Here is a 56108-nt window from a genome sequence, read left to right as displayed (position 1 = left end):
CAGCAGCGCTTTAGAGGGCACGCACCCGGTATTGAGGCAGTCGCCGCCCATCTGGTGTTTTTCGATCAGGCTGACTTTGGCCTTCACCGCCGCCGCGATATACGAGCTGACCAGTCCGCCAGCACCGGCACCAATCACCACCAGGTTGCGGTCGAAGGTCTTGGGTTTGTCCCAGCCGGCGTAAACCCGGCGGGCCTTGATCAGGCCGAGCAGCTTGCGCGCGATCAGTGGGAACACCCCGAGCAGCACGAAGGCGCCGAGCAGGCCCGGCGAGAGGATGCCGCTCAGCGAGTCCAGCTGGCCCAGCTCACGTCCGGCATTCACATACACCAGGGTGCCCGGCAGCATGCCCAGCTGGCTGACCCACCAGTAGGTGCGCACCGGCAAGCGGGTCAGGCCCATGGCCAGATTGATCAAAAAGAACGGGAACAGCGGCACCAGGCGCAGGGCGAACAGGTAAAACGCGCCTTCGCGCTCGACCCCGGCATTGATGTTGGCCAGGCGCTGACCAAAGCGCACTTGTACCCAGTCACGCAGCAAAAAGCGGCTGCTGAGCATGGCCAGGGTGGCCCCGGCGGTGGAGGCGAACGACACCAGCACGAAGCCTTCCAGCAGGCCGAACAACGCACCGGCGAGCAGGGTCATCAACGCCGCACCGGGCAGCGACAGCGCGGTAACGGCCACATAGGCGACAAAGAACAGCCCCGCCGCCAGCCAGGGCTGGGCGCTGACCTGAGCGTTAAGTGCGTCCTGTTGGGTCTTCAGCGCATCGAGGTTGAGGTATTGGCCAATATCAAAAATAAAGAAGCTGCCCAGTAGGGCCAGAATCACGCCCATCAGGGCGAGTTTGCGACTGTTCATCAGTTCAGTGTCTCCAGGGCGCAGAGGCTTTGGCACAGGCTAAAACCGGCCAGCAGGGCTGCTTCGGGGCGGTCTGTGGTGTTGCCGAGAATGCGTGAGCGATAGGACTGCGCTGCCGCGCTATGGGCGGGCCACTGGCGGTCGAAGTCGGCGAGAAAGGCGTCGTGGTCGTAGTTCAGTGGCAGGGCTTCGATAAACAGCCCGTCACGTTGGCAGCGATACAGTGCCGCCGGGTGTGGCGTAGTGGCGACGCGGCTGATCAGGCCATAGCGGCCTCCGGCAAAATTGGGCATGCCGGCCGCGCCGTTATTGATCAGCGCGCCATGGCTTAGGTTCAACGCCACGGCGGCGCAGCTATGGCTGGTGGCCAATACGCGAATGTTTTGCCTGTGCAGCCAGGCATCCAGTTGCTGCTGCCGGGCGGCGTCAGCCATGGCTTCACGGGAACAAGCCCAGCCGGCCAGCGACTGCTCATCGCCATGGCTGATGGCCACGCGTTGGCCGCCAACACTGACCAGGGCGGTGCTGGGGCGTGCCGCCAGGCGCTCGGCCATGCCGGGCAAGACCTGTACGGTTTGGTTTAACTTCTGCTGGATGGTGTTGGAGCGCTCGACCACGGCGTCATCCACGCTCATCGGGTAGGCGCAGCCGCAGCCGGCACCGCTGTCATCGGCGCGGCCCAATTCGGTTTCGACATTGCCGCGCAGCGCCAGGTGTGGATTCACGCCCTGTTCGATCTGCTGGAATAACGCGGGCTCACGGTCAAACCAATGGGCATCACCGTTGAACACCACGCGCGCATTTGGTTCAGCCGCTAAACGTTTCTCCAGAGCGGCCAACGCCTGACGGTTGCCGTACAGGCCGCCGACTACATACAGCGTTTCGCAGTCGAATAGCGGTGAGCCGGCAAAGGCATCCCGCCCCAGGCGGTAGTCCAGCGGGCAGTCACGACCGGCACGCATCAGGCGGCTCCTCGCTGGTGAGTGTTAAACCAGCCGGGAATCAGATAGCCCAGTACACAGAGCCCCAGGCCATACAGGTTGGTGCCGAGCAGCAGGGCATATTTGCCGTCACCGATGGCCCAGCTCTGTGGAATCCAGCCCAGTGTCAGGGCCACGCCCAAGCCCAGGCCAGTCCAGAAACTTAGGTGGAAGCCCAGGCGGGTGGGCGTGGTCAAGCCATGCAGAATAAACACCGGGGACAGGCCGATGACCATGGTGCCGCTGATGGTGGTGGCCTTGAGGATATCGGTACCGGCAATCATCGGCAGGTTGCCGAGCAGGGCGAATACCACCATCACCGCCATGCCGACGCCGATGGCCTTCTGGCCTAGGTCGCGCCCGGCCAGCTTAGGCAGCTCGCGGCCGGCCAGCTTGGCCAGGCTGGAGAAGGTTGAGTCCAGCGTCGAACCAGCCGCGGAGACCATCACCACGGTCATCACCATCAACGCGCCGATGCCCATGGTCTTGGCCAGTGCAGCGGGGACGTTATCCGAGGCCGCTAAACCAGTGAGCTGTGCATGTACGCCGATCAGGCTGAACGCGAGAATGGCGATAAAGCCCAGTACGCCGGCAATCACGAAGGAGCGACGCATGGTTTTCTCTTCGCTGATAAAGCCGCGATCGGTCAATACCGGGTCATGGAAACCGTAGCTAAAGGCTTGCAGGCCGGCCACCAGCAGCAGGTCGACGCCGGCATTCAGCGCCCAGTGGCTGGTGCTGACCAACTCGCTTGGCGAATGCTGTGGCAATACCAAGCCGAGTACCCAAATTAGCGCGACGATAAAGATCGCCGCCTGCGCTGCATCGGTGAGGATCGAGCTGCGCAGACCGCCGCGCAGGCTGTAGGCCAAGGTCACGGCGGTAAACAACAGGGCCGCGCCAATAAATTCGAGGCTGCCGGCGTCACCGTAATAGCCGCCGACCACCGCCGTGTTGCTCCACACCTCGTTAAACAGGCGAATCAGGATGGCGGCGGAAAATGCCAACGCTGCGCCACGGCCGTAATGGCTGCTGAGAAAGCTCACCAGTCCGGTAGCCGCATAGCGGCGACGTAGGCGGTAGATGACAAAGCCGGTGAGCGGAATCGACAGCCAGTACATGGCGTAGGCCAAGCCGCCAATCAGGCCGTAACTGGCTCCCAAATTGGCAGCGTTAGTCACCGATTTGGCGAAGATCCAGCTGATAAAGATGCTTGAGGTCAGCAGCCAGGGCGCTGCGCTGCGACCTTGGCTGTCTTCACCATTAAAGAAGCCGCCGAGGGTCACGGCACGGGGCGACAGCGCCACCATCAGCACGCCGTAAACCAGCAGAAACCCCCAGAAAAACAGCCCGACAGTGCTGCTCATGTGCATGATTGTCCTTATTCAACAGGGCGCTTAAAAACCGAGTGAGCGCAGGCGAGGGCGCGGAGTGAAAGAAATGTGCATAAGCCGCCCGCGCCTGGTTTATTCGCTTCACTCACCTTTGCGGCGGATGCTCGGCTCAAGAGCCGAGTGCAGTCATTGTTCAGTGTCCTGAGGCGTCAGTGAGCCGCCACAGCTGGAACCCTGTCCGGCGGTGCAGGCGTAACAGTGGTCGCGGGTGACGATCGGGTTGCCATCGAGTGTGGCGCTGAGCAGGTCACGCAAATGCGCGCGCTCGCGACCAATCAACTGCCCGTTCAAGGGTAGCGGCAGATCGAGCATCTGGTTGAAATCGCAGTCGTATAGATAGCCCTGCCAGTCGACGCTAATCAGCGCGCGGCACATCAGCGCGTCGAGGTTTTCCGGACGGTAGCTGTCGCGCAGCAACTGCATATAACCGTTGAACTGGCCCTTGCTGACCAGGGTGCTGCCAAAGCGCGCAATCGGCTGGTTGGTGATGGTCAGCAGGTGGTTGAAGACGATGCCGAAATCTTCCGCCAAGTGCTGTTTGTAGTCGGCTTCCAGTGCGACTTGCGGTGGCGGCAGGTTAGCGCCCTGCGGGTTGTACACCAGGTTGAGGATCAGGCCGCTGTCCGGCTGGCCGTAGCCCAAGGCGTTGAGCTGTTGCAGGCCCTTGATGCTGGCCTCGAACACGCCATCGCCGCGCTGCTTGTCGACGTTATTGCGTGAATAACACGGCAACGAGGCGCTGACTTCGACGCCCTGTTCGGCGAGGAACTGGGCCAGGTCTTCATAGCCCGGCTCGCTGAGAATGGTCAGGTTACAGCGGTCGATTACGCGCAGGCCTTCACGGCGGGCGTGCAGGACGATCTCGCGAAAGCGTGGGTGCATCTCCGGCGCGCCGCCGGTGAGGTCCAGCGTCTGCACTGGGTGGGCATCGATCACTTGATGCAGCAGCGCCAGGCTCTCGTCGGTCATTTCCTCGGTGCGGGTCGGCCCGGCGTTTACGTGGCAGTGCAGGCAGCGTTGGTTACAGCGGTAGGTCAGGTTGATCTGCAGCGCTTCCAGCGGGCCGCGGCGGATTGCCGGAAAGGCCAGTTGGTCGAGCAATGGCAGCATAGCGTGCACAGTTGACTCCTTAATGCGGGGTGCCGAGTGGGCGCAGCAGGCTGAGTTGTGCCAGCCCTGTGTAGCCACTATAGAGAGTGCCTGTGGGGTTTTGTTACGCGCTAAGGCAGAAGATTATTACCTGATAAGTTGTACGGATCTTATACAGATAAGGCAGTGCCGGCCAACACTCGTTAACCAGAGAATTGCCGATGCTGCGTTTGCGTCTGTTCTTTTTCGCCGGTTCTCTGGCCGTGAGGTTTTTTCATCAGTTGCTGGAATTGACTGAGGCCGTAAGCGCAATCAAGTCAGCGGTTCTCAGCTAGAATCCCTGAGCGTCAACTCGCCCTAGCCGGCGGGGCGTGTTCACTGAGAACCCTGGCGCACCTCGCAGTTTATTGAGGCGTCAGGATGTTCCATCTGCTCAATCTCCCTCTGTTGGTTCTGTTGCTTGGCTGTGTGCTGGGGAGCGTGTCCGTGCACGCAGATGTGCCATTGCTGGTGCTCAGTAGTGAGCAGCTCAAGCAACCGGTGGACGTGCCCGCGAGCCTGGTATTGGAAGACCCCAGCGGTTACCTGACCGCCGCAGAGGTGCACCAGCGTATTGCTGACGAGGGTAAACCAGTCGATGGCGCGCCGCGCCTGGGCTACTCGGCCAGTGCCTGGTGGCTGGCCTTCCGTCTTGATGCGCCAGTGGCTGAGCGCCTCGACCTGATTATCGACCGGCCCTTTCTCGACGACATTGAAGTCTGGCTGTATGACCGTGAGCGATTGATTGCGCCCTTTTACAGTGGCGACCATCGGGCTTTTCTAGAGCGGGGCGTGCCGTCACCACACTTTCTGCTCAACCTGCCGCGTCTCGGCCAAGGTCCGCACACCCTGTTGCTGCGGGTGCAAAGTGGCTCGGCCTTGAGCGTGCCGATGCAGCTGGTGGCAGCTGAGCAGAGCCCGTTATTGCAGGCCGGGCACTGGATGCGTAGCGGCCTGCTGCTGGGTGCGCTGCTCAGCCTTACGCTGTTTTTTCTGGTGCGTTTCAGCACCCTGGGTGAACCGACGTTGGTGTGGTTCTGCCTGACCCTGGCCAGCGTTACGTTGTACAACGCCAGCCTGCATGGCGTCACCAGCCTGTTGGCGCCACAGTGGGTCTGGCTGTCGACCCAGGCGGCCAACCTGGCCAATCCCGGCATGCTGATTTTTAGCAGCCTGTTTCTCATCAGCGCGCTGAAGCTTGAGTTGGGGCGGCTGCGTTGGCTGGGCCACACGCTGTTTGCGCTGATCCTGCTGGTCAGCGGCTGGACCATTGGCAGTTACGGCGATTACCGCTCCTACCAGGCGCTGAATGGAGTGATCCTGCTGACCGGGGCATTCCAGCTGTTACTGCTGCTGCTCGGGGTGCGCCAGCGTCGGCCCTACGCCATCGGCTACTTAGTGTGCTGGAGTTCGGCGTCGCTGCTGATGCTGCTGGCGCCATTGGCGCGCAGCGGAGTGGTCCCCTTGCCGCCAGGTTTCAACTACATGCACGCTTACTTGCCGGTGCTGAGTATCCTGATATTCGCCGCCATCCTGGATAAACAACTGGAGCAGATCCGCCGTGCCTTGCTGCACAGCCAGGCTCAGGCGCTGGGTAATCTTGAGCAATACCAAGCGCTGTTCAGCAGCAGTGGCGAGGGGATTTTCCGCTGTACCCAGAGTGGCAAACTGCTTGAGGCCAACCCCAGTTTCAGCGCGCTACTGGCCCTGCCAGATACGCTGGCCGACTTGAGCATGCAACAGATACTGGGCCCCCAGCACTGGGATGAATTGCTGGCAGCGCTCGATAACGAGCGCGCCAGTAGCCTGGAGTGCCAGATGCTGGGCTGTGATCAGCAGCTGCTCTGGGTGTACTTATCCCTGCATAAGCGCCCTGCCCAGGACTGCATTGAAGGCATCGTCGTTGACCTCAGTGAGCGTCGTGCGCTGGAAGAGCGTCTGCACTACCTGGCCGCCCATGATTCACTGACTGGCCTGCTCAACCGCCGTGAGCTGGAGCGCTTGTTGCGTGAAAGCCTCAGCGGCCAGGGCACGCGGCGTTTCAGCCACCTGCTGAGCCTTGATCTTGATCAGTTCAAGCAGGTCAATGATCTCTGTGGCCATTCAGCAGGCGATCAGTTATTGCGGCAACTGGCCAGCCACCTGCGCCAGCATCTGCCAGAGCATGCCGAGCTGGCGCGTATCGGCGGTGACGAATTCGCCGTGCTGCTGTGCGCGAGTAACCACCAGGCTGCGCAACAGCAGGCGGAAACCTTGCGGCATTGCGTCGAGCAGTTTGTTTTCAGCTGGCAGGGGCGGCCGTTCCGGGTGCAGGTCAGCATCGGCTTGCTGGAGCTGAACGCTAGCGTCAGCGACTGGGAAGCCGCACTGAACTGGGCGGATAGTGCCAGCCAGTTGGCCAAGCACCAGGGCCGCAACCAAGTGCAGCAGTTCAATCCAGACGATACCGCGCTGCTGGATCAGCAGCGGCAACTGCAATGGATCAGCCGTTTACGTGAAGGTGTCGAGCAGGACCATTTCGAGCTGTTCTATCAACCGGTGCTGGCGCTGCAGGAGGGCACCGAAGGCCTGCGCTACGAAGTGTTGCTGCGCTACCGTGACCCCCACAGTGGCGAGTGGGTAAGCCCTGGACAGTTCCTCGGCGCGGCGCAGCGCTACGGCTTGCTCGGTGCCATCGACCGTTGGGTGGTAATGCATTTACTGCAATGGCTGGCGGATAACCCTAGGCATCTTGAGCAGCTGACGCAGGTGAATATCAACCTGACCGCCAGCTCGCTGCTCAGCGCGAGCTTCCATGAAATGCTGCGCGGCGAGCTACGTCGGCATAACCTGCCAGCGCACAAACTATGCATCGAAGTCACGGAGATGGTCGCCCTGGGTGAGTTGGGGGTTTCTGCGCAATGGATCAACCAATTGCGCAGCCAGGGCCTGAAAGTAGCGCTGGATGACTTCGGCAGCGGCTTTGCCTCCTACGCCTACCTGCGCCATCTGCCGCTGGATATCGTGAAGATCGACGGCAGCTTTATCCGCGACCTGGAGAACGATCCAATCAACCAGGCGATGGTTGGCTCGATGCAGAAAATTGCCCACCAACTGGGGTTGAGCACCGTGGCCGAATTTGTCGAAAGCCAGGCGACCCTCGACTGTGTACGTCAGCTGGGGCTCGACTATGCCCAGGGTTACTGCATCGGCTATCCACAGCCACTGAGCCGGTTGGCCGATACCGCCGCAGGTGAGGTGCAGTACTCGGCCTCGGCGCGGCTATAGCGCGGCGCTCCGCTTGTCTCGCGGCAGCAGTGCAAACGCAAAAGACCCGCCGAAGCGGGTCTTTTTATTGCCGGGTGCAGCTTTACGTTTATGCCAGCTCGTCGAAGCACTCGGCGAGAATCGCCAGGCCCTTCTCCAGTTGTGCGTCGGGAATGGTCACAGGCATCAGGAAGCGAATAACGTTGTAGTGGGTGCCGCACGACAGCAGGATCAGGCCCTTTTCGCGTGCACGGACAACGATTTTGCCGACCAGGGCTGCTGCCGGGGTGCGCTTCTCGTCAGCTTCGAACAGTTCAATGGCAATCATCGAGCCCAGGCCACGGACGTCGCCAATCACCTTGTGCTTGGCTTGGATCGCACGCAGACCAGTTTTGACTTTCTCACCCAGCGCTTGCGAGCGCTGCAGCAGGTTTTCTTCGTCGAAGACCTGCAACACGGCCAAGGCCGCTGCGCAGGCAATCGGGCTGCCCGCATAGGTGCCGCCGAGGCCGCCAGGTGCGATCACATCCATGATCTCGGCTTTGCCGCATACGCCAGAGATCGGGAAGCCACCGCCTACCGACTTGGCGAAGGTAGTCAGGTCCGGAATCACGCCCAGTTGCTCGGTGGCAAAGAAGGTGCCGGTACGACCCGCGCCAGTCTGCACTTCGTCAGCGATCAACAGAATGCCGTGCTCATCGCACAGGGCGCGCAGGCGCTGCATAAATGCTGGGGAGTTGGTGTAGAAGCCGCCCTCGCCCTGCACCGGCTCGATGATGATTGCCGCGATATCTTGCGGCTGCGCATCGTTCTTGAAGATGCGTTCGATGCTGGCGATGGACTCGTCTTCGCTCACCCCGTGCAGTTCGCACGGCGACTGGGCGCGGTACACGCCAGCTGGCATCAGGCCCATGCCGGCAGCATACGGCGCGACTTTACCGGTCAGGCTCAGGGTCATCATGGTGCGGCCGTGGTAGGCACCGGTGAAGGCGATCACGCCGGCGCGGCCAGTGGCGGCGCGGGCAATCTTCACGGCGTTTTCCACGGCTTCTGAACCGGAGGTCACCAGCAGGGTTTTCTTGGCGAAATCACCGGGTACGCGCTTGGCGATTTCTTCACACAGCTCGACATAAGGTTCGTAAGCCAGCACCTGGAAGCAAGTGTGCGACAGCTTGGTCAGCTGCTCCTGTACGGCGGCTACCACCTTCGGGTGCAGGTGGCCGGTGTTGAGTACGGCGATACCACCGGCGAAGTCGATAAACTCACGGCCTTCGACGTCCCATACAGTGGCGTTTTCCGCGCGCTCAGCGAAGATCGGGTGGATCTGGCCCACGCCGCGTGGAACGGCAGCGGTGCGGCGTTGCATCAAAGATTCGTTGGTCTTGCTCATACAGTCCTCATTCACCGCTCATCGGTCGGTGTAGTTCAAGGATGAAATAGCTGGGTTAGCGCCAAAGCAGCATTCGATGATCGACTGCTACAGCCCTCCCGGCCACAGGGAAAATTCTTTTGTCTTACTGGATACAGCACTCTAACGGAGCGTAGCGAGCGCAGGTCAGGCAAGGCGGCGGGGCTGGGAAAATGCGGAGTGGCTGTTGCCAATGAGCATTTCCCCCGGCCCTGCCAACGCAGCATCACCGAAGCGCAGTAGCGACTACCTAGATGCCCAGGCAGAGGTACTTAATTTCCAGATAGTCCTCAATGCCGTACTTCGAGCCTTCGCGGCCCAGGCCGGAGGCTTTCACGCCGCCGAACGGCGCGACTTCATTGGATATCAAACCGGTGTTAACGCCCACCATGCCGTACTCCAGCGCTTCCGCTACACGGAACACACGACCGAGGTCGCGGGCATAGAAGTATGAGGCCAGGCCGAACTCGGTGTCGTTGGCCATGGCGATCACGTCGGCCTCGTCCTTAAAGCGGAACAGCGGCGCTAGCGGGCCGAAGGTTTCTTCCTTGGCGACGGCCGCGTTATTCGGCACGTCGACCAGAATGGTCGGCTCGAAGAAGCTGCCGCCCAGGGCGTGTGGCTTGCCACCGGCGAGCAGGCGTGCGCCTTTGCTCAATGCGTCGGCAATGTGTTCCTGCACCTTGGCTACGGCCTTGTCGTCGATCAGTGGCCCGGTGGTGGTGCCGTCTTCCAGGCCATTACCGATTTGCAGCTTGGTTACGGCGGCGGCCAGCTTTTCGGCGAAGGCGTCATACACGCCGTCCTGAATGTACAGACGGTTGGCGCAGACGCAGGTCTGGCCGTTGTTGCGGTACTTGGAAATGATCGCGCCTTCTACCGCCTTATCCAGATCGGCGTCGTCGAACACGATGAACGGCGCGTTGCCGCCCAGTTCCAGGGAGACCTTCTTGATGTCCTTGGCGCATTCGGCCATCAGCTGGCGACCGATTTCGGTGGAGCCGGTGAAGCTCAACTTACGCACGATCGGGTTGCTGGTCAGTTCGCTGCCGACTTCGCCGGCGCTGCCGGTGACCACGCTGAACACGCCTTTCGGGATGCCGGCACGTTCGGCCAGTTCGGCCAGTGCTAAGGCAGAATAGGGGGTTTGCGACGCCGGCTTGAGCACCATGGTGCAACCGGCAGCCAGTGCTGGGCCGGCTTTACGGGTAATCATCGCCGCCGGGAAATTCCACGGCGTGATCGCCGCGGTCACGCCGATTGGCTGCTTGATCACGATCAGGCGTTTGTCCGGCTGATGGCCAGGAATCACGTCGCCGTAGACGCGCTTGGCTTCTTCGGCGAACCACTCGAGGAAGGACGCTGCGTAGACAATCTCACCCTTGGCTTCGGCCAGTGGCTTACCTTGCTCCAGGGTCATCAGACGACCGAGGTCGTCCTGGTTTTCGATCATCAGTTCAAACCAGCGGCGCAGTTTGTTCGCACGGTCTTTGGCGGTCAGTGCACGCCAGGCCGGCAACGCACGGTCGGCGGCTTCGATGGCGCGACGGGTTTCGGCGGTGCCCATCTTCGGCACGCTGCCAATTATCTCGCCGGTGGCTGGGTTATTGACCTTGATGGTCTGGCCGCTGTCGGCGTCCAGCCAAGTACCGTCGATATACGCCTGCTGACGGAACAGCTGGGTGTCTTTCAATTGCATGGCAGTCTCCTCAAATCCGACACCCTGGCATCGGTACGTGTCATCGAATGGGCCGCACTGCAGCGCAGTAAGGCTTTATCATTGGGCTCATATTGCTGATGTGCGGTAAAAAAGCGTACTGCACATGGTTTCAGCTAGAGCGTTTGAAATCTCAAACGAATCCTAGGGTCGCGAGGGGTAAAGGGCAATAGCCTGTTCGAAAAAATTAACGATACATGCAGGTATTTGCTGTTTATGGCAGCTCAACAGCGAGGCGGCGGTCTGCGTGCAGAATCACGAACAATGGAGCGGCATGGACGCCCGCCAGCGAGATGCGTATGATTGCGCCGCGCTGCACCAGTAGCTCAGCTGGATAGAGTACTGCCCTCCGAAGGCAGTGGTCGTGGGTTCGAATCCCGCCTGGTGCGCCATACAAATCAAGGGCTTAGGTGAAAACCTAGGCCCTTTTTGTTTGTGCTATGCCCATCAGTATTCATTTTGTCCTTATACAAATAGGCACTCGGAACCTATCCACAGCAGCGTGGCCAACGCCCTCAGCTTCCGAGCGCCGGTGGACGTTCTGGTTCAGGGATTGTTTAGCTCGGGGCGGCGATCTAGGAAGTAGCGGTTGGCTGCTCTGGAGTCGTTCATCAGCTGACGATCCAACTCGCCGACAATCAGTGTCTCATCGAGCCCGGCCTGGGCGAGGCGGCTGCCGTCCGGCGCTGCAATGCTGCTTTGGCCGCAGTAATGGATGTCGCCCTCGCTGGCGCAGTAGTTGGCGTAGGCCACGTAACACTGGTTTTCGAACGCGCGGGCACGCACGGTGACGTCGGCGATAAAGTCATAGGGAGTCATGTTCGCGGTTGGCACCAGGATCATCTCGGCGCCGGCCAGGGCCAGACGTCGGGCGTTCTCCGGGAACTCTAGGTCGTAACAGATGAGCAAGCCGAGCTTCCAGCCATGGAATTCGATCAACGGGCAGTCATTGTTCCCGGCACTGAACATCGAGTGGTCCAGTTCGCCGAACAGGTGCGTCTTGCGGTAGTTGCCCAGGCGCTGGCCATGGGCGTCGATCAATTGCACCGCGTTGTAGATCTGGCCGTCGTCGGCGCGCTCGGGGTAGCCATACACAATGGCGAGCCCCACCGTTTTGGCGATGTCGGCGATCTGCTGGGCTGACTCACCGTCGCACGCTTCAGCCAGTCGGCTGACGGCATCACTGCCGATGTTGTAGCCCGTCAGGAACATTTCCGGCAGCACCAGCAGGTCCGCGCCTTTGGCTTGCCGCGCGAATTGCTGCAAGCGCTGCAGATTGCCGGCGACATCCAGAGGCTGCGGCGGGCATTGGTAAAGGGCTACGCGCATGGCTGTTCCTTTTACTCGGGCAGGGCAATCGGGCCGATTTCGTTGAATACATCGCCGGGCCCCGGGTTTTCGACGTGAGTGGCACCGCCGAAGTGTTTCATGATGCCCCACACTGCGTTGAGCGAGGTCTGTACCGCGCCTTCGACCCAGGCTGGCGTCCATGACACATCGTCACCGGCGATAAAGATGCCGCGTTGCTCGGCGGGCATATCGTCCTGCATAAAGTGTGCGTACATACGCTGGTTGTAACGGTAATGGCCGGGCAATGCGCCTTTGAACGCACCGAGGAAGTGCGGGTCGGCTTCCCATGAAACGGTGATCGGGTCGCCAATGATTCGTGCGGCAATGTCGACCTTTGGGTAGATTTTTTTCAACGCATCCAGTGCCAGTTTCACCCGCTTTTCCACGGGGTGCGGGAGCATTTTCAGCGCGTCACTCATCCACGAATACGACAGGCAAATCACCCCGGGTTTGTCGTCGCCGTTGTCGAACAGGTAGGTGCCACGAGTCAGGCGATCGGTGAGGGTCATGCTCATCAGGTCGCGGCCGGTTTGCGGGTCCTTGTCCTTCCAGAATGGCCGGTCGACCATCACGAAGGTTTTCGATGATTGCATGTAGCGGGTGCGATCCAGAGCCATCCACATTTTCTGCGAGAACAGGGTTTCGTCGCATTCGATCTGGGTGGTCAGCAGCCAGCTCTGGCAGGTGGTCAGGACGGCAGCGTATTCGCGGGTATCGCCCCAGTTGTCGGTGACGGCGAAACGGCCGTCAGCCGCATGGGCAATTTTCTTCACGCCGGCACGCGGCGCGCCGTGGTGCAGGCTGCTGAGGCTGGTGCCCTCTGGCCAGTGCACGCAGCGCTCGGGCACATGCCGCCAGATGCCCAGCGGCACCTGCTCGACGCCACCGACGACCAGGTGCTGGTGGTCATCGCAGTTGGTCATCACTACGCGGAAGATTTCCAGCATCGAGTTGGGGAAGTCCGAGTCCCAGCCGCCGGTGCCGAAGCCGACCTGGCCGAATACTTCGCGGTGATGGAACGAGAGCTTGGCGAAAGCTTTCGAGGTGGCGACGAAATCGTAGAAGGTGCGGTCGTCCCACAGCGGCACCAAGGTGTTCCACAGCTCTTTGAGGCGTGGCACGTCACGCTCGCGAATCGCCTGCTGGATATCGGCGAACTGCGCGCCGGCTTCCAAAGCATCGGCCCAGGCGTCAGCCACTTCTTGGAACAGCGCAGGGAGATCCGCGAGCTTTTCGGCGTAGTGGGTTTTGCCTTCAAGGTCGATGACGGTGCTGCCTGATGCAGGCGTCAGCGGGTTGGGGAAGGGTTTGGTTTCCAGGCCGAGTTTGTCGACGTAGTGATAGAACGCGGTGGACGATACCGGGAAGCGCATGCCGCCCAGTTCGGCGATGATGCCTTCGGCGCCGTTGAATGCCTGCGAGCGCAGGCGCCCGCCCATTTTCGAGGCCTCGTAGACGACGGGCTTGAGGCCCATTTTCATCAGCTCGTAGGCGGCCACCAGGCCGGCGATGCCCGCGCCAATAATCGCCACTTCGGCGCCATGGTTGTGCGCAGGAATGCTGCCCAGACCTGCCGGGTGTTCGATCCAGTAGTCAAAGGCGAACGGAAAGTCCGGGCCGAAAATCGTGACTGGTTTCTTACCGTCTGCGGGATGGCGATTTTTCGTGTTCATGGCTGACCTTGAGGGCGACTCGATGCGTCATACGCAGCTGAGTATAGGAGCGGATGAAGCCATTTTAGAGCGCGTGGAACACGTTAATAAGACGCAAAGTGTCGTCGTAGTGAAAGCTTATTGATCACTATGACGAGTAAATATTACAAATTGTCCGGCTTGTGATCCTCAGGCCTGCTTAAGCGCCGAGGTTGCCGTTTAACACTTAAACCGGCTGCCCGCGATCAATCTTGCTGCTGAGGATGATGGACGTGGTGGTCTTCTCCACGCCATCTACGCTGCCGATCTGATCGAGCAGCTGATCCAGTTGCTCCGGTGAGTCGGTGCGCAGCCACGCGACGTAATCAAACTCGCCACTGACCGCGCACAGTTGTTGAACCTGGGCCATGGCGCCGAGGCGACGCAGTACCTCTTTGCCGGAGCGCGGTTGCACCTTGATCCCGACATACGCCTGCAGCCCGCCATCCACAACTCGTTGACCCAGCCGCACGCCGTAACCGGTAATGACGTTGGCCTTTTCCAGCCGCGACAGCCGGGAGGTCACGGTGGTGCGGGCAATGCCCATCTGCCGGGCGAGCATGGCCACGCTTTCACGGGCGTTGATCTGCAGAGCCGCGATCAATTGGCGGTCAATTTCGTCAAGAAAGGGCGGGTGGATGTCAGGCAAGGGGCTTCATCTCCAGCATTACGGTTCCATGGGCCAACATGGTACAGGCGCCACGTCTGCTTGCAGTACATCCAGTGTGCTGCGACCTCGCGTATAGAGCCTGGACTTGGCGCCTGGCAGTCACCGCTGAATACGGCAAGGCGTCGTCGGCCTGGCTTACGGCAGACCCAGGCGCTTGGCCAAGCGGATCAGGTTGGCGCGGTCGATGCCCAGCTCGCGCGCAGCGGCTGCCCATTTATGTTGATGGCGGTGCAGCGTTTGGTTAATCAGCTGTTTCTGAAAGCTATCGATAGCTTCACGCAGCGGCATGTTTTGGGTGGGTGGCGCGTTTTCGACTGGCGCCTCTGCTTGGCTGCTGTACCCCTGCGGCAGGTCGAGGTGCGGGCTGTCGATACTGAGAATGCGTGGGCGTTCGCTGCAGCTGGCCAATGCCTTGAGCGCGGCGCGGCCGATCAGGTGTTCCAGCTCGCGCACATTGCCCGGCCAGTTGTAGGCCAGCAGGCTGGTTTGCGCCGCCTGGGTCAGGCGCAGGTTGCGCAGCCCCAAACGCGCGCGATTTTCCTCAAGAAAGTAGCCAGCCAGTAGCAGCACGTCGCGGCCACGCTCGCGCAGCGCCGGGACTTTTAGCGGGTAAACGCTGAGGCGGTGGTAGAGATCGGCGCGAAAGCGTCCGGCGCGTACTTCCTCGGCCAGATCACGATTACTCGCGGCCAACACGCGCACATCCACATGCTGTTCCATGTCGGCGCCGACGCGCTGCAATTGGCCGCTCTGCAACACGCGCAGCAGTTTGGCCTGCGCCGCCAGCGGCAACTCACCTATTTCATCGAGGAACAGGCTGCCGCCATCGGCCAGTTCGAATTTGCCGCGGCGTTCGTTGTGCGCGCCGGTAAACGCGCCGCGCACATGGCCGAACAGTTCACTCTCTACCAGGTTATCCGGCAGCGCCGCACAGTTGAGGCTGATCAGCGGCCGGCTGGCACGCAACGAGGCGGCATGCAGGGCTTCGGCAACCAGCTCTTTGCCAACCCCAGTTTCACCACTGATCAGCACGTTCAGCTCGCTGTTGCCGACCAGGGCAATTTCTTGCTGCAGTTGTTTGTGTACAGCGCTCTGGCCGATCAATTCGCGGGGTCGATGCTGTACGGCGGCCTGCTTGTAAGCTTCGGCCAGTTGGTGCTGATCTTCGACGCGTTGCAGCAGGGTGTTGATCCGTTCATTGGCCATTACCGTGGCGGCGGCCAGGCTGGCGAAGGCCTGCAGGTTGTCCAGGTCGACTTTGCCGAAGCTGGAGGGGTCGAGCGAGTCGAGGGTCAGCAGCCCCCAGGGTTGATCCTGCACGTACAGCGGGCAACCCAAGCAGTCATGTACCGGCAGGTGACCACGATGGCCGTCAACCAGACCGTCATAGGGGTCAGGCATGTCGCAGTCGGTGGCAAAACGGGTGGGCCCGCGTTGCGCCAGTAACGCTTGTAGGCGCGGGTGCTCGTCGAGCTTAAAGCGTCGGCCGAGGGTGTCGGTGCTCAAGCCTTCGACCGCTAAGGGGATAAGCGTGTCGCCGTCGAGTTTGAGCAAAGCCACCGCATCGCACGGCAGCAATTGCCTGAGCGCTTGCAGCAGACGGCGATAGCGTTCGGCTTCTGGCAGTTCGCGAGATAGGTCGGCGACCAGGGGAATCAATGCAGTAACGAGCGGGTTTGCTGTCATAAGGACACTGTTTATGTCATTAAGACTCAAATAATTAGCTGTCTAAAAGACACGATAATATATAAGTCTTTGATTATTAAGTTAAAAATAACTGGCACGTTTCCTGTAATAGTCAGGGTGATATGAACAGAACCGCTGCGCAAGTGCAGCGTGTCGCCCTGATGAGGAAACCTCTATGTTGACCCCCGCCCAAACCGCGCTGATCAAAGCCACTGTGCCGTTGCTAGAAAGCGGCGGCGAAGCCCTGACTCGGCACTTCTATGAGCTGATGCTCGGCGAATACCCCGAGGTGCGTGTCCTGTTTAACCAGGCGCACCAGGCCAGCGGCGGTCAGCAGCGTGCCCTGGCCAACGCGGTGCTGATGTATGCCCGTCACATCGACAAGCTGGAAGCGCTGGGCCCTCTAGTGGGGCAGATCGTTAACAAGCATGTGTCGTTGCAGATCCTGCCCGAGCATTACCCGATTGTCGGCAGCTGCCTGCTGCGGGCGATTCGTGAAGTGCTGGGTGCCGAGATCGCCACCGATGCGGTGATCGAAGCCTGGGGCGTTGCCTATGGCCAGCTCGCCGACATCTTGATTGGCGCCGAAGAGATTGCCTACGCCGCCAATGCCAGTGCCGAAGGTGGCTGGCGTGGGGCGCGTGAATTTCGCCTGAGCCGCAAGGTGGTGGAGAGCGAAGAGATCGTCTCGTTGTATCTGGCTCCGGCTGACGGTGGCGCGGTGGCGGACTTCCAGCCCGGGCAGTACATCGGCCTGCGTTTGCTGTTGGATGGTGAAGAGCAACGCCGCAACTACTCGCTGTCGGCCCTGAGCAATGGCCGCGAATACCGCATCAGCGTTAAGCGTGAGGTCGGCGGCAAGGTCTCTAACTACCTGCATGACCAGCTACAAGTCGGCGACAGCCTGGAGTTATTCGCCCCGGCCGGTGACTTCGTCCTGCGTCAGTCAACCAAGCCGTTGGTGTTGATCAGTGCGGGCGTGGGCATTACTCCGGCGTTGAGCATGCTCGAAGCCGCGCGTGACAGTGGCCGCGACATTCACTTTATCCACTGTGCGCGCCATGCCGGCGTACATGCGTTTCGCGACTGGGTTGAGGCGCAGCGCAGTGAGCGCCCGCAGGTGCGGCAATACGTGTGCTACAGCGAGCCTCGCGACGGTGATGCGGGCGATGCCGAAGGCTTCCTCAGCCAAGAGCAGTTGAGCGAGTGGTTGCCGCAGGAGCGCGACCTGGATGCGTACTTCCTCGGCCCCAAGTCGTTTATGGCGCAGGTCAAACGGCATTTGCACAGCCTCGGCGTACCGGCTGCTCAGAGTCATTACGAGTTCTTTGGCCCGGCCAGCGCGCTGGACAGTTAAGCAAGGGCGTAATGCCCGGGAGGTCAATATGCTGGGGTATTTCGCGTGTCCGCAGCGGGCGTTGCAACTGGCGACACAACTGCTCTGGGTCGGCTTGCTGTTGCTGCTGTGCGGGTTGCTCGGCGCTTATGGCCTGACTGCGCAATTGAGCATCGGCAGCCAGGTGGCGGCGCATAGCCTGACCATTATCGGCCCGGCCCTGCTCAAACTGGGTTATGTGCTGCGCCTGGCGGCGCAGCAGCAGATGCGCAAACACAAGGAGCCTTGCTGCGTGGCGGCGTGATCGCCGGCAAATGCTTGTCGGCCGGGGTTGCGCTGGGCTCAGAGCACTCCGGCTGCACGCAGGGCGTTGATCTGTTCGGCGTTCAGGCCAAGCTGGCGGCTGAGTACCTGCTCGGTGTGTTCACCGAGCAGCGGTGGCGCGTTGCGGTATTCCACTGGGGTGGCGGACAGGCGCAGCGGGCTGGCCACTTGCGGTGTGGTGCTGCCCAAGCTGTTGGGTAGATCAATGCGCAGGCCACGCGCCTGTACCTGGGGGTCGGCGAACACCTGAGCCAGGTCGTTGATCGGCCCGCAGGGCACGCCGGCGGCTTCCAGCAGTGCCACCCATTCGGCGGTGGTTTTGAACACCGTGGCTTGGCGCAGCAGGGGGATCAGCTCGGCGCGATGAGTGACACGCGCCTTGTTGGAAGAAAAACGCGAGTCGTTGGCCAAAGCCGGAAGGCCGACAACCTCGCAAAGTTTGCGGAATTGCCCGTCGTTGCCCACGGCGATGATGAAATCGCCGTCGGCCGAGGGGAAGTCCTGATAGGGCACGATATTCGGATGGGCATTGCCCAAGCGTTTAGGCGCGATCCCGGTGTTGAGATAATTCATCGCCTGGTTGGCCAGGCAGGCCACCTGCACATCGAGCAGGGCCACATCGACATGTTGGCCGAGCCCCGACTGATCACGTTGATTCAGCGCAGCCAGCACGCCGACCGTGGCATACAGGCCGGTAAGAATATCGGTGAGGGCGACGCCGACCTTCATGGGGCCGGCACCCTCCTCGCCGTCGGGCTTACCGGTCAGGCTCATCAGCCCGCCGAGCCCCTGGATCATAAAGTCATAACCTGCCCGCTTGGCGTAGGGGCCGTTTTGCCCGAAACCAGTGATGGAGCAGTAGATTAGCCGCGGGTTAAGCGCCTTGAGGGAGGCGTAGTCGAGGCCATAGGCTGCCAGGCCGCCGACCTTGAAGTTCTCCAGCAGCACGTCGCAGTTCTGCACCAGCTCGCGCACCAGGCGTTGGCCTTCGGGCTGGGTGAAATCCAGGGTGACCGATTGCTTGTTGCGGTTGGCGCTCTGGAAATACGCCGCCTCGCGGGAATCATTGCCCTCGGCATCTTTCACATAGGGCGGGCCCCAGTGGCGGGTGTCATCGCCGCTGCCGGGGCGCTCGACCTTGATCACCTCGGCGCCCAGGTCACCGAAAATCTGCCCGGCCCAGGGCCCGGCAAGAACGCGGGACAAGTCGAGAACACGGATATGCGATAGGGCGCCGGACATGTCATCTGCTCCAAGGACGGCCAGGCTTGCAGGCTCGCTGCGTTGCCCGGTGCGTGCGGGTACACGCGAGCATTGAGCCTAGGGCGACGCAGGCGCTAGGGCAAACGAGGATTTGGCACGCAGCTGTGCGAAATCATCACTCCGTAATAAGCAGAACTGCAGAAACGCATGCTCTGAGTCGTTCAATTGTGCGCAATACGCCTATTAGGCAGCTGCCTGTTAGGTCTTTAGCAGCTCACTGATGATGTTGACCGGCCCCAGCAGATGTTCGCGGATCATCGCGCAGGCGCGTTCGCTATCGCGCTGCAGCGTCGCCTCAACCAGTGCCGTGTGCTCCTCGCGTTTGGCCTGCAGCGCTGCGGCGGAAAACACCGTTTGTTGCAACCACAGGTGGCGGTAGCGCTCGGCTTGATCGAATAGAGCCCTACGTACCTGCAGCAGATGCGGCGAGCCACAGCCGGCGGCAAGTGCACTGTGAAAGGCCTGATGACGGGCGTCCCAGAGGCTGAGCATCTCATCGGTATCCTTGATTGCCACCACCTTGGCCAAGCTGTGGGCGTGAGCGAGGATCTGCGCCTCCCAGGCATCGTCGCCCCGGGCAATCGCCAGGCCGAGAATCAAGGCCTCCAGGTGCGCGCGGGCATCGTAGATATCCGCCAGTTCGGCCAGTGACATCGGTGCCACGCGAAAGCCACGCTGACTGATCGCCACCACCAGGCGCTCCGCCACCAGTTGCGACAGAGCTTCGCGCAAGGGGCCGACCCCCAGGTCATAGCGCGTCTTCAGTGTGCTCATCAGCAGTTTTTCGCTGGGTGCGAAGACGCCGCGAATGATGTCGCGTTTAAGCAGTTGGTAAGCGCGGATCGCCAGATTCTCTCGGGAGCCGGGAGTTTGCATCACACCATCCTTGCACGGGTTTGTGCCCATCATACCGAATCGGCGGGGTGGATTTGCGCGCAGAGCAGTTTGCATAAAGCGTGGTTTATTTTTGACACATTGTAAAAATGTAGATATTTTGAAATTACGTCGACATAAACCGTCGCATCACCTCGCTCACTCTTTTTCCCGTCCCGGAGTATTGCCATGAGTACCGTCGTTGCCCTGAAGAGTCTGGCTGTTCCTGCTCCGCAGAAAATCTGCGGTTTCACCTTGCAGCCCAGTGCGCAATCACCGCGCCTGCTGCAGCTGGAGTTCAGCCAGGCAACCGTGCAGGCTTTCCTTGCGGCCGTCGCTGAATGGCCGATCCAGGCGCTGGAATACAAGTCGTTCCTGCGCTTTCGCCTGGCCAAAATTCTCGATGAGCTGTGCGCGGGCAGCCTGCAGCCGCTGTTGATCAACACCCTGATGGACCGCGCCAGTGGTGGTTTGCTGGTCAGCGCTGAAGGCCTCGACCAGCTCACCCAGGCTGATGACATGGTCAAGCTGGCCACCGCTGTGGCCCACCTGTTCGGGCGCTCAAATTTCGACGCGATGAGTGGCCAATACTATGCCCGCTTCGTGGTGCAGAACGTCGATGCCTCCGATAGCTACCTGCGCCAACCGCACCGGGTGCTGGAACTGCACACCGATGGCACCTTCGTCGAGCAGGACACCGATTACGTGCTGATGATGAAGCTCGACGAGCAGAACATGGACGGCGGCAACTCGCTGCTGCTGCACCTGGATGACTGGGAAGACTTAGCCACCTTCAATCACCATCCGTTGGCCCGCCGAGAACTGCGCTGGACTGCGCCGCCGAGCAAGCGGGTAGACAAAGATGTATTCCATCCGGTGTTTGACAACGACGCCGAAGGGCGGCCGATCATCAGCTACATCGACCAGTTCGTGCAGCCGAAGAACTTCGAGGAGGGCAACTGGTTGACCGACCTCAGCCAGTCGCTGGAAAACAGCCAGAACAAGTTGTCGATCCCGGTACCGGTGGGCAGCTTCCTGCTGATCAACAACCACTTCTGGCTGCATGGCCGCGACCGCTTCACTGCCCATCCGGGCCTGCGGCGTGAGCTGATGCGCCAGCGTGGCTACTTTACCCATGCCAAGGTGTTGCGCGAGCCACGCCAGTAATCGTTTGCAAGTAGGCCGTGCAGGCGTGGTGTTAGTCGCGATGGTTGCGTCGCTCCCTTCCTGCTCCGTGCGACAAACATTTCCAACCCTTAACCATAGGTGATCCGGTGTACGACTTCATCATTCTCGGTGGCGGCATTCTTGGCATGTCCACTGCCATGCAGCTGCTGCGCAGCTACCCCGCCAGCCGCATGCTGCTGCTGGAAAAAGAATCCGCGCCGGCACGCCATCAGACCGGCCATAACAGCGGGGTGATCCACGCCGGTGTGTACTACACCCCGGGCAGCCTCAAGGCCAAATTCTGCCTGGCCGGCAATGTGGCGACTAAGGAATTCTGCGCACAGCACGGCATCGCTTATCAGGTGCCCGGCAAGTTGCTGGTGGCGACCAATGAGCTGGAAATGCAGCGCATGCAGGCACTCTGGGAGCGCACTGCGGCTAACGGCATTGAGCGTGAATGGCTGAATGCCGAGCAGTTGCGCGAACGCGAGCCGAACATCCAGGGGCGTGGCGGTATCTTTGTACCCTCTAGCGGTATCGTCAATTACGCCGAAGTCACTGCGGCGATGGCTCGTGAATTCGTCAAGGCCGGCGGCGAAATCCGTTACGGTGCTGGCGTCAGCGGCCTGCACGAGAGCGCGGAGGAGATTCGCGTGCAGAGCAGTGAAGGCGATTTTGCCTGCCGTTTCCTGGTCACCTGCGCCGGTCTGCATGCCGACCGCGTGGTGCGTATGCTCGGCATAGATCCGGGCTTCAGCATCTGCCCGTTCCGCGGTGAATACTTCCAGCTGCCGGCCGAGCACAACCAGATCGTCAACCACCTGATCTACCCCATCCCCGATCCGAGCATGCCGTTCCTCGGTGTGCACCTGACGCGGATGATAGACGGCAGCGTCACCGTCGGCCCCAATGCCGTGTTGGCACTCAAGCGCGAAGGTTACCGCAAGCGCGATATCTCCCTGGCCGACAGTTGGGCGATGCTGACCAACCCCGGCATCCTCAAGGTGCTCAAGGCCAACCTGCGCCCTGGCCTGGGCGAAATGAAGAACTCGCTGTTCAAGCGCGGCTATCTGCAACAGGTGCGCAAGTACTGCCCGAGTATCCGGCTCGAGGACCTCAAGCCCTACCCGGCCGGCGTGCGCGCCCAGGCCGTGTCGGACGATGGCCGACTGATCGACGATTTCCTGTTCCGCCACAGCCGCCGCAGCCTGCATGTGTGCAATGCACCATCACCGGCCGCTACCTCGGCGCTGCCCATTGGGGCGCATATCGTCGAGCAGGTCAGCAAGCAATTGCAGGGCCTGCTCTGCAGTACCGTCAAAGTCGTCCACGCAGACGCTGCTTGAGGTGATCATGAGCCGTACCCGCACGCTGGCCGATAAAGACCGCCAGTATCATCTGCACCCCTACACCAACGCCCGTCTGCATGAGCAGGTCGGCCCGCTCGTGATCGAGCGAGGTGAGGGCGTTTATGTCTACGATGACCAGGGCAAACAGTACCTGGAGGCCATGTCCGGTCTATGGAGCGCCGCGCTGGGCTTTAGCAACCAGCGTCTGATCGCCGCTGCCGAACAGCAATTGCGCACCTTGCCCTTCTACCATGTGTTCGGCCACAAGGCGCATCGGCCGAGTATCGAGTTGGCCGAGAAGCTGATCGACATGGCACCCGTGCCGATGAGCAAGGTGTTCTTTACCAACTCCGGCTCGGAAGCCAACGACACCGTGGTCAAGCTGGTCTGGTACTACAACAATGCCCGTGGCAAGCCACTGAAGAAGAAGTTCATCAGCCGCCTGAATGGCTACCACGGCATCACGGTGGCCAGTGCCAGCCTGACTGGCCTGCCAGCCAACCAGCGTGGCTTCGACGTGCCGCTGCCCGGTTTTCTCCACGTTGGCTGTCCGCATCACTATCGCTATGCCCTGCCTGGGGAGTGCGAGGAACAGTTCGCTGATCGCCTGGCCGCGGAACTGGAACAGCGCATCCTTAGCGAAGGTGCCGAGACCATCGCGGCCTTTATCGGTGAGCCACTTATGGGGGCTGGTGGGGTGATCGTGCCGCCGCGCACATACTGGCAAAAGATTCAGGCGGTGTGTCGGCGCTACGACATCCTGGTGATCGCCGACGAGGTGATCTGTGGTTTCGGCCGCACCGGGCAGATGTTTGGCAGCCAGACTTTCGGCATTCAGCCGGACGTGATGGTGCTGTCCAAGCAGCTGTCTTCGTCTTACCAGCCGATTGCTGCTGTGCTGATCAACGATGCGCTGTACCAGGGCATCGCCGAGCAGAGCAACAGCCTGGGCACCCTGGGTCACGGCTTTACCGGCAGCGCCCATCCTGTCGCCAGCGCCGTAGCCCTGGAAAACCTCAAGATTATCGAGGAAGAGCAGTTGGTACAGCACGCGGCGGCCATGGGTGAGCGCTTGCAGAGCGGGCTGCGCGAGTTCGCCGATCACCCGCTGGTCGGTGAGGTGCGCGGCTGCGGGCTGATTGCCGCCGTGGAACTGGTGGGCAACCGACAGACCAAGCTGCCCCATGGCAAGCCTGGCACGCTCGGCCGCTACCTTGCGGGACGTGCGCAGGAGCATGGCATGATCACCCGTGCCATGGGCGACGCGCTGGCCTTCTGCCCGCCGCTGATCAGCCGCGAGTCGGAGATCGACCTGCTGCTTGAGCGCTTCGCTTATGCCCTCGACGACACCCACCAATGGCTGCATAGCTGAGCGCAAGTCACCCGCCGCGCCGGTCAGCCACTGACCCGCGCGGCAGGCCGATGAGTGCTGGAGATAAACGCAAAAGCCCGCCGAAGCGGGCTTTTGCGTTATGCCTGTTGGCGCGCCTAGGCTGCGGGTGTTTGCCCCTGTGTCACGAAGCGCAGCATCCACTCGGCGACGATTGCGCCCTGATGCGCCTGCTCCAGGCTGTCGAGGGCTTGCCGGTATACCTGTTCGCCCCAGTGCTCGCGGCGGATCTCGAGGATCGCCCGTGAGTAGTCCGCCACCAGTTCCGGGTGCCCCTGCCAGCACAGCACCTGGTCGCCAATGCGGTAGGCGGCGATTGGGCAGAACGCGTTACTGGCCAGGATGGTGGCATTGGGCGGTGCTTGGGTGACCTGGTCCTGATGGATGATCAGCATCGACAGCTGCTCGCTGCGTGGCTGCATCCAAGGCTCCTGCGCGATCACCGCATAGTGCTGTACACCGACGCCCCAGCCCTGGCTCGCGCGCTCAGTCTTACCACCCAGTAACAAGGCCAGCAGCTGGTGGCCGAAACAGATGCCCAGCAACTTGTCGCCAGCGGCGTAACGCGCCAGTACGTAGTCACGCAGGGTTTGGATCCAGGGCTCGGTGCCAAAGGAGTCGTACTTGCTGCCGGTGATCAGGTAGGCGTCGTAGCGCTGACCGTCATCCGGGTACTCGCCCTGGAGCACATTGAATACCTCGAACTCGGCGTTCACCGGCTGCTGCGCAAACAGCTGCTTAAACATGCGGCCATAGCCGTGGTACTGCTCGACTAACTCGGGACGAATTTGGTCGGTTTCGAGGATGCAGATGCGCGGTGTCATCGAGGCTCCTGAGTGGTGATGTGGGAAAGAGCAACGTGCTCGACTAGCCAGCCTAGCCTCACAGCGTGGCGGGTTGCCACGCTGTGAGCGCCATTCTGAAGCCTGTTCAGGCAAGAGCCGGTCACCCTAGAGGCCAATGTCTCTGACTTCTAGGGTGATGGCGGCTGGAGTAACCGTCAGCAGGCGCTTAGCCCTGCAGATCCTCTAGGGTCAGATCCAGGCATAGACGTGCCTTGCTCACCAGTTCGTCGATCTCGCTTTTGCTGATCACCAGCGGCGGCGCGATGATCATGGTGTCGCCGACGGCGCGCATGATCAGCCCATTGTTGAAGCAGTGGCCGCGGCAGATCATGCCGGCGCCCTTATCTTCATAACGGCTGCGGCTGGTCTTGTCTTTGACCAGCTCGATGGCTCCGAGCATGCCAACACCACGCACCTCACCGACCAGCGGATGATCCAGCAGCTCGCGCAGACGCTGTTGCAAGTAGGGCGCGGTTTCTTCGCGCACGGTTTCGAGGATCTTCTCGTCGCGCAGGATGCGGATGTTTTCCAGGGCAACGGCAGCCGCCACCGGGTGACCGGAGTAGGTGAAGCCGTGGTTGAAATCGCCACCAGTCTTGATCACATCGAACACCTTGTCGCCGACGATCAAGCCGCCCATGGGGATATAACCGGAGGTCAGGCCCTTGGCGATGGTCATCAGGTCAGGGCTGTTGCCATAGTAGTCGCTGCCGAACCATTCACCGGTGCGGCCGAAGCCGCAGATCACTTCGTCGGCGACAAACAGGATGTCGTATTTGTCGAGAATTTCGCGGACCTTCGGCCAGTAGGTTTCCGGCGGCACGATCACGCCGCCCGCGCCCTGGATCGGCTCGGCGATAAAGGCCGCTACCTTGTCCACGCCGACTTCAAGAATCTTCGCTTCCAGCTGCTCGGCCGCCCAGATGCCGAATGCTGCAGGGCTCATGTCGCCACCTTCAGCGAACCAGTATGGCTGGGCAATATGCACGATGTCTGGAACCACGCCGCCCTGGGCGTGCATGCCAGCCATGCCACCCAGCGCGGCACCGGCCACAGTGGAGCCGTGGTAGCCGTTGTGACGGCCGATGATCACCTGCTTCTGCGGTTGGCCCTTGAGCGTCCAGTAGTGGCGCACCAGGCGCAGCATGGTGTCGTTGCCTTCCGAGCCAGAGCCGGTGAAGAACACATGGTTCAGCCCCTTCGGCGCGATCTCGGCGATCACCTTGGCCAGTTCTAGCACCGGCGGGTGGGCGGTCATAAAGAAGGTGTTGTAGAACGGCAGCTCTTTCATTTGCTTGCTGGCGGCGTCAGCCAGTTCATCGCGGCCATAGCCAATGGCGGCGCACCAGAGGCCGGCCATGCCATCAAGAATCTTGTTGCCTTCGCTGTCCCACACGTACACGCCATCACCCTTGACGATTATCCGCGGGCCGCTGTCGCTCAGCTGTTGATAGTCGCTGAATGGTGCCAGGTGATGGTCGCGACTCATGGCTTGCCATTTCTGGGTTTGCGGGTTGTTCTGGGTAGTGCTCATAGCGCCTCCAAAGTCGTGGCAGGGCGGCGACCGATCGGGTCGCCAGCAAATTAGCTTCTGGCTAGCAAATGCTTGATGGCGAAGTCCGCGTCGGCGGCCTGTTCGCTCAATTCATGTTGTTTGATCATGCTGTACAGCTCGATAAACGGTGCCCCGAACGCCTCGCCGAGGATCGGGCATGCCTGCAAGTCCACCAGCGCCTCGCTCAGGTCCGCCGGCAACGCGCCGCGTTCAGACACCGCCGGACGGTCGCTGACTTCCGGGCCGGGTTCGATCTGTTGCTGCATCCCGCTCAGGCCCGCGCTGAGCATCAGCGCCAAGCACAGGTAAGGGTTGGCATCGCCACCCGGCAGGCGGTGTTCGACCCGGCGGTTGGCCGGGTCGGAGTGCGGTACCCGAAATGCCGCCGTGCGGTTGTCATAGCCCCACTCGATGCTGGCCGGCGAGGCATCCGGGCGCTGCAGGCGGACATAGGAGTGGGCATAGGGCGCAAGAATCGCCATCGAGGCCCGGGCCGAGGCCTGCCAGCCGCCGATAAAGTGTTGCAGGCGCGGGTGCGGCGAGCTGTCGGCAGCGGTAAAGGGGTTGTTGCCTTGTGCGTCGGCCAGGCTGATATGCCAGTGCAAGCCGTTACCCGGTTCGCTCAAATAGGGTTTGGCCATAAAGGTCGCCAGACAGCCATGACGACGGGCAATTTCACGGCTCAGACGTTTGAAACGGAACACGGCGTCGGCCTGGGCCAGCGGCTCACCGGGGGCGAAATTGACCTCGTATTGCCCCAGCGCCGACTCATGGCCGTAGCCGGTAATCGGGATGCCTTGCGCTTCGCAGGCCGCCCACAGCTCATCGAAGAACGGCGCGAAGGTGCTAGCGGTTTCCGCCGAGGCCAGGTCATGCGAGCTTTCGATATGCGGCACCTGGGCCGACATGCCGTGGGCCACTTGCAGGCCACCATCGGCGGCACGCTGCGGGTGTACTAGGAAGAATTCCAGCTCCGGTGCCACCTTGGCGGTGTAACCAGCGGCCTGCAGGCGAGACAGGGTGCGCTTGAGGATCTGCCGAGGTGACAGTTCGGCGACCTCGTACTGGCAGTGACCATCGGCGGCGGTGAAGCTCGCTTCAATATCGCAGATCAGCGTGGCCGTCGGTACGCCAGCCAGAGGGTCGCGTACCAGGGTGCGCCAGTCAGGACGCATGGCCATATCGGGGAAGGTCGGCGGGAAGATCCGCTTGAACACTTGCGGTGGCTCGCTGCCAGTGACGGTCAGACCGAGGAACAGCGAGGGCATTTTCGCCCCCTGCGTCTCGATAAAGCTGGCGGTGCTCATGATCTTGCCGCGAGCCACGCTGGTCAGGTCGGCGAAGACCAGCTCAACCCGACGTATATCGTTAGCCTGCAGCCAGTTCATGGCCTCGGCCGCGGTGGAAAGCTCAGGGTGCATGGACGGTAAACCTCGAAATCTAGTCGCAGCGTCAATGCTGCTCTAGGGGGTATTCAATTGCTGCCCGGTTTTTCTCTCAGCCGTCGGCCTCACGGGGGACGAGTGCAACACAGGGCACACCGGCCCAACGCAGAGCGGCGACCCATTCTGCGGTGCGATGCTCTACCGTGTGGCGGCGCAGCAGGGCAGTCAATTCGGCCTTGTGCTGATAACGAGCGTGCTGGCTGGCGAAGCGCGGGTCATTTTTCCACTGCTGCTGGCCCGCCAACGCGCTCAGTTCGGCAAATTGCTGGTTATTGCTGACCGCGAGAAAGAACGCCCCATCGGCGCTCGGGAAGATATGGCAGGGTGCTGGATTTGCCACCCTACCCACTGTGCAAGCGAGTGTGCCTGGCATTTTCAGGTTCTCTCACGCGGAGTCTGCATGCAGATGGTCTGGGCAGCTCAGGGGCCGATACGACAACGGACGAATAGTTTGGCCACTCGTCCGTTGTTGCTGTTGCGTCGCTGATCAGAAGAACGCTTGCAGGCCGGTCTGCGCGCGGCCGAGGATCAGCGCGTGGACGTCGTGAGTGCCTTCATAGGTGTTCACCACTTCCAGGTTGACCAAGTGGCGGGCCACGCCGAATTCGTCGCTGATGCCGTTGCCGCCGAGCATGTCGCGGGCCATACGGGCGATGTCCAGGGACTTGCCGCAGCTGTTGCGCTTCATGATCGAGGTGATTTCCACCGCCGCCGTGCCTTCGTCTTTCATCCGGCCGAGGCGCAGGCAGCCTTGCAGAGCCAGGGTGATTTCAGTCTGCATGTCGGCCAGCTTCTTCTGGATCAGCTGCGTTTGCGCCAGCGGGCGACCGAACTGCTTGCGGTCAAGGGTGTACTGGCGCGCGGTGTGCCAGCAGTCTTCGGCGGCACCCAGTGCGCCCCAGCTGATGCCATAGCGGGCGGAGTTGAGGCAGGTGAACGGGCCTTTCAGGCCGCGCACGTCGGGGAAGGCGTTCTCTTCCGGGCAGAACACGTTATCCATAACGATTTCACCGGTGATCGAGGCGCGCAGGCCGACCTTGCCGTGAATCGCTGGGGTGCTCAGGCCCTGCCAGCCTTTTTCCAGAACGAAACCACGGATTTCGCCGGCATCGTCCTTGGCCCAGACCACGAATACATCGGCGATTGGGCTGTTGGTGATCCACATTTTGGCCCCGGTCAGGCGATAGCCGCCGTCGACCTTCTTGGCACGGGTGATCATGCTGCCTGGGTCGGAGCCGTGATCGGGTTCGGTCAGGCCGAAGCAGCCGATGTACTCGCCGGTGGCCAGCTTGGGCAGGTACTTCTGCTTGGTGGCTTCATTGCCAAATTCATTGATTGGCACCATCACCAGGGAGGATTGCACGCTCATCATCGAGCGATAGCCGGAGTCGACACGCTCGACTTCGCGGGCAATCAGGCCGTAACACACATAGTTCAGGCCGCTGCCGCCGTAGGCTTCGGGGATGGTCGCGCCGAGCAGGCCGGTGTCGCCCATTTCGCGGAAAATTTTCGGGTCAGTCTGCTCGTGGCGGAAGGCTTCGATCACCCGTGGCTTGAGCTTGTCGGCGGCAAACTGCTGGGCGCTGTCGCGCACCATGCGCTCTTCTTCGGTGAGCTGTTGATCCAGCAGCAGCGGGTCGATCCAGTTGAAGCTTGCCTTGGCCATCGCGAAAACCTCGAGTTCAGACAGTAATAGGGCAGGCGTCTGTGCAGTTGTGCTGCGCCCGCGGGTCAGTGTGATTGATCCTAGGCGGCTTATAACCAGCAGGCAAACGAGTATTGCGCACGCTGTTGTGCGGTTTGCTCACTTCGGGATAGTGTTAGTGCTGGTATTTGACCTGTTTAAGTGAGAGTGACGCACAGATGCGCCGAAAGATCCCCAGCACTGCCGCTTTGATTGCTTTCGAGTCCGCCGCCCGGCATCAGAGCTTCACCAAGGCGGCTGAAGAGCTGAGCTTGACCCAGGGCGCGGTGTGCCGGCAGATCGCCGGGCTGGAGGCCTTCCTTAATATCGAGCTGTTTCGCCGTTCGCGGCGGGGCGTGGTGCTTACGGAGGCCGGGCAATCCTATGCGCGTCGCGTTGCCGGGCAGCTCGATGCGGTGGAACGCGACACCCTGGCGGTGATGGGCCAGCAAGGGGCCATGAGCATCGAGTTGGCAGTGGTGCCGACCTTCGGTACGCAGTGGTTGCTGCCACGCCTCAAGGACTTTCAGCGCCTGCATCCGGAAATCACCGTCAACTTGACCAACCGTACGCGACCGTTTCTGTTTGCCGATACCGAGTTTGATGCGGCAGTGTATTTCGGCGACGGCGAGTGGTCGGGTACCCAGGCCCATCTGCTTATGGCGGAGAACCCGATGCCGGTCTGCAGCCCGGCGCTGCTCGGTGAACAGGCGCAGTTCAGTGTCGAGCAGATTGCCACGTTACCGCTGCTGCAGCAGACCACCCGGCCCTACGCCTGGCGGCAGTGGTTCAGTGCTCAGGGGGTCAACACGGCGCGGGATATGACGGGGCCGCGTTACGAGCTGTTCTCGATGCTGGCTCAGGCGGCGATGCATGAGATGGGCATCGCCTTGATCCCGCCCTTTCTGATCCGCCGTGAGCTGGATGAGGGGCGCCTGGTGATCGCCTTCGACACACCGCTATCGGACAACGACCGCGCGTACTACCTGATCGTGCCGGAACGTAAGGTTGAGTCGGCAGCTCTCTCGGCGTTCCGTGATTGGTTGGTCAGTGAGGCGGCGCGCTACCGACATGCGTAAGCGCTAAGCCGTCGTGGTGCGCGTCGTTCAAGGCGATTAGGTAACCGTCCGCTTGATCTTTTGCTTAGCAAATCACCGATCGATCGGCGCAAAAACAGCTGCGCCGGGCCCTCGCGCCGGTATAGCGAGCAGGTAGTGCGCGAGTTAACAGACTACATAAAATGCGTGCGACAAAAGCCGCTAAGGCCCGTCGTTGCTGTCGTGTAGGGTATTTTTTACACGCTGTTCGCTACCTTTCACGTATCAGAGGATTCAATCAGCTGTCATCTATCAAACGGATGGCTTTTTTCTCTGAAAGCACCGCCATTACAGGCTTAGGCCAGAAACGACGCGGCCTGCGCCAGGTATGAAAAGTAGTCATAGACCTATAACTTGTAGTAATGCAAATTTCTTACTCCATAACTTCTTGAAGGGACTGGCGTTCGCCGGCAGAATGCGGGCCCCGCCACTTTGCAGCGGGATTGTGCTGATCCTCCCCAATGCCCGCGTGCCACCCGCAGTGCGCCGGTTCACCAAAAAGATCACGCAGGAGAATTGAAGTGCACATCGGTGTTCCTCTCGAAACCCATGCTGGTGAGACGCGCGTTGCCGCAACTCCCGAAACCATCAAGAAGCTGATCGGCCAAGGCCATCAGGTGACTGTACAGAGCGGTGCTGGCGTTAGCGCGAGCATTCCGGACAGTGCCTATGAAGCGGTTGGCGCGGCTATCGGTAACGATACCGCGGCCTTCGGTGCCGATCTGGTGCTGAAAGTGGTTGCGCCAACGGAGGCTGAACTGGCCCACATGCAAACTGGCGCTGTGCTGGTTGGCATGCTCAACCCGTTCAGCAACGAGACCATCGCGCGCATCAATGCCCGCGGCGTGACGGCCTTCGCCCTGGAGGCCGCACCGCGTACCTCCCGCGCGCAGAGCCTGGACGTGCTCTCGTCGCAAGCCAACATCGCCGGCTACAAAGCCGTGCTGCTGGCGGCGCACCACTATCCGCGCTTTATGCCGATGCTGATGACCGCTGCCGGTACCGTTAAGGCCGCGCGCATTCTGATTCTCGGTGCGGGTGTGGCGGGCTTGCAGGCCATCGCCACGGCCAAGCGCCTGGGTGCGGTGATCGAAGCTTCGGACGTGCGTCCGGCGGTTAAAGAGCAGATCGAATCGCTCGGCGCCAAGTTCGTCGATGTGCCGTTCGAGACCGATGAAGAGCGCGAATGCGCCCAGGGCGTTGGCGGCTACGCGCGGCCGATGCCGGCTTCGTGGATGGAGCGTCAGGCCAAGGCGGTGCACGAGAAGGCCAAGCTGGCTGACATCGTCATCACCACCGCGCTGATTCCGGGCCGCAAGGCACCGACCCTGCTGCATGCCGCCACTGTCGCGGAAATGAAGCCCGGCTCGGTGATCATCGACCTCGCCGCTGCGCAAGGCGGTAACTGCCCGCTGACCGTCGCCGAGCAAGTGGTGGTGGAACATGGCGTGACCATCGTCGGCCACAGCAATCTGGCGGCCCTGGTGCCGGCCGATGCGTCGGCGCTGTATGCACGCAACCTGCTGGACTTCCTCAAGCTGGTTATCGACGGCGAAGGCAAGTTCCACCTCAACCTTGAAGACGACATCGTCGCCGCGTGCCTGATGTGCCGCGACGGCAACGTCGTGCGCACCAACGGCTAAGGGGAGTACCGCACATGGATATGATTTCCGACGGCATCTACAACCTGATCATCTTTGCGCTGGCCATCTATGTGGGTTACCACGTGGTGTGGAACGTGACCCCGGCTCTGCATACCCCGCTGATGGCGGTGACCAACGCGATTTCCGCGATCGTTATCGTCGGCGCCATGCTGGCTGCTGCCCTGACCGTGACCCCGCTGGGTAAAACCATGGGCACCCTGGCGGTGGCTCTGGCTGCGGTCAACGTGTTCGGTGGCTTCCTGGTCACTCGGCGCATGCTGGAAATGTTTAAGAAGAAAGCGCCGAAAGCCGCTGCAGGGGAGAAGCATTGATGAGTATGAATCTGATCACCGTGCTCTACCTCGTTGCCTCGATCTGCTTTATTCAGGCACTTAAAGGCTTGTCGCACCCGACGACCTCGCGTCGCGGCAACCTGTTCGGCATGCTCGGCATGGGTTTGGCGGTGCTGACCACCGTTGCCCTGATCTACAAGCTCGGTGCGGAAATCGCCACCGCTGGCATCGGCTACGTGATTGTCGGCCTGCTGGTCGGCGGTACTGTCGGTACCGTGATGGCCAAGCGTGTGGAAATGACCAAGATGCCAGAGCTGGTCGCCTTCATGCACAGCATGATCGGCCTGGCTGCGGTGTTTATTGCCATTGCCGCCGTGGTCGAGCCGCAGTCCTTGGGTATCGTTGCCGCACTGGGCGATGCGATTCCGGCCGGTAACCGTCTGGAACTGTTCCTCGGTGCTGCCATTGGTGCCATCACCTTCTCCGGTTCGGTGATCGCCTTCGGCAAGTTGTCGGGCAAGTACAAGTTCCGCCTGTTCCAGGGCGCACCGGTACAGTTCAAAGGACAGCACTGGGTCAACCTGGCCATCGGCCTGGCGATCCTCGGTTTGGGTCTGGTGTACACCTTCACCGGTGATCTGACGGCCTTCGCCATCCTGCTGGCCTTGGCCTTCGTGATCGGCGTGCTGATCATCATCCCGATTGGCGGTGCAGACATGCCGGTCGTGGTGTCGATGCTCAACAGCTACTCGGGCTGGGCGGCGGCCGGTATCGGCTTCTCGCTGAACAACTCGATGCTGATCATCGCCGGCTCCCTGGTGGGCTCCTCCGGCGCTATCCTCTCGTACATCATGTGCAAGGCGATGAACCGCTCGTTCTTCAACGTGATCCTCGGTGGTTTCGGCGGCGCTCCAGCAGAAGCTGGCCCAGCCGGAGCCAAAGAAGCACGTCCGGTTAAATCCGGTTCGAGCGACGATGCGGCCTTCCTGCTGACCAACGCCGACACCGTGATCATCGTGCCGGGTTACGGCCTGGCAGTGGCCCGTGCCCAGCACGCGCTGATGGAGCTGGCGGAGAAGCTGACCCACCGTGGTGTGACCGTGAAGTACGCGATCCACCCGGTTGCCGGGCGTATGCCGGGCCACATGAACGTCCTATTGGCTGAGGCCGAAGTGCCTTACGAGCAAGTGTTCGAGATGGACGACATCAACTCCGAGTTCGGCCAGGCCGACGTGGTGCTGGTGCTCGGTGCCAACGACGTGGTCAACCCGGCGGCGAAGAACGACCCGACGTCGCCGATCGCCGGTATGCCGATCCTCGAGGCTTACAAAGCCAAGACCGTGATCGTCAACAAGCGCTCGATGGCCAGCGGCTACGCCGGCCTGGACAACGAACTGTTCTACCTCGACAAAACCATGATGGTCTTCGGCGACGCCAAGAAAGTCATTGAAGATATGGTTAAAGCGGTCGAGTAAGGGGCGCTGTTAGGTCGTACAAAAAGCCCGGCTTACTCGCCGGGCTTTTTTATGTCCGCTCGATCAGGAAAGTGTTTTGCGCGGGCAAAAACCTATAAAACAGGTCAGCTGTTTTAGGGGGTCAATTTATAACTGTACCTGTCGACGATCACTGCTTTTACTACATAAAAGCAGTAGTTTTAGCTGCCTCTATGTGTTTGTCAGGTTAAAGCACTTATGGCCAATACAGTTGGTGCTAATTTAGCTAAAACAGTTACAAAGCAAGCTATCTATTCTGGCTGCAATTTCATCCAGCTGTGGCTACGGTGAGCCGGAGACAACCCGGATAATTCTTCCATCGCAACACACCACTGACCCGCCACAAGCGGAAGGATGAGCATCATGGAACGCACCCTAAGTTCCGACCTGTTTTTTGATCACAGCCAAACCACCGTCACCAGCGCTCTGCCGCTGCGCATGCTGTCTTCTGTTCTGTTATGGCAGCGCCGCGCCGTTAGCCGCCGCCAGCTTGCTCGCCTGGATGCCCGTCTGCTCGCAGATGCTGGAATCAGCGAAGCACAGCGTCAGGCCGAACTGAGTAAGCCTTTCTGGCGTTAACTGCTGCCAGGCACCGATTTCTGCTCCTCCCTTTATGGGATTTTTGAAAGCTCCAGCGCCCTGCGTGTTGGGGCTTTCTTTTTATTTGCGCTGCAAAAAATTGCGCCAATGGATTGTTTATCCGCAACAGTCTGCTGTGCTGTTCGTCAGTACAGTTGTAATAAAAATATAACTGCACCATAACAATTCCCAGGTCTGTCTCTGCCCTCTCTTCTCCCAGGCGCACACCCTAGGCTGCCGCCCTTGCTGTTGACGAGGTATTGCGCCATGGAGCGCACGCTTGTCTGCCCCCACAGCCTACCCAGGTAGACCGCCCGCGATGGTTGCAGCTGTATGCCACGTGGCGTGGTTGGTCGCGCAATCTGCACACCTGGCGCCATTTGGCGCGTTTGGATAATCACCAGTTGGTGGATGCCGGGATCAGTCACGCGCAGCGTCAGGCCGAGCTAGAAAAGCCGTTCTGGCGCTGAGTACCTGGCAACCAACCGCGGTACTCAGTGTCTATAATGCTTGGGCCTGTCTGTCGGGCTTTTTCAGGAGCGTGGATATGAGTGCGATCAAGATTTTTAGCCTTGCGGCACTGCTGGGGCTGGCCGGCACGGTTAGCGCCACCAGCTTTGTGGTGACCACCGATGCGCTGGTGGGGGCAGTTGCTGCAACCTCGGAAGCGACGTCTGATGTGTCGTCTTCGTTTGGTGACGATAAGGTCGTGCTGGCCGCACGGGATGACGCCGCTGCTTTTGTTGCCAGCCAAGGTGGCATTCGGGGCGTACGTCTAGAGGCCGCCCTACAACATATTCGTTTGCAGGCACCGACGCTGCAAGGTGACGATATGCAACTGGCGACTGCCATTCTCAGTCTCTGAGCTTGAACAAGGCCTGCGCTTAGCCAAAAACGCGGCGAAATTGTTTAGCAGAATGTCCGTCACAATCGACGTAATGACTAATTATTGGAGACGCATATGCACCCTGTCGTGCTCAGTGCTGTAGTTGCGGTTGCTCTGTTCAGCGCCACTGCCCAGGCGCAAACGCTGGTGGCTACCAGCAATATTATTGTGCGCGCGTTGGACCGCACCCTCGACTTCACCTCGGATACCACCACCTCGGTTCGCGATTCGAAAATCGTTTTGGCGGCGCGTGACGATGCTGCCAGTTTCGTCGCCAGCCAAGGGCAGATTCGTGGTGCGCAACTGGAAGCTGCCATTAGCACTATCCGTAGCCAAGTGCCTGAGGCGCAAGGTGCTTCTGACTTGGTCCTGGCTGAAGCTATTTTGGCGCTGTGAGTTGGTCGCGTTCCTGGCTGTTGCTACTGGCATTGCTCGCCAGTACCCACAGCCAGGCCGAGTTGCGCCTGCAATTGCATGGCAGCGCGCTTAGCTCTAGTGAGCGCCAGGCTAGTCAGCAGCTGTTGCAGGAAGCGCTACAGGCCCTGCCGCCGCGCTTCAGGCAGCGACTCGACCGCCGCGTCAGTGTGCGCTGGCGTGACCTGCCCGCGCAGGTCTATGGCCGCGCCGGCCGCTTCAGTGGTATCGAACTGAATGCTGCGTTGCTCCCAGCCTTAAGCGACGGTAGCAGTGCGACCACCGCAACCTCGCGTCCACATGGCAGCCTACGCCGCGAACTGCTGGCAACCGTGCTGCACGAACTCACCCACTTGTATGACCGTGGCCAACTCTGGCCACCGGCGAACAGGCAGTTGCAGCGCCAGTGTCGTCAGCGTGAACAGAGCCTGGGTGCCGTTGGTTTGCCGGACTATTGTCGTGGGCAGACGGCGCGACGCTTTACCCTGAATGACGATCCGTTGCTGCTCGACCTGGCGGGCTGGCCCCAGCAGGTCGGCCGACGTGGCGCGCGCGCGCTGGAAAATCACCAGGTCGAGCGCAGCCCGGACAGCTATGAGCTGAGTAATCCGCGCGAGTTTCTTGCGGTGAATATGGAGTACTTCCTCCTTGACCCCAGCTACGCCTGCCGGCGGCCCTCGTTGGCCCGCTACCTAAGCGCGCATTTCGCCTGGACGCCGGAGACCCAGCAGCCCTGCGCCGAAGGCTTGGCCTACCTAAATGCTGGCCGGGACTTCGCGCGCCAGCCTCTGGGTAGCATCGACCCCGAGCGGGTCTATCAGGTGGATTACCTACTGGCTGAGGCCAACGATGCGCTGGCCAGTCGTTGGGGACACAGCATGTTGCGCCTGGTGATCTGTGCGCCAGGGCGGCCGCGTGGGCCTGCCTGCCGGCTGGATCTGCAAGAGCATCTGGTGCTGTCTTACCGCGCCTTTGTCGGCGATGTGCAGTTGTCCAGTTGGGATGGTTTGACCGGTGTTTACCCGTCCCGGCTGTTCGTTTTGCCGCTGGACCAGGTGATCGAGGAGTACACCAAGGTTGAATTGCGCAGCCTGGCCTCGGTGCCGCTCAAGCTTGATCGCGCGCAGCTGGAGCAGCTGGTGACTCGTGCCGCTGAGCAGCATTGGAGCTATGACGGTGATTACTGGTTTCTCTCCAACAACTGCGCCGTGGAAACCCTCAAGTTGCTCCGCAGCGGCAGCCAGCACCCGCGCCTGCATGCGCTCGACAGCATTATGCCCAATGGCCTGCTCGATACCCTGTCGGCGCGCGGCTTGGCCGACCGCAGCGTGCTGAACGATGCGGCCGAGGCGTTGCGTCTGGGTTATCGCTTTGACTCGTTTCGTGAGCGCTACCAGGCCATGTTCAGCGTGCTGCAGGCGCAGTTGCCGATTGAGCAGGCACAGGTCGAGGACTGGTTGACCTTGCCGGCCAAGCAGCGCCAGCCATGGTTTGCCCGCGCCGATTTACCCACCAGCGCGGCGTTGCTGCTGCTTGAGCAGGCGGCATTACGCCGGCAGTTGTTATTGGCGCAAGATGAGCTCAAGCGCCGCTATCTAAGCGGTCATGAGGGCACTGACCCGAGCCTGAACAAGGCGGGTGGCGCGCTGCAGCAGATACTCGCCAACAGCGGCTTTCTCAGTCGCCCGGCTGAGTTGCTTGAGGGCGGCTATGGCCTGCCGCAACACGCGGAATGGCAACGTTTAGAAGCCGAAAGCCAGGCCCGTCAGCAGCAACTGCGCCAGCTCAGTGACAATCTCGACCAGGAAGTCCGCACCCTACTGGAGCCAGCTCGTCTCGCCGAGCTGCAGGCTGCTGAAGCCAACCTGGCGCAGCTGGGTCAGCATCTGCGTGCCTTACACAAGGCTGGTGGCGGCCTGCAATTGCCCTAGATAGAGCAGTCCAGGCTCGAGTCGGCCTTGCATCAGGCGGTATGGCTGCTCAAGATGGCGGCTTGGCTGTGTCTGGAGGTTGCCGTGCTGGAGTTGTTATTGGCCTTGTGGCCGCTGTTTGCCTTGATTGTGGCCGGTTATTACCTACGCCACTGGGCGTTTCCCAATGAGGCGTTCTGGCCGGGTGCCGAACGGCTGAATTACTTCATCTTGTTCCCGGCGCTGCTGTTCAGCAGCCTGGCCAGCGCACCACTGGATAACCCGGCGTTGCCGCGCCTGGCTTTGGCGGTAATGCTGGCACTGGCTGGCGCCTGGTTGGTGCTGTTGCTGGTGCGTCGTCTGCGTGGCTGGCCGGCGGGGCGCTTTGGGGCATTTGCCCAGGGCATTCTGCGCTTCAATACGTACCTCGGATTAGCCGCCGTCGGCAGCTTGTTTGGTCAGCCAGGTTTGACCCTGGCCGCCCTGATGCTTGCCCTGATGGTGCCAACGGTCAATGTGCTATCGGTCTGGTCGCTGACTGCTGAGCGTGGCGTCAGTGTGCGCAGCTTGTTGCTGCCGATCCTGAAAAACCCGCTGATTCTCGCCTGCCTTGGCGGGGCACTGGTTAACCTCAGCGGTATTGGTCTGCCGGGCGGTAGTGATCGTCTGCTCGGTTTGTTGGCGGCTGCCAGCCTGCCGCTTGGCCTGCTGTGCGTTGGCGCGGCATTGAAACCCGAGCAGCTGAGTGGCGAAGTTCCGGCCCTGGCGAGCAACAGCCTGTTGCGCTTGTTAGCCATGCCGTTGCTGGCTTGGGCCGTGGCGTATGGATTAAAGCTGCCGGCCATGGAAAGCACTGTGCTGGTGCTGTTTTTTGCCCTGCCGACAGCCCCGACGGCCTATGTATTGACCCGTCAGTTGGGCGGCGATAGCCAGTTGATGGCGGGTATCATCACCTTGCAAACTTTATTGGCGGCGGCCAGTTTGCCGCTGTTGTTAATGCTGGTGGCTGCTTAGCCTAGGTGGCGTGCAGAAAAACGAGTTTAGCGAAGAGGTGTTTGGGCCTGCGCTAGAATTTGGCATGTGACTCGCTGGCGGCCATGGCTGTCGTTTTAGCAGCGATTTTTCAGGTTCACAGAGGTCGGAAACATGCCATACAAGCATCAGTTGATCCCGTTGCAAGGTCGCACAGGCAGTGAAAGTGCCGAAGAGGCCCTGCAGAGTATCGTGGATGGCTTCCAGCGCTTTCGCACTGAGATATTCCCGCAGGAGGAGGAGCTGTTCAAGAAGCTGGCTACGGCGCAGAACCCGCGGGCGATGTTTATCACTTGCGCCGATTCGCGCGTGGTGCCGGAGTTAATCACCCAGAGCTCGCCTGGCGATCTATTCGTCAGCCGCAATGTTGGTAATGTGGTGCCGCCTTACGGGCAGATGATGGGCGGGGTGTCCACGGCTATCGAGTACGCGGTGATGGCCCTGGGCGTGCAGCACATCATCATTTGTGGGCATTCCGATTGTGGCGCAATGAAGGCCGTACTCGACCCTACGGGCCTAGAGCGCATGCCCACGGTCAAAGCCTGGCTGCGCCATGCTGAAGTGGCCAAGACGGTGGTGGCAGACAACTGTGGCTGCGCCGACCACAACACCCTGGGCATTCTCACTGAGGAGAACGTGGTGGCCCAACTCGACCACTTGCGCACTCACCCCTCGGTGGCATCACGCATGGCCAGCGGGCAGGTGTTTATTCACGGCTGGGTATACGACATCGAAACCTGCGAGATCAAAGCCTACGACGCGGAGAAGGGCGAGTTCCGCTTGGTCGGCGACGGCCCGCTGCCAATGGCCACGCCTCGCCCGCGTTATTTGCCGAGCTAGGCGACAGCCGCGTGAGATTGCGCGTCGCTAGCCAGCGGCGCGGCTTTCATCCAACTGCAGCTCAACCCCGAGCTGGCTCGATAAGCACGGCCAGCATTGCCAGGCGGCATCGGTCTGTGGACTGTGCAGGCGCTCGCGATAAGCTTGCACCGAGTCCTGGGCAAAGCTGGCGTCGTCGAGCATGCCATCGACGGCATGCTGTACCGCTTCATCCAACTGATTGGCAAAGGGTTCACCGATCAGTTGGTGAGCGATCAGGTTGGCCACCGTGGTATCCAGTGGAATCAACGGTGCGCCTAGGTGAGTGATATAGCGATCATTCACTTCTTCGACCAAGCGATGGGCCAGGTAGGCTTCATCGAGCAACCCTTCAAGCCCCTCATGGCCGGCCATCAGCGCCGGCGGTTGCAGAAAAAACTGCTCGGCAACCTTGAGCACCGGTTTGATCTGCGCCTCGATTCCCGCTTCTTGGGCGACCTGATTGGCGGCCTGTAACAACTCCGGCACCTGCTCGATGTAGGCGCTGACAAAGCGCAGCAGCACGCCCTGGGTGTCTTCCTTGGGCAGGCGGATGGAGGGGTGCAGTTGTCCCAGGTGGGACTGCATCTGGCTGGCCAGATGACCCGTGCTGACCTCGTGTTGGTGTGCGCGCTGAATCAATGCGTGCAAAGCGGCGATGTTCATGACTGCTCCTGAGATGAGGACATGGGCGAGAACCTTAGCTGGCGTGGCGCATCGGCTAAGACCCAATTGTCATAATTTTTAAACAGTTATGCGAGTCGGCTATATGCGGCCGCCACCATCTCGACCGATCCCGCGCCAGCCGCGGTCTTTAGCACGTGCCTTGTGGCGTGTTGTTCATTTCGGCTTTCACGTTGCCAGGTGCAAGTCCCTGTCTATACTCGAACTCGAAAGGCAGTACCTGATAACTCCGAATCAGCGGCGGCACGGAAAGCCCTTACACAGGTTCAGATGTGCAAGGGCTCAGCCACTGACCGATTCGGCGGGATAACAAGAAAAATTAAGGGGAACCCGCAATGATGCGACATCCACGAGTCTGGATGGGCCTCCTGTTGTGGTTGGTATTCAGCACGGCGCACGCCGGCTGGGGCATCAACATGACGCCCGGGGCCACCGATGTCAGCCGCTCAGTCTTTGATTTGCACATGACCATCTTCTGGATCTGCGTCGTCATCGGCGTGATCGTGTTTGGTGCCATGTTCTGGTCGATGCTCGTCCACCGCCGCTCCACCGGCCAGGAACCGGCGCACTTCCATGAGAGCACCACCGTCGAAATTCTCTGGACGGTCGTACCCTTGGTGATTCTGGTGCTGATGGCCATCCCGGCGACCAAGACGCTGATCGAGATCTACGACTCCAGCGAGTCGGAGCTGGATATTCAGGTCACCGGCTACCAGTGGAAGTGGCACTACAAGTACCTGGGTGAAGACGTCGAGTTCTTCAGCAACCTGACCACCCCCAAAGACCAGATCAACAACAAGGCGCCCAAGGGCGAGCATTATCTGCTTGAGGTTGATGAGCCCTTGGTGGTGCCGGTCGGTACCAAAGTACGCTTCCTGATCACAGCTGCCGATGTGATCCACTCTTGGTGGGTGCCAGCGCTAGCGGTGAAAAAAGATGCCATCCCCGGCTTTGTTAACGAGTCCTGGACGCGCATTGATCAGCCCGGTATTTACCGCGGCCAGTGCACCGAACTGTGCGGCAAGGATCACGGCTTTATGCCCGTGGTGGTTGAAGCCAAGTCGAAAGCGGACTACGCCGCCTGGCTGGCCGAACGCAAACAATTGGCGGCGGCCGAGAAGGAGCTGACCAGTAAAGAGTGGACCATGGATGAGTTAATGGCTCGCGGCGAGAAGTCGTACCAGACCAACTGCGCGTCCTGCCACCAACCGACAGGGGAAGGCCTGCCGCCGATGTTCCCGGCGCTCAAAGGCTCGAAGATTGCTACCGGTCCGGCTGCGGGTCATATCGACATCGTGGTCAATGGCAAGCCAGGCACCTCGATGGCCGCCTTCGGCAAGCAACTCTCGGAAGTCGATATCGCTGCCATCATCACCTACGAACGCAATGCTTGGGGCAATGCGCTAGGCGACATGGTTACGCCGAAAGACATCCTCGCGTTCAAACAGGCTCAGGAGTAAGGACATGAGTGCAGTGATCGACCACGGTCATGCCGGACATGACCATCACCACGGCCCGGCCAAAGGCCTGATGCGCTGGGTGTTGACCACCAACCATAAAGACATCGGCACCATGTACCTGTGGTTCAGCTTCGCCATGTTCCTGCTGGGTGGCAGCATGGCCATGGTGATTCGTGCCGAGTTGTTCCAGCCAGGCCTGCAGATCGTGCAGCCGGAGTTCTTCAACCAGATGACCACCATGCACGGCCTGATCATGGTCTTCGGTGCAGTCATGCCGGCCTTCGTCGGCCTCGCCAACTGGATGATCCCGTTGATGATCGGCGCGCCGGACATGGCTTTGCCGCGCATGAACAACTTCAGCTTCTGGTTGCTACCGGCGGCCTTCAGCATGTTGGTCAGCACCTTGTTTATGGAAGGTGGCGGGCCTAACTTCGGTTGGACCTTCTATGCGCCGCTGTCGACCACCTACGCGCCGGAGTCGGTGACCTTCTTTATCTTTGCCATCCACCTGATGGGCTTCAGTTCGATCATGGGCGCGATCAACGTGATCGCCACCATCCTCAACCTGCGCGCCCCCGGCATGACATTGATGAAGATGCCACTCTTCGTCTGGACCTGGCTGATCACTGCATTCCTGCTGATCGCGGTGATGCCGGTGCTGGCGGGTGTGGTGACCATGATGTTGATGGACATTCACTTTGGCACCAGCTTCTTCAGCGCTGCCGGTGGTGGTGACCCGGTGCTGTTCCAGCATGTGTTCTGGTTCTTCGGTCACCCCGAGGTGTACATCATGATCTTGCCGGCATTCGGCGCGGTCAGTGCCATCATCCCGGCCTTCGCCCGTAAGCCGCTGTTCGGCTACACCTCGATGGTCTACGCCACGGCGGCGATTGCCTTCCTGTCGTTTATCGTCTGGGCACACCACATGTTCACCGTCGGCATACCGCTGACCGGAGAGCTGTTCTTTATGTACGCCACCCTGCTGATTGCCGTCCCCACCGGGGTCAAGGTGTTCAACTGGGCCAGCACCATGTGGCGCGGATCGATGACCTTCGAGACGCCGATGCTGTTCGCCGTGGCGTTCGTCATTCTGTTTACCATCGGCGGTTTCTCCGGCCTGATGCTGGCCATCGCTCCGGCGGACTTCCAGTACCACGACACCTATTTCGTGGTGGCGCACTTCCACTACGTGCTGGTGCCGGGGGCGATCTTTGGCATCTTCGCCTCGGCCTACTACTGGCTACCGAAGTGGACCGGGCACATGTATGACGAGACCCTCGGCAAGCTGCATTTCTGGATGAGCTTTATCGGCATGAACATGGCGTTCTTCCCGATGCACTTCGTTGGCTTGGCTGGCATGCCGCGGCGGATTCCTGACTACAACATGATGTTTGCCAACTTCAACATGGTCTCTTCGATCGGGGCATTCATGTTCGGCGCCACCCAGTTGCTGTTCCTGTTTATCGTCATCAAGTGCATCCGCGGTGGTAAAACGGCGGCGGCCAAACCTTGGGACGGTGCTGAGGGATTGGAGTGGACCATCCCGTCGCCTGCGCCTTATCACACCTTCCAGACGCCACCGGATGTGAAATAAGGACATGTGCCATGAGTGAGACTCTGCCGACTCGCCGCTTGGTTATCCGCCTGATACTGGTGGTGGTGGCTATGTTCGGCTTCGGTTTCGCCCTGGTGCCGATTTATGACGTGATGTGCCAGGCCTTCGGCATCAACGGTAAAACCGCTGGTGTTTACGAGGGTGAACAGATGGTGGACGAGCAGCGCCAGGTGCGCGTGCAGTTCTTGGCCACCAATGCTGCCGATATGGTTTGGGAGTTTGCCCCCCAAGCTGACGAGGTGGTGGTGCACCCGGGTGACAGTACGCAAATGCTGTTTGTTGCGTACAACCCGACGGAAAAACCGATGACCGCCCAGGCGATCCCCAGCGTGGCACCGTCCAAAGCGGCTGCTTATTTTCACAAGACGGAATGCTTTTGCTTTACCCAACAGGTACTGCAACCCGGCGAGCGCATCGAGATGCCGGTGCGCTTTATCGTCGATAGAGACTTACCGGCAGATGTTCGCCACTTGACCCTGGCTTACACCTTGTTTGATGTCACCGCGCGCAAGCCGCCGGTGGCGCAAGTGACCCTTACCCGGGCGGCTCCATAAGGAGAATAATAATGTCGAGTCACGAAACCCACGAAAGCTATTACGTCCCGGCCCAGAGTAAGTGGCCGATTATTGCCACGCTGGGCATGCTGCTCTCGGTCTATGGCGTGGGCACTTGGTTCAACGACATGAAGGCTGAACGTGCCGACTCCAACGGCCCGCTGATCTTCTTTGTTGGTGGCCTATTTCTCGCCTACATGCTGTTTGGCTGGTTCGGCAATGTGATCAAGGAAAGCCGCTCGGGCATGTACAGCCCGCAGATGGATAGATCGTTTCGTTGGGGCATGAGTTGGTTCATCTTCTCCGAAGTGATGTTCTTCGCGGCCTTCTTCGGCGTGCTGTTCTACGTGCGAACCTGGGCTGGGCCGTGGCTCGGCGGTGAGGGCGACAAAGGGGTGAGCAACATGCTCTGGCCCGGCTTCGAATACAGCTGGCCACTGCTCAACACGCCAGACCCAAAACTTTACCCGGCACCGAGCGGCATCATCAGCGCCTGGGGCTTGCCGCTGATCAACACCATTCTGCTGGTGAGCTCCAGCTTCACCCTGACCTTTGCTCACCACGCGCTGCGTAAAAACCACCGCAAACCGCTAACCCTGTGGCTGGCCCTGACGGTGATTCTCGGCATCGCTTTTCTGGTGCTGCAGGTCGAGGAATATATCCATGCGTATAGCGAACTGGGGTTGACCCTCGGCTCGGGCATCTACGGCGCTACCTTCTTTATGCTCACCGGCTTCCATGGCGCCCACGTGACCTTGGGTGCGTTGATGCTGAGCATCATGCTAATTCGCGTTATTCGCGGCCATTTCAGCCCTGAACAGCACTTCGGTTTCGAGGCGGCGGCCTGGTATTGGCACTTCGTCGATGTGGTATGGATAGGTCTGTTTGTCTTTGTTTACGTGCTATGACGCATTACCAGGTGACATGTGAAACCAGTTGGCCGCTGTAGAAGCCCCAGGCAATGAGGGCAACGGTCAAGGCGGTGAGGCTCACGCGCACAGTCAGCGCGTTGACCACCCGCGAGGTGCGGCCTTCATCCTTGACCAAAAAGAACAAGCCACTGAAGAGGCTGACCAGAGTGGCCAGTAGTAACAGGATGATCGCGGCTTTGAGCATGCGTAACTTCCATAGGTAACGTCGGGGGCAGGGAAATGCGCTTCAGCTGCAGTATAGCCAGCATGCTCAGTGTTCCAGGACGGTGGCGATGAGCGCCTTCCGTCCCGGCCTGCTGCCCAGCCTCCTGGTGCTGCTGATGTTCCCTTGCTTGATCGCCCTGGGATTTTGGCAGCTGGCCCGCGCCGATGAAAAGCGCGACCTGCTGGCGGCTCATCAGGCTCAGCAACTGTTAGCTCCTATCAGTATTGATGAGCTGGAGCAGCATCCCAACCCGGCCTACACGCGTGTGCAGTTGCAGGGCTTCTTCGACGCACAGCACCCCCTGCTGCTGGATAACCGCACCCGTGATGGCAAGGCCGGTGTTGAGGTGTTGCAACCTTTCTATGATCAGGCCAGCGGCCTCTGGCTGCTGCTTAATCGTGGTTGGTTGCCCTGGCCCGATCGCCGCGTGATGCCTATCTTCGCCACCCCGGATACACCGTTGCGCCTGCAAGCCACGGTGTATGTACCATTGGGTGAAGCGTTCCAGTTGCAGGGCGAACTACCGGCTACAGGTTGGCCGCGCCTCGTCAGCGAGGTCAAACCGAATGCTTTGTGGCAGCAACTGGGCCGTGCTGGTCTTGGCTATGAAGTACGTCTGCAGCCAGGCCCTGCCTCATTCCAGAGCGACTGGCCGGTGGTTGCGCTGAGCCCCGACAAACACATTGGCTATGCCGTGCAATGGTTCGCCCTAGCGGCGGCCTTGCTTGGTTTGTATACCTATTTAGGTTTATCTAACGCGCGGGAGACTCTCCATGAACCCAGCCATCGCCCTGCCTGATGCCGCACCTGAAGTGCCACCCAGCCAGCGCCGCCGTGGGCGTCTGCAGCTGATCCTGATTCTGGCCATCGTGATTGGCCCGATGATGCTTGCTACGGCCATGTACCAATGGCGCTTCTGGGTCCCGGAAACCCGCAGCTACCACGGTGAGCTGATTGGCACCGGGCAGAGCCGCGCGGATCTCGGTGTAATAGGCGCCGATGAGCAGCGTTGGCAGCTACTGGTGACCGTGCCGGCTGCCTGCGACGACGCCTGTAAGGAGCTGATTTTTCTCGCCCGCCAGGTGCACATCGGCTTGAACCGCGATGTTGCTCGTGCGGCCCACGGCTTGGCCAGTGCCCAACCGTTGAGCGACGACTATGACGCCCAGCTGCGCCGCGAGTACCCGCAATTGACGCGCTATTCGCTGCAGCTTGATGCCTACGGCAAAACCGCTGGCAAGGTCGAAGGCGCACAGCTGTGGATCGTCGACCCGCGCGGCAATCTAGTGCTGCGCTATGACGCTACCAGCAAGGGCAAGGCGATTCTCAACGACCTGCGCCACCTGCTGAAAATCTCGCAAATTGGTTAGTACGGTTAAGGATTGACGATGAGTAAACCCGGCTATCGTTTTGCCCTGTTCGCCACCGTATTGGCTGTGGTTGTGGTGTTGCTTGGTGCCTATACCCGCCTGACCCATGCCGGCCTCGGCTGTCCGGACTGGCCCGGTTGCTATGGCTTTATCGGTGTGCCGATGAGCGAGCATAAGCAGACGCTGGCTGAAGTGCGCTTTCCCGAAGCACCGGTTGAGGTGGCCAAGGGCTGGTACGAGATGATTCATCGCTATTTTGCCGGCAGCCTGGGCTTGGTGATTCTCGGTTTGGCGGTACAAGCCTTGCGCCGCCGTCATCAACAAGGACAGCCACTGAAACTGCCGCTGTTGTTGCTTGGCCTGGTGATTGTGCAGGCGGCGTTTGGCATGTGGACGGTGACCCTGAAGCTCTGGCCGCAAGTTGTCACCGCGCACCTGCTCGGTGGTTTTGCCACCCTCAGCTTGCTGTTTCTGCTGACGTTGCGGCTATCTGGCAAGGCAGCAGCCTTGCGTAACCTGCCGACGCGGTTACGCAGCCTGGCGGCATTGGCGCTATTGCTGGTGATCGGACAGATCGCCCTCGGTGGTTGGGTCAGCAGTAACTACGCAGCGGTAGCCTGCGTCGACCTACCGACTTGCCATGGCGAATGGTGGCCGCAGATGGACTTTGCCAACGGCTTTCACCTGACTCAGCACATCGGCCCGAATTACCTGGGTGGCCAACTCGACAGTGATGCGCGTACCGCCATTCACCTGACTCATCGACTCGGGGCGCTGCTGGTGACGCTGGTGCTGTTGCTGCTGGCGTGGCAACTCAAGCGCCATGGCCTGTCACGCCTAGCCGGACTGTTAGTGCTGGCGCTTACGGTGCAGGTCAGCCTGGGCATCAGCAACGTGGTGTTCCATCTACCGTTGCTGGTGGCGGTGGCACACAACCTCGGCGGTGCAGCCCTTCTGTTGACCCTGGTGTTGATCAATTATCGGCTGCGCAGCCCGGTATCGCTGGCATACCCGGCAGCAGAAGCGCAGGCTGGCTTTGCAGCGTTGCCGAGCAAATAACAAAAACAATCGAGGAGAGACCATATGGCTACTCTAGCGCGCGAACAACATGCCCACGCCAGCTGGCGCGATTACCTTGAGCTGACCAAGCCGCGGGTGGTGGTGTTGATGCTGATCACCTCGCTGGTCGGCATGTTCCTCGCCACCCGTGCAGGCGTGGCGTGGCAGGTGCTGATTTTCGGCAACCTGGGCATCGGCTTGTGTGCCGGCGCGGCGGCGGCGGTTAACCATGTGGTCGATCGGCGGATTGACTCGATCATGGCGCGAACCCTCAAACGCCCAGTCACCTCGGGACGTATCTCGCCCAGCGCCGCACTGGGTTTTGCTCTGCTGCTGGCAGTGGCGGGGATGGCGCTGCTGCTGACCTTTACCAATGAGCTGGCGGCCTGGCTGACCCTGGCCTCGCTGCTGGGCTATGCGGTGCTCTATACCGGATTTCTCAAGCGAGCCACGCCGCAGAATATCGTGATTGGCGGTTTGGCAGGGGCGGCACCGCCGCTGCTTGGCTGGGTCGCAGTGACCGGGCATATCAGCGCTGAGCCGCTGCTGCTGGTGCTGATCATTTTCGCCTGGACGCCGCCGCACTTCTGGGCCTTGGCCATTCACCGCAAAGCGGAATATGCCAAGGCCGATATTCCCATGCTGCCGGTGACCCATGGCGAGCACTACACCAAGGTGCATATTCTGCTCTACACCTTGGTGATGTTTGCCGTGACCCTGCTGCCGTATGCCATTCACATGAGCGGGCTGCTCTATCTGGCATGCGCGGTGATCTTGGGTGGACGCTTCCTGCACTGGGCCGTGGTGCTCTACCGTGACAGCAAACCGCATGCGGCGATCAACACCTTCAAGTACAGCATCTGGTATCTTTTCGCGCTGTTTATCGCCCTGCTGGTCGATCACTACCTGCTGCTGAATATCTGAGGCCCCATGTCCCGAACCCAGATCACCGTTTTTGTCCTCGTTGCCATCGTCGCCTTGGTAATGGGGCTGACCGTCAATAAGGTGCTGACCAGCCAAGGCCAGGGTGATCCTACCGCGCTGCTGGATGCCGGCATCGTGTTGTTGCCGCAAAGCCGCAGTTTGCCGGCGTTGAGCCTGACCAATCAGGACGGTGAGGTTGTCGCGGTCGATCAACTCAAGGAGCAATGGAGCCTGCTGTTTTTCGGCTACACCTTCTGCCCAGACATCTGCCCGGCCACCCTCGCCCAGCTGCGCCAGCTGCAAGGCCAGTTGCCGCCGGAAACCCTGAGCAAGCTGCGTGTGGTCCTCGTTACGGTTGATCCTAATCGCGATACACCGCAGCAGTTGAAAAAGTACCTAGAGTATTTTGACGCCGGCTTTATTGGCTTGACGGGCGACCAGGCGACGCTACAGAAGCTGGCCAATAGCGTGAGCATCCCCTTTATCCCAGCGGATACCAGCGAGCAAGACTACACCGTCGACCACAGCGGTAACTTGGTGCTGATTGGCCCCGACGGCAAGCAGCGCGGCTTTATTCGTGCGCCTATCAATAACACCAAGCTGGCCGCGCAGCTGCCTGCGTTGTTTGAGCGTCCTTAAGCGTTATTTGGCAAACAACTGGCCGATATCCTTGAACGCCTTGAACTCCAGGGCGTTGCCACAGGGGTCGAGAAGAAACAGCGTGGCCTGCTCGCCGGGCTGACCAACAAAGCGGATATAGGGCTCGATCACGAACGCCGTGCCCTTGGCCTTTAAGCGCGCCGCCAGTATTTGCCAATCCTCCCAACCGAGTACCACGCCGAAATGCGGTACGGGCACGTCGTGGCCGTCCACCGGGTTGCTATAGGCAGCCTCCTGATAGGCCATCTTCGGCGCTTGGTGAATCACCAGTTGATGACCGAAGAAGTCGAAGTCCACCCAATGCTCGCTGCTACGACCTTCTGCGCAGCCAAATACTTCGCCGTAGAAATGCCGGGCGGCGCTCAGGTCGTCTACGGGAATAGCCAAGTGAAACGGGGCGAGTGCCATGTGAGTGCTCCTATGATCATTGTCAGTGGATTCTCAGCAACAGCATGTTTGATATAAAGCGCATATTCTTTCTTCTGAGCACCAATAAAATTGATCAGTCGAGGCGTCGATGCTGCGTGAGTTGAAAACCTTTGTGACGGTCGCGCGGTATGGCACCTTCGCGGCGGCGGGCCAGCAGGTCGGCCTGACTCAGTCGGCTGTGAGTGCGCAGATGCGTGTGCTGGAACAAGGCTTGGGTGTGCGCCTGTTTGATCGCAGTGGCCGCTCGGCCACCTTAAATGCGGCCGGCCGTCATGCGCTGCCTTTGGCGGAACAGATGCTGGGGCTGTATACGCAGATGGCGTTGCCGACCAGCGCAGCCGAGTGGCAGGGCGAGCTGCGGGTCGGTGCGATTGCCACGCTGCAGACGGGCTTACTGCCTGAAACGCTGCCGGCGTTCCGCATGGCTGCACCCCGGGTTGAGTTGAAACTGGTGCCGGGCGTGTCGCTCAACTTGCTGGGTCAGGTTGATGCCGGCGAGCTGGATCTGGCGCTGCTGATCAAACCGCCATTCGAGCTGCCCAAGGAGTTGCTGCAGATTAGCCTGGCGCGTGAGCCCTTTGTGCTGATCGCGCCGCTCGGCGTGAGCGGTGATGATCCGTTGCAGATACTCGGCGAGCAGCCCTTTGTGCGCTACGACCGACGCTCGTTCGGGGGGCGGCGGGTCAATCAGTTCCTCCGTGAGCAACACCTGCAGGTGCAGGAGGCGCTGGAGCTGGATGAGTTGGAAGCCATTGTGCGCATGGTCGAGTGCGGCCTCGGCGTATCGCTGATCCCGCGAGCGGGGCTGTGGTTACAGCGTCCCACGCAGTTACGGGTGATTGAGCTGGGCGCGCTGACCTTTCACCGCGAGCTGGTCGCGGTGTTGCGCCGCGCGCAGCGTCAGCCGGCACTGGATTGCCTGTTGGATTGCCTGCGCGATGCCGCCAAGGCATAAATGAGCGTGGGTTAGGCCACGCCGTCGATAGCCAGCCTTCAGCAAGAACCGTTGCGCCGTTAACCCACCCTACGAAGTTTGCGTGAGCCTCGCCCATAAACGACAAACCCCGCACGAGGCGGGGTTTGTCAGATGGAGCAGAAGTGCCGGTTCTTAGAACGCCGGTACTACGGCACCCTGATACTTCTCGGTGATAAAGGCTTTCACTTCGGCGCTGTTCAGCGCTTTGGCCAGTTTCTGCAGCGCGGCGTTGTCCTTGCTGTCGGCACGGGCGACCAGGATGTTGACGTAAGGCGAGTCGTTGCCTTCGATGGCCAGGGCATCTTTGGTCGGGTTGAGCTTGGCTTCCAGCGCGTAGTTGGTGTTGATCAGCGCCAGGTCAACCTGGGTCAGTACGCGCGGTAGGGTAGCGGCTTCCAGTTCACGCACCTTGATCGCTTTAGGGTTCTCGGCGATGTCTTTCGGCGTGGCGAGGATGCCTGCCTCCGGCTTGAGGGTGATCACCCCAGCCTTTTGCAGCAGCAGCAGGGCCCGGCCGCCGTTGGTGGCGTCGTTAGGGATGACCACATTGGCACCTTGCGGCAGGTCAGCCAGGGTTTTGTGCTGGCTAGAGTAAGCGCCGAAGGGCTCAACGTGTACGCCAGCGACACTGATCAGCTCGGTGCCACGGCTCTTGTTGAACTCGTCCAGGTACGGCTGGTGCTGGAAGAAGTTGGCGTCCAGGCGCTTTTCCGCGACCTGTACGTTGGGCTGCACGTAATCGGTGAACACTTTGATGTTCAGCTCAACGCCTTCTTTGGCCAGCACTGGCTTTACGAATTCGAGGATTTCTGCGTGGGGTACGGCGGTAGCCGCGACGCTCAGGCTTTCGGCCTGGGCGGAGAAGGCTGCCAGGGCAGCGATTGCAGCGATCAGTTTTTTCATCATAAAGCTCCTTGTGGGATGTGTACGGTGTCCGGCAGGTAGCCGGCGGCCCGCTGCCTTTTGCGTCTGTTAGACGCTTTATTTACGGGAGAAGTGCACCACCAGCCTGTCGCCGACGGTTTGTAAAATCTGTACCAGTACCAGCAGCAAGACCACGGTGACCAGCATCACGTCCGGCTGATAGCGCTGATAGCCATAACGTACCGCGAGGTCGCCAAGGCCACCGCCGCCAATCAGGCCGCTCATGGCGGTGTAGGACACCAGGGTAATGGCGGTCACGGTGATGGCCGCGATGATGCCGGGCATGGCCTCGGGCAGCAGGGCGTTGACGACGATTTGCCGGGTGGTTGCGCCCATGGCTTGGGTGGCCTCGATAATGCCGCGGTCCACTTCACGCAGCGCAGTTTCCACCAAGCGCGCGAAGAACGGCGTAGCCCCGACCACCAGCGGCGGGATTGCCCCGGCAACGCCTAGCGAGGTACCGGTGACGATCACGGTAAACGGAATCATCACGATCAGCAGGATCACAAACGGCACCGAGCGCAGGACGTTCACCAGCAGCGACAGCACACCATACAGGGCTTTCTGTTCGAACATTTGCCGTGGGCCGGTGAGAAACAGCAACACCCCCAGCGGCAGACCGAGCAGTACGGTGAGCAAGATAGAGCCGCCGAGCATGCTCAGGGTGTCCAGGCTGGCGTAGCCGATTTCTATCCAGTCGACATTGGGCAGCAGGCGAGTGAGTAAGGCTTCCATTAGCGCAGCACCTCCAGATGCACGTCGGCGCTCGCAAAGCGCGCCAGTGCGGCGTCCATATCGCCGCCGGTCAGGGCCAGGGTCAACTGGCCGTAAGGCGTGTCTTTGATGCGGTCGATACGTCCGGCGAGGATGCTGTAATCAACCCCGGTTTCGCGCGCGACGGTACCCAGCAGCGGCGCGTAGGTGGCTTCGCCCTGAAAGGTCAGGCGCAGGATGCAACCTTGTACGTGGGCGAAATCGTCACGCTGTGCATCTTCTTCAATCTGCTCGTCTTCCTGCACAAAGCGTTTGCTGGTGGCGTGTTGCGGGTGCAGAAACACCTCGGCTACTGGCCCAGACTCGACAATCACCCCGGCATCCATCACCGCCACGCGGTCGCAAACACGACGGATCACGTCCATCTCGTGGGTGATCAGCACGATGGTCAGGTTCAGCTCGCGGTTGATCTCGGCCAGCAGTTGCAGCACCGAGGCGGTGGTCTGTGGGTCGAGAGCGCTGGTGGCTTCGTCGCACAGCAGAATCTTTGGCTCGGTGGCGAGGGCGCGGGCGATGCCGACGCGCTGTTTCTGACCGCCGGAAAGCTGCGCCGGGTATTTATTGGCGTGATCTTGCAGGCCAACGCGGGCCAGCAACTCGCTGACGCGCGCGTCGATGGCGCTGCGTGGCAGTTCGCCCGCCAGTTTCAGCGGCATGGCCACGTTGTCGGCCACGGTTTTCGAGGACAGCAAGTTGAAGTGCTGGAAGATCATCCCGACACGCTGGCGGAAGCGCCGCAGGCCATTGGCGTCGAGGGCGGTGACGTCCTCACCATCGACCTCGATACGGCCGCCGCTGGGCTCTTCCAGGCGATTGATCAGGCGCAGCAGGGTGCTTTTGCCTGCACCGGAGTGGCCGATGATGCCGAACACTTCGCCACGGGCGATGTGCAAGTCACTTGGCTGTAAAGCGGGGATGTTCTGGCCACTGACGCGGTACGCCTTGTGGACCTGATGGAAATTGATCACGCGTTAAACCTTTTGGGTTTCAGAGTGGCCGGATAGGCATAAGCGGCCGGCTAGTCTACCCGGCGCTGTTTAGGTCGTAAAAATCTTTGTAGACCTATGTTTATAACTAAAAAGAATTAAAAGTCGAGCTGTTCAGCCCTGAGTCACCAGAGCCAATGCAAACGACCGGGCAAGCCCGGTCGTCGCCTCTGTGCAGTGGTTTAGCGTTTGGGGCTGAGCACCAACTGCGGTACCTGAGCAGGTTTGATCACCTGGCTGATACGTGGGCTGAAACTTGGATCCAGCCGCTTGATCCGGGCATTGAGCAGCGAGGCGACCCAGGGGAAATCCTTAGCCTGGCGTACTTCGATGCGCACCGTGCAACGGAACGTCACAACATCGGCTGCGACAGCGTCGAGCAGGCTGCGCAGGCGTTCATTATCCTGGTTGTCGAGCATCGGCATGCTGATCACGCTGCTGGCCGCCGCTGGGTTGATCAGCTTGGCTTGGGGCTTGGCTGGCGCTGGTGCAGCAACTGGCGGCTGTTTCGCCTGATTCACAGCGGCTTGACGCTCGGCAGCAAGGCGCTGTTGACGGGTTTGTTCTAGACGAGCCGCTTCAGCGCGAGCGGCGTTCAATGCCTTGGCTTGGCGCTGCTGTTCGGCGGCGGCCAGTTCGGCCTTGCGAGCCTGGGTGATGGCGCCATCCAGACCGGTGGTCAGGGCTGGGGCCTGCGGCATCAGGCTACGAGCGTGGCTCAGGGCTTTGGTGGCGTTATCCAGGTCACCGCTTTGCAGGGCCTTTTGCCCTTGTTGCAGATGCGCTTCGGCGAGCTGTCGCTGGTAGTGCTCCAGGCGTGTATCACCCGCCGCGCGTTGCTGCAGGTTTACCAACTGGCTTTCAGCACGGCTCAAGTCGCCGCGAGTAAGGCTCTGATCGAGTTGGCGAAAAGCGCTGACCAGATCATCCACCGGCAGGTTGGCCGGTTGCGGCGCGCTTTGGCAGCCGGCCAGCAGTAGAACCAGCACCAGGGTCACGCCACGGAAAACGAACGATTTCATTGCTGCGCGTCTCGGGTTGAGCAAAAAACGTGCAAGTTTACACTGCGCTCGACGGCATCACCAACAGTTCAGGCGGTGCGCCGCGGTAAGGCAAAAGAAAGCAAAAATAGGCCGGCGGCGGTAACCACAATCGAAGGCCCGGCCGGGGTGTCCTGAAACCACGACAGGCTCAGGCCGCCACACACCGCGACAATGCCCAGCAGGCTGGCACCGAACGCCATCTGCTCCGGGGTGCGCGCGTGACGCTGGGCGGCGGCGGCGGGGATGATCAGCAGGGACGTGATCAGCAGCACGCCGACTATCTTCATCGCCACGGCAATCACCACGGCGATCAACAGCATCAGGCTCAAGCGAATCGCCGCCACCGGCAGGCCTTCGACCTTGGCCAGCTCTTCATGCACGGTAATCGCCAGCAAGGGCCGCCATAGCACTGCCAGTAGCACCAGCACCAGCGCGCTGCCGCCAACGATCCAGGCCAGGTCAGTCGGGCCGACAGCCAGCAGGTCGCCGAACAGGTAACCCATCAGGTCGATGCGCACGTCCTGCATAAAGCTTAGTACCACCAAGCCTAGGGACAAGGTGCTATGGGCGAGGATGCCGAGCAGGGTGTCGGAGGCCAGCGGTTGGCGGCTTTGCAGGGTGACCAGCAGGGTCGCCAGGAGCACGCAGCCGACCGTCACCGCCAGGGTCGGGCTGACGTCCAGCATCAGCCCGAGCGCCACGCCGAGCAGTGCGGCGTGGGACAGGGTGTCGCCGAAATAGGCCATGCGCCGCCACACCACGAAGGAGCCGAGCGGCCCGGCCACCAGCGCCAGGGCCAGGCCGGCGAGCAGGGCGTTGAGTAGAAAATCAGCCATGCTTGCAGCCATCTCCGTGAATGTGCGGTTTAACCGGGCCTTTAATGCTCAGGCCAGAGGTGTTTTCGCTGACCACCGCGCCATGCAGGTCGTGCTCATGGTCGTGGTGGTGGGTGTAGATCGCCAGGCTCTTGGCATCCTGGCCGAACAGTTCGACGAAGGCCGGATCAAAGCTGACTTGCTCCGGATGCCCGGAACAGCAGACGTGGCGGTTCAGGCAAACCACCTGGTCGGTGGTGCTCATCACCAGGTGCAAGTCGTGGGAGACCATCAGCACCCCGCAGCCATAACGGTCACGCAGTTGGGTGATCAGCCGGTACAGCTCGGCCTGACCGGCGACATCGACGCCCTGTACCGGCTCATCCAAGACCAGCAATTCCGGTTCGCGCAGCAGTGCACGGGCCAGCAGTACACGCTGCAGTTCGCCGCCGGAGATGCTTTGCAGCGGGCTGTCGATCACCTGTTCGGCGCCGACTTCGGCCAGCGCCGCTTGTGCGCGGGGGCGATCAACCCCCGGCACCAGGCGCAGAAAGCGCAGCACCGAGAGCGGTAAGGTGGCATCCACATGCAACTTTTGCGGCATATAGCCGATGCGCAGCTTGGTTTTGCGCCAGACGCTGCCGCTGTGGGGTTTGAGCAGGCCGAGTACGGCGCGAACCAGGGTGGTTTTACCGGCACCATTGGGGCCGATCAGGGTGACAATTTCGCCGGGCTTCACGCTCAGTTGCACATCGTGCAGCACGTTTTGCCCGGCGAAGGTCACGCCGACGCCTTCGAGGCGGATCAGCGCATCACTCATGCGTGCTCCCGGCAGCCAGCGCACAGCCCAACCACTTCCACGGTTTGGCTTTCGACGACGAAGCCGACCGCCGCTGCGGAGCTGACAATGGCGTTGCTGATGACGGCTTGTTCCAGCTCGATGGCCGCACTGCAGGCTCGACAGATCAGAAACTGGCCTTGGTGCGGATGCTCTGGATGGCTACAGCCGATAAAAGCGTTGAGCGAAGCAATGCGATGCACCAGGCCGTTTTCCAAGAGGAAGTCCAGCGCCCGATAGACCGTTGGCGGCGCGGCGCGGCGACCGTCCTCTTCACTCAATACGCCAAGAAT

54 protein-coding genes and 1 tRNA gene (2 of these 55 only partly in view) are annotated in these 56108 nt (G+C 60.7%); 28 read left to right on the top strand and 27 right to left on the bottom strand.

Annotated features, from left to right (window positions below; translation table 11 throughout):
* The 4 genes from Q0V31_RS05700 to arsS form a co-directional block, all read right to left on the bottom strand.
* Positions 1 to 861: the beginning of an FAD-dependent oxidoreductase gene (locus Q0V31_RS05700; protein ID WP_298185464.1), read on the bottom strand. The gene continues 1281 nt to the left of window position 1, outside the view; only the first 861 of its 2142 coding nucleotides appear in the window; it begins with the start codon at positions 859 to 861; the stop codon falls past the left edge of the window.
* Positions 861 to 1823: a hypothetical protein gene (locus tag Q0V31_RS05695; RefSeq protein WP_298185462.1), complete on the bottom strand. Its 963-nt coding sequence runs from the start codon at positions 1821 to 1823 to the stop codon at positions 861 to 863. Before Q0V31_RS05695 ends, Q0V31_RS05700 begins: the two co-directional genes overlap by 1 nt.
* On the bottom strand, positions 1823 to 3208 hold the full coding sequence (locus tag Q0V31_RS05690; protein WP_298185459.1) for a sodium:solute symporter: 1386 nt from the start codon (positions 3206 to 3208) through the stop codon (positions 1823 to 1825). Before Q0V31_RS05690 ends, Q0V31_RS05695 begins: the two co-directional genes overlap by 1 nt.
* A gap of 153 nt (positions 3209 to 3361) precedes the next feature.
* Positions 3362 to 4345, bottom strand: a complete 984-nt coding sequence (arsS, locus tag Q0V31_RS05685) for an arsenosugar biosynthesis radical SAM (seleno)protein ArsS (protein WP_298190930.1) — start codon at positions 4343 to 4345, stop codon at positions 3362 to 3364.
* A gap of 465 nt (positions 4346 to 4810) precedes the next feature.
* Here arsS and Q0V31_RS05680 point away from each other — a divergent pair, with 465 nt between their 5' ends.
* Complete coding sequence (locus Q0V31_RS05680; RefSeq protein ID WP_298185457.1) at positions 4811 to 7630, top strand: EAL domain-containing protein; 2820 nt, start codon at positions 4811 to 4813, stop codon at positions 7628 to 7630.
* A gap of 88 nt (positions 7631 to 7718) precedes the next feature.
* Here the strand turns inward: Q0V31_RS05680 and gabT are convergent, their stop codons facing one another.
* Together gabT and gabD are read right to left on the bottom strand one after the other, a co-directional pair.
* A complete protein-coding gene (gene gabT / locus Q0V31_RS05675) occupies positions 7719 to 8999 on the bottom strand; it encodes a 4-aminobutyrate--2-oxoglutarate transaminase (protein WP_298185454.1) in 1281 nt (426 codons plus the stop codon).
* A gap of 268 nt (positions 9000 to 9267) precedes the next feature.
* Positions 9268 to 10716 carry an NADP-dependent succinate-semialdehyde dehydrogenase gene (gene gabD, locus Q0V31_RS05670; RefSeq protein WP_298185452.1) on the bottom strand — a complete coding sequence of 483 codons (1449 nt, stop codon included), beginning with the start codon at positions 10714 to 10716 and terminating at the stop codon, positions 9268 to 9270.
* 333 nt (positions 10717 to 11049) lie between these two features.
* Here gabD and Q0V31_RS05665 point away from each other — a divergent pair.
* Positions 11050 to 11126: transfer RNA gene (locus Q0V31_RS05665), tRNA-Arg, on the top strand.
* Between the two features lie 154 nt (positions 11127 to 11280).
* Here Q0V31_RS05665 and Q0V31_RS05660 read toward each other — a convergent pair.
* The 4 genes from Q0V31_RS05660 to norR form a co-directional block, all read right to left on the bottom strand.
* Positions 11281 to 12063 (bottom strand): carbon-nitrogen hydrolase family protein, encoded by a 783-nt coding sequence (locus tag Q0V31_RS05660; protein WP_298185449.1) that lies wholly within the window; start codon positions 12061 to 12063, stop codon positions 11281 to 11283.
* A gap of 11 nt (positions 12064 to 12074) precedes the next feature.
* Positions 12075 to 13757: an NAD(P)/FAD-dependent oxidoreductase gene (locus tag Q0V31_RS05655; protein WP_298185447.1), complete on the bottom strand. Its 1683-nt coding sequence runs from the start codon at positions 13755 to 13757 to the stop codon at positions 12075 to 12077.
* Between the two features lie 205 nt (positions 13758 to 13962).
* On the bottom strand, positions 13963 to 14424 hold the full coding sequence (locus Q0V31_RS05650) for an Lrp/AsnC family transcriptional regulator (RefSeq protein ID WP_298185444.1): 462 nt from the start codon (positions 14422 to 14424) through the stop codon (positions 13963 to 13965).
* Positions 14425 to 14580: 156 nt separating this feature from the next.
* Positions 14581 to 16131: a nitric oxide reductase transcriptional regulator NorR gene (gene norR, locus Q0V31_RS05645; RefSeq protein ID WP_298185441.1), complete on the bottom strand. Its 1551-nt coding sequence runs from the start codon at positions 16129 to 16131 to the stop codon at positions 14581 to 14583.
* 175 nt (positions 16132 to 16306) lie between these two features.
* Here norR and hmpA point away from each other — a divergent pair, with 175 nt between their 5' ends.
* Together hmpA and Q0V31_RS05635 are read left to right on the top strand one after the other, a co-directional pair.
* Positions 16307 to 17488, top strand: coding sequence for an NO-inducible flavohemoprotein (gene hmpA, locus Q0V31_RS05640; protein ID WP_298185437.1), 1182 nt, complete (start codon positions 16307 to 16309; stop codon positions 17486 to 17488).
* A 28-nt stretch (positions 17489 to 17516) separates the two neighbouring features.
* Positions 17517 to 17771 (top strand): transmembrane sensor/regulator PpyR, encoded by a 255-nt coding sequence (locus Q0V31_RS05635; RefSeq protein ID WP_298185435.1) that lies wholly within the window; start codon positions 17517 to 17519, stop codon positions 17769 to 17771.
* 38 nt (positions 17772 to 17809) lie between these two features.
* Here the strand turns inward: Q0V31_RS05635 and Q0V31_RS05630 are convergent, their stop codons facing one another.
* Positions 17810 to 19033: a CaiB/BaiF CoA-transferase family protein gene (locus Q0V31_RS05630; protein WP_298185433.1), complete on the bottom strand. Its 1224-nt coding sequence runs from the start codon at positions 19031 to 19033 to the stop codon at positions 17810 to 17812.
* Positions 19034 to 19252: 219 nt separating this feature from the next.
* A complete protein-coding gene (gene csiR / locus Q0V31_RS05625) occupies positions 19253 to 19930 on the bottom strand; it encodes a DNA-binding transcriptional regulator CsiR (protein ID WP_298185430.1) in 678 nt (225 codons plus the stop codon).
* A gap of 186 nt (positions 19931 to 20116) precedes the next feature.
* Between csiR and glaH the strand changes: the two genes are divergently transcribed.
* From glaH to Q0V31_RS05610, 3 genes are all read left to right on the top strand, one after another.
* Complete coding sequence (glaH, locus tag Q0V31_RS05620; RefSeq protein ID WP_298185427.1) at positions 20117 to 21094, top strand: glutarate dioxygenase GlaH; 978 nt, start codon at positions 20117 to 20119, stop codon at positions 21092 to 21094.
* A gap of 107 nt (positions 21095 to 21201) precedes the next feature.
* Positions 21202 to 22440: an L-2-hydroxyglutarate oxidase gene (lhgO, locus tag Q0V31_RS05615; RefSeq protein ID WP_298185424.1), complete on the top strand. Its 1239-nt coding sequence runs from the start codon at positions 21202 to 21204 to the stop codon at positions 22438 to 22440.
* Positions 22441 to 22447: 7 nt separating this feature from the next.
* Positions 22448 to 23815, top strand: coding sequence for an aspartate aminotransferase family protein (locus tag Q0V31_RS05610; protein ID WP_298185421.1), 1368 nt, complete (start codon positions 22448 to 22450; stop codon positions 23813 to 23815).
* Between the two features lie 116 nt (positions 23816 to 23931).
* Here the strand turns inward: Q0V31_RS05610 and Q0V31_RS05605 are convergent, their stop codons facing one another.
* The 5 genes from Q0V31_RS05605 to Q0V31_RS05585 form a co-directional block, all read right to left on the bottom strand.
* Positions 23932 to 24657, bottom strand: a complete 726-nt coding sequence (locus Q0V31_RS05605) for an amidotransferase (protein WP_298185418.1) — start codon at positions 24655 to 24657, stop codon at positions 23932 to 23934.
* Positions 24658 to 24844: 187 nt separating this feature from the next.
* Positions 24845 to 26212 (bottom strand): aspartate aminotransferase family protein, encoded by a 1368-nt coding sequence (locus tag Q0V31_RS05600; protein ID WP_298185415.1) that lies wholly within the window; start codon positions 26210 to 26212, stop codon positions 24845 to 24847.
* A 50-nt stretch (positions 26213 to 26262) separates the two neighbouring features.
* Positions 26263 to 27654, bottom strand: coding sequence for a glutamine synthetase family protein (locus Q0V31_RS05595; RefSeq protein WP_298185413.1), 1392 nt, complete (start codon positions 27652 to 27654; stop codon positions 26263 to 26265).
* 76 nt (positions 27655 to 27730) lie between these two features.
* Positions 27731 to 28018, bottom strand: a complete 288-nt coding sequence (locus Q0V31_RS05590; RefSeq protein ID WP_298185410.1) for a CoA transferase — start codon at positions 28016 to 28018, stop codon at positions 27731 to 27733.
* 147 nt (positions 28019 to 28165) lie between these two features.
* Positions 28166 to 29344 carry an acyl-CoA dehydrogenase gene (locus Q0V31_RS05585; RefSeq protein ID WP_298185408.1) on the bottom strand — a complete coding sequence of 393 codons (1179 nt, stop codon included), beginning with the start codon at positions 29342 to 29344 and terminating at the stop codon, positions 28166 to 28168.
* Positions 29345 to 29541: 197 nt separating this feature from the next.
* On the opposite strand from Q0V31_RS05585, the gene Q0V31_RS05580 reads away from it, so the two are divergent.
* The 11 genes from Q0V31_RS05580 to Q0V31_RS05530 all read left to right on the top strand — a co-directional run bounded on the left by Q0V31_RS05580 (position 29542) and on the right by Q0V31_RS05530 (position 39549).
* Positions 29542 to 30441 (top strand): LysR family transcriptional regulator, encoded by a 900-nt coding sequence (locus Q0V31_RS05580; protein ID WP_298185406.1) that lies wholly within the window; start codon positions 29542 to 29544, stop codon positions 30439 to 30441.
* Between the two features lie 539 nt (positions 30442 to 30980).
* Complete coding sequence (locus Q0V31_RS05575) at positions 30981 to 32102, top strand: Re/Si-specific NAD(P)(+) transhydrogenase subunit alpha (RefSeq protein ID WP_298185403.1); 1122 nt, start codon at positions 30981 to 30983, stop codon at positions 32100 to 32102.
* A 14-nt stretch (positions 32103 to 32116) separates the two neighbouring features.
* A complete protein-coding gene (locus Q0V31_RS05570; protein WP_090241161.1) occupies positions 32117 to 32434 on the top strand; it encodes an NAD(P) transhydrogenase subunit alpha in 318 nt (105 codons plus the stop codon).
* On the top strand, positions 32434 to 33870 hold the full coding sequence (locus Q0V31_RS05565; RefSeq protein ID WP_298185400.1) for an NAD(P)(+) transhydrogenase (Re/Si-specific) subunit beta: 1437 nt from the start codon (positions 32434 to 32436) through the stop codon (positions 33868 to 33870). The genes Q0V31_RS05570 and Q0V31_RS05565 overlap by 1 nt, the downstream gene beginning before the upstream one ends.
* 381 nt (positions 33871 to 34251) lie before the next feature.
* Positions 34252 to 34467: a DUF1127 domain-containing protein gene (locus tag Q0V31_RS05560; protein ID WP_298185398.1), complete on the top strand. Its 216-nt coding sequence runs from the start codon at positions 34252 to 34254 to the stop codon at positions 34465 to 34467.
* A gap of 260 nt (positions 34468 to 34727) precedes the next feature.
* Positions 34728 to 34937, top strand: a complete 210-nt coding sequence (locus Q0V31_RS05555) for a DUF1127 domain-containing protein (RefSeq protein WP_366915214.1) — start codon at positions 34728 to 34730, stop codon at positions 34935 to 34937.
* Between the two features lie 77 nt (positions 34938 to 35014).
* On the top strand, positions 35015 to 35332 hold the full coding sequence (locus Q0V31_RS05550; RefSeq protein ID WP_298185395.1) for a DUF2388 domain-containing protein: 318 nt from the start codon (positions 35015 to 35017) through the stop codon (positions 35330 to 35332).
* Positions 35333 to 35428: 96 nt separating this feature from the next.
* Entirely contained in the window at positions 35429 to 35749 is a 321-nt protein-coding gene (locus Q0V31_RS05545) for a DUF2388 domain-containing protein (protein ID WP_298185393.1), read from the top strand.
* Complete coding sequence (locus Q0V31_RS05540) at positions 35746 to 37698, top strand: DUF4105 domain-containing protein (protein WP_298185390.1); 1953 nt, start codon at positions 35746 to 35748, stop codon at positions 37696 to 37698. The genes Q0V31_RS05545 and Q0V31_RS05540 overlap by 4 nt, the downstream gene beginning before the upstream one ends.
* Before the next feature lie 54 nt (positions 37699 to 37752).
* Positions 37753 to 38691, top strand: a complete 939-nt coding sequence (locus Q0V31_RS05535; protein ID WP_298190926.1) for an AEC family transporter — start codon at positions 37753 to 37755, stop codon at positions 38689 to 38691.
* Positions 38692 to 38823: 132 nt separating this feature from the next.
* Positions 38824 to 39549: a carbonic anhydrase gene (locus Q0V31_RS05530; protein ID WP_298185387.1), complete on the top strand. Its 726-nt coding sequence runs from the start codon at positions 38824 to 38826 to the stop codon at positions 39547 to 39549.
* 27 nt (positions 39550 to 39576) lie between these two features.
* Here Q0V31_RS05530 and Q0V31_RS05525 read toward each other — a convergent pair whose 3' ends face one another.
* Positions 39577 to 40233 (bottom strand): hypothetical protein, encoded by a 657-nt coding sequence (locus Q0V31_RS05525; RefSeq protein ID WP_298185384.1) that lies wholly within the window; start codon positions 40231 to 40233, stop codon positions 39577 to 39579.
* A 353-nt stretch (positions 40234 to 40586) separates the two neighbouring features.
* On the opposite strand from Q0V31_RS05525, the gene coxB reads away from it, so the two are divergent.
* From coxB to Q0V31_RS05505, 4 genes are read left to right on the top strand one after another with little or no spacing between them, the layout of a single operon-like run.
* Positions 40587 to 41711, top strand: coding sequence for a cytochrome c oxidase subunit II (coxB, locus tag Q0V31_RS05520; protein ID WP_298185382.1), 1125 nt, complete (start codon positions 40587 to 40589; stop codon positions 41709 to 41711).
* Positions 41712 to 41715: 4 nt separating this feature from the next.
* The gene (ctaD, locus tag Q0V31_RS05515) at positions 41716 to 43305 is read left to right on the top strand and encodes a cytochrome c oxidase subunit I (protein ID WP_298185380.1); all 1590 of its coding nucleotides are present in this window, start codon (positions 41716 to 41718) and stop codon (positions 43303 to 43305) included.
* An 11-nt stretch (positions 43306 to 43316) separates the two neighbouring features.
* On the top strand, positions 43317 to 43880 hold the full coding sequence (locus Q0V31_RS05510; RefSeq protein WP_298185378.1) for a cytochrome c oxidase assembly protein: 564 nt from the start codon (positions 43317 to 43319) through the stop codon (positions 43878 to 43880).
* 11 nt (positions 43881 to 43891) lie between these two features.
* Positions 43892 to 44788, top strand: a complete 897-nt coding sequence (locus Q0V31_RS05505) for a cytochrome c oxidase subunit 3 (protein ID WP_298185374.1) — start codon at positions 43892 to 43894, stop codon at positions 44786 to 44788.
* A 4-nt stretch (positions 44789 to 44792) separates the two neighbouring features.
* On the opposite strand, the gene Q0V31_RS05500 is transcribed toward Q0V31_RS05505, so the two are convergent.
* Positions 44793 to 44996, bottom strand: coding sequence for a twin transmembrane helix small protein (locus Q0V31_RS05500; protein WP_298185373.1), 204 nt, complete (start codon positions 44994 to 44996; stop codon positions 44793 to 44795).
* 88 nt (positions 44997 to 45084) lie between these two features.
* Between Q0V31_RS05500 and Q0V31_RS05495 the strand changes: the two genes are divergently transcribed.
* Genes Q0V31_RS05495 through Q0V31_RS05475 form a run of 5 tightly spaced genes read left to right on the top strand, consistent with a single transcriptional unit; the run spans position 45085 to position 49009 of the window.
* A complete protein-coding gene (locus Q0V31_RS05495) occupies positions 45085 to 45816 on the top strand; it encodes an SURF1 family protein (RefSeq protein WP_298185369.1) in 732 nt (243 codons plus the stop codon).
* Positions 45791 to 46387, top strand: a complete 597-nt coding sequence (locus Q0V31_RS05490) for a hypothetical protein (RefSeq protein ID WP_298185367.1) — start codon at positions 45791 to 45793, stop codon at positions 46385 to 46387. The genes Q0V31_RS05495 and Q0V31_RS05490 overlap by 26 nt, the downstream gene beginning before the upstream one ends.
* Before the next feature lie 18 nt (positions 46388 to 46405).
* Positions 46406 to 47446, top strand: a complete 1041-nt coding sequence (locus Q0V31_RS05485; protein ID WP_298185364.1) for a heme A synthase — start codon at positions 46406 to 46408, stop codon at positions 47444 to 47446.
* 24 nt (positions 47447 to 47470) lie between these two features.
* Positions 47471 to 48370 carry a heme o synthase gene (cyoE, locus tag Q0V31_RS05480; protein WP_298185362.1) on the top strand — a complete coding sequence of 300 codons (900 nt, stop codon included), beginning with the start codon at positions 47471 to 47473 and terminating at the stop codon, positions 48368 to 48370.
* Between the two features lie 6 nt (positions 48371 to 48376).
* On the top strand, positions 48377 to 49009 hold the full coding sequence (locus tag Q0V31_RS05475) for an SCO family protein (RefSeq protein ID WP_298185360.1): 633 nt from the start codon (positions 48377 to 48379) through the stop codon (positions 49007 to 49009).
* A 3-nt stretch (positions 49010 to 49012) separates the two neighbouring features.
* Here Q0V31_RS05475 and Q0V31_RS05470 read toward each other — a convergent pair whose 3' ends face one another.
* On the bottom strand, positions 49013 to 49438 hold the full coding sequence (locus Q0V31_RS05470) for a VOC family protein (protein WP_298185358.1): 426 nt from the start codon (positions 49436 to 49438) through the stop codon (positions 49013 to 49015).
* 109 nt (positions 49439 to 49547) lie between these two features.
* Between Q0V31_RS05470 and Q0V31_RS05465 the strand changes: the two genes are divergently transcribed.
* Positions 49548 to 50414: a LysR family transcriptional regulator gene (locus Q0V31_RS05465; RefSeq protein WP_298185356.1), complete on the top strand. Its 867-nt coding sequence runs from the start codon at positions 49548 to 49550 to the stop codon at positions 50412 to 50414.
* 153 nt (positions 50415 to 50567) lie between these two features.
* On the opposite strand, the gene Q0V31_RS05460 is transcribed toward Q0V31_RS05465, so the two are convergent.
* The 7 genes from Q0V31_RS05460 to Q0V31_RS05430 all read right to left on the bottom strand — a co-directional run.
* Positions 50568 to 51338, bottom strand: a complete 771-nt coding sequence (locus Q0V31_RS05460) for a MetQ/NlpA family ABC transporter substrate-binding protein (RefSeq protein ID WP_298185353.1) — start codon at positions 51336 to 51338, stop codon at positions 50568 to 50570.
* 78 nt (positions 51339 to 51416) lie between these two features.
* Complete coding sequence (locus tag Q0V31_RS05455; RefSeq protein ID WP_298185350.1) at positions 51417 to 52094, bottom strand: methionine ABC transporter permease; 678 nt, start codon at positions 52092 to 52094, stop codon at positions 51417 to 51419.
* Complete coding sequence (locus Q0V31_RS05450) at positions 52094 to 53101, bottom strand: methionine ABC transporter ATP-binding protein (protein ID WP_298185348.1); 1008 nt, start codon at positions 53099 to 53101, stop codon at positions 52094 to 52096. Before Q0V31_RS05450 ends, Q0V31_RS05455 begins: the two co-directional genes overlap by 1 nt.
* Positions 53102 to 53301: 200 nt before the next feature.
* Complete coding sequence (locus Q0V31_RS05445) at positions 53302 to 54141, bottom strand: PA5502 family lipoprotein (RefSeq protein ID WP_298185345.1); 840 nt, start codon at positions 54139 to 54141, stop codon at positions 53302 to 53304.
* A gap of 68 nt (positions 54142 to 54209) precedes the next feature.
* Entirely contained in the window at positions 54210 to 54998 is a 789-nt protein-coding gene (gene znuB, locus Q0V31_RS05440; protein ID WP_298185342.1) for a zinc ABC transporter permease subunit ZnuB, read from the bottom strand.
* Complete coding sequence (gene znuC / locus Q0V31_RS05435; RefSeq protein WP_298185340.1) at positions 54991 to 55797, bottom strand: zinc ABC transporter ATP-binding protein ZnuC; 807 nt, start codon at positions 55795 to 55797, stop codon at positions 54991 to 54993. The genes znuB and znuC overlap by 8 nt, the downstream gene beginning before the upstream one ends.
* A protein-coding gene (locus tag Q0V31_RS05430; protein ID WP_298185338.1) for a Fur family transcriptional regulator crosses the window boundary here: on the bottom strand, positions 55794 to 56108 show its 3' portion. Its footprint extends 171 nt past the window's final position; 315 of the gene's 486 nt are visible here — the last part of the coding sequence; its start codon lies off the right edge, out of view; its stop codon occupies positions 55794 to 55796. Before Q0V31_RS05430 ends, znuC begins: the two co-directional genes overlap by 4 nt.

The organism is uncultured Pseudomonas sp., assembly GCF_943846705.1.
In the GTDB taxonomy this organism is placed as follows: Bacteria; Pseudomonadota; Gammaproteobacteria; order Pseudomonadales; family Pseudomonadaceae; genus Aquipseudomonas.
This window is presented reverse-complemented; position numbering and strand designations above follow the sequence as displayed.

Bases quoted from the DNA above. Each gene is read 5' to 3' on its own strand.
- Q0V31_RS05695 (WP_298185462.1), bottom strand. From the start codon at position 1,823: ATGCGTGCCGGTCGTGACTGCCCGCTGGACTACCGCCTGGGGCGGGAT.
- Q0V31_RS05690 (WP_298185459.1), bottom strand. From the start codon at position 3,208: ATGAGCAGCACTGTCGGGCTGTTTTTCTGGGGGTTTCTGCTGGTTTAC.
- arsS (WP_298190930.1), bottom strand. From the start codon at position 4,345: ATGCTGCCATTGCTCGACCAACTGGCCTTTCCGGCAATCCGCCGCGGC.
- gabT (WP_298185454.1), bottom strand. From the start codon at position 8,999: ATGAGCAAGACCAACGAATCTTTGATGCAACGCCGCACCGCTGCCGTT.
- gabD (WP_298185452.1), bottom strand. From the start codon at position 10,716: ATGCAATTGAAAGACACCCAGCTGTTCCGTCAGCAGGCGTATATCGAC.
- Q0V31_RS05660 (WP_298185449.1), bottom strand. From the start codon at position 12,063: ATGCGCGTAGCCCTTTACCAATGCCCGCCGCAGCCTCTGGATGTCGCC.
- Q0V31_RS05655 (WP_298185447.1), bottom strand. From the start codon at position 13,757: ATGAACACGAAAAATCGCCATCCCGCAGACGGTAAGAAACCAGTCACG.
- norR (WP_298185441.1), bottom strand. From the start codon at position 16,131: ATGACAGCAAACCCGCTCGTTACTGCATTGATTCCCCTGGTCGCCGAC.
- hmpA (WP_298185437.1), top strand. From the start codon at position 16,307: ATGTTGACCCCCGCCCAAACCGCGCTGATCAAAGCCACTGTGCCGTTG.
- Q0V31_RS05635 (WP_298185435.1), top strand. From the start codon at position 17,517: ATGCTGGGGTATTTCGCGTGTCCGCAGCGGGCGTTGCAACTGGCGACA.
- Q0V31_RS05630 (WP_298185433.1), bottom strand. From the start codon at position 19,033: ATGTCCGGCGCCCTATCGCATATCCGTGTTCTCGACTTGTCCCGCGTT.
- csiR (WP_298185430.1), bottom strand. From the start codon at position 19,930: ATGCAAACTCCCGGCTCCCGAGAGAATCTGGCGATCCGCGCTTACCAA.
- glaH (WP_298185427.1), top strand. From the start codon at position 20,117: ATGAGTACCGTCGTTGCCCTGAAGAGTCTGGCTGTTCCTGCTCCGCAG.
- Q0V31_RS05610 (WP_298185421.1), top strand. From the start codon at position 22,448: ATGAGCCGTACCCGCACGCTGGCCGATAAAGACCGCCAGTATCATCTG.
- Q0V31_RS05605 (WP_298185418.1), bottom strand. From the start codon at position 24,657: ATGACACCGCGCATCTGCATCCTCGAAACCGACCAAATTCGTCCCGAG.
- Q0V31_RS05600 (WP_298185415.1), bottom strand. From the start codon at position 26,212: ATGAGCACTACCCAGAACAACCCGCAAACCCAGAAATGGCAAGCCATG.
- Q0V31_RS05595 (WP_298185413.1), bottom strand. From the start codon at position 27,654: ATGCACCCTGAGCTTTCCACCGCGGCCGAGGCCATGAACTGGCTGCAG.
- Q0V31_RS05585 (WP_298185408.1), bottom strand. From the start codon at position 29,344: ATGGCCAAGGCAAGCTTCAACTGGATCGACCCGCTGCTGCTGGATCAA.
- Q0V31_RS05580 (WP_298185406.1), top strand. From the start codon at position 29,542: ATGCGCCGAAAGATCCCCAGCACTGCCGCTTTGATTGCTTTCGAGTCC.
- Q0V31_RS05570 (WP_090241161.1), top strand. From the start codon at position 32,117: ATGGATATGATTTCCGACGGCATCTACAACCTGATCATCTTTGCGCTG.
- Q0V31_RS05565 (WP_298185400.1), top strand. From the start codon at position 32,434: ATGAGTATGAATCTGATCACCGTGCTCTACCTCGTTGCCTCGATCTGC.
- Q0V31_RS05560 (WP_298185398.1), top strand. From the start codon at position 34,252: ATGGAACGCACCCTAAGTTCCGACCTGTTTTTTGATCACAGCCAAACC.
- Q0V31_RS05550 (WP_298185395.1), top strand. From the start codon at position 35,015: ATGAGTGCGATCAAGATTTTTAGCCTTGCGGCACTGCTGGGGCTGGCC.
- Q0V31_RS05545 (WP_298185393.1), top strand. From the start codon at position 35,429: ATGCACCCTGTCGTGCTCAGTGCTGTAGTTGCGGTTGCTCTGTTCAGC.
- Q0V31_RS05535 (WP_298190926.1), top strand. From the start codon at position 37,753: ATGGCGGCTTGGCTGTGTCTGGAGGTTGCCGTGCTGGAGTTGTTATTG.
- Q0V31_RS05530 (WP_298185387.1), top strand. From the start codon at position 38,824: ATGCCATACAAGCATCAGTTGATCCCGTTGCAAGGTCGCACAGGCAGT.
- Q0V31_RS05525 (WP_298185384.1), bottom strand. From the start codon at position 40,233: ATGAACATCGCCGCTTTGCACGCATTGATTCAGCGCGCACACCAACAC.
- coxB (WP_298185382.1), top strand. From the start codon at position 40,587: ATGATGCGACATCCACGAGTCTGGATGGGCCTCCTGTTGTGGTTGGTA.
- ctaD (WP_298185380.1), top strand. From the start codon at position 41,716: ATGAGTGCAGTGATCGACCACGGTCATGCCGGACATGACCATCACCAC.
- Q0V31_RS05510 (WP_298185378.1), top strand. From the start codon at position 43,317: ATGAGTGAGACTCTGCCGACTCGCCGCTTGGTTATCCGCCTGATACTG.
- Q0V31_RS05505 (WP_298185374.1), top strand. From the start codon at position 43,892: ATGTCGAGTCACGAAACCCACGAAAGCTATTACGTCCCGGCCCAGAGT.
- Q0V31_RS05500 (WP_298185373.1), bottom strand. From the start codon at position 44,996: ATGCTCAAAGCCGCGATCATCCTGTTACTACTGGCCACTCTGGTCAGC.
- Q0V31_RS05495 (WP_298185369.1), top strand. From the start codon at position 45,085: ATGAGCGCCTTCCGTCCCGGCCTGCTGCCCAGCCTCCTGGTGCTGCTG.
- Q0V31_RS05490 (WP_298185367.1), top strand. From the start codon at position 45,791: ATGAACCCAGCCATCGCCCTGCCTGATGCCGCACCTGAAGTGCCACCC.
- Q0V31_RS05485 (WP_298185364.1), top strand. From the start codon at position 46,406: ATGAGTAAACCCGGCTATCGTTTTGCCCTGTTCGCCACCGTATTGGCT.
- cyoE (WP_298185362.1), top strand. From the start codon at position 47,471: ATGGCTACTCTAGCGCGCGAACAACATGCCCACGCCAGCTGGCGCGAT.
- Q0V31_RS05475 (WP_298185360.1), top strand. From the start codon at position 48,377: ATGTCCCGAACCCAGATCACCGTTTTTGTCCTCGTTGCCATCGTCGCC.
- Q0V31_RS05470 (WP_298185358.1), bottom strand. From the start codon at position 49,438: ATGGCACTCGCCCCGTTTCACTTGGCTATTCCCGTAGACGACCTGAGC.
- Q0V31_RS05465 (WP_298185356.1), top strand. From the start codon at position 49,548: ATGCTGCGTGAGTTGAAAACCTTTGTGACGGTCGCGCGGTATGGCACC.
- Q0V31_RS05460 (WP_298185353.1), bottom strand. From the start codon at position 51,338: ATGAAAAAACTGATCGCTGCAATCGCTGCCCTGGCAGCCTTCTCCGCC.
- Q0V31_RS05455 (WP_298185350.1), bottom strand. From the start codon at position 52,094: ATGGAAGCCTTACTCACTCGCCTGCTGCCCAATGTCGACTGGATAGAA.
- Q0V31_RS05445 (WP_298185345.1), bottom strand. From the start codon at position 54,141: ATGAAATCGTTCGTTTTCCGTGGCGTGACCCTGGTGCTGGTTCTACTG.
- znuB (WP_298185342.1), bottom strand. From the start codon at position 54,998: ATGGCTGATTTTCTACTCAACGCCCTGCTCGCCGGCCTGGCCCTGGCG.
- znuC (WP_298185340.1), bottom strand. From the start codon at position 55,797: ATGAGTGATGCGCTGATCCGCCTCGAAGGCGTCGGCGTGACCTTCGCC.